Below are 57,671 nucleotides of genomic sequence, written 5' to 3' on the forward strand. Positions count from 1 at the left end.
TCATTGTCCCCAACCTTGAGCTCATCAATAACGACACTGTCATTCTCGTTGATGATAGGAATCGCTCCACGGCTAAGTAGAACTGACAAAGCCTGATGGGCATTTTTATAACGGCGCTTATCCACAAAGTCATCCTGGGTCAGCAAGATTTGTGCAGAAACGATTTGGCGCAAGAGAAGATTGGTCGTGTATTCTTCCAACAAAAGCCCTTGCCCTACCGCTGCTGAAGCCTGTTTATCAGCAATCTTAGTCGGACGCTTTTTAAATCCTAAGGCACCAAAACCTGCAGCAATGGCACCCGACGACACCAAAATCAATTCATGACCAGCTTCGTGCAACATAGCCAACTGCTGGGTAATAGCCTTTACCTTACTACGTGATAAACTTCCATCCTCATTTGTCAGAGAAGAAGTCCCCACCTTAAAGACAATCCGTTTGTATTTCATAGTCTCACTCCGATTCTTCATATTTATCCATTATAACATGAATGGCAGGAAATAGAAAAGAGTTGATAGGAAAAAGGTCGAGACAAGTCATCTCAACCTTTTATCAAATCTAATTCTTTCTCAATCTCTCCAAAGTTTCCTTAAAAATCTCTGGGATATCTGCTGTAAACTCCAAGGTCTTACCTGTTCTCGGATGAGTAAAACCTAGAGTCTTGGCATGAAGAAATTGTCCATGCCCTTTCAAAGTCTTGCGAGGACCATAGACCTCATCACCAGCGACTGGATGGCCAATATAAGCCATGTGAACACGGATTTGATGAGTGCGACCTGTCTCCAGCTGCAACTCTACCAAGCTATAATCACCAAAGCGTTCCAAGACGTGAAAACGGGTCACTGCAGGCTTACCTTTGGCAGTCACAGCCTGTTTCTTACGATCTTTTTCACTCCGGCCAATCGGTGCTTCAATCACACCGCGATCATTGGGCAGATTTCCATGAACAATCGCCCAATATTTGCGGAGAGACTTTTTATCCTTGAGTTCTTGGGCAAGTGCTAGATGCGCCTCATCGTTTTTAGCAATCATGAGAAGGCCTGACGTATCCTTATCAATACGGTGAACAATTCCTGGACGCAGAACCCCATTGATACCCGACAAGTCCTTAATATGATACATAAGGGCATTTACCAGAGTTCCACAAGTATGACCAGCACTCGGATGCACAACCATCCCCTGAGGTTTGTTAACGACGGCCACATCCTCATCTTGGTAGATGATTTCTAGCGGAAGATTCTCAGCCACATACTCTAAGACCTCTGGCTCTGGCACATGGTAAGTGACGACATCGCCCTCTTGGACAGTGTATTTAGCTTTCTTGACTTGGCCATTGACCAAGACCTGGCCTGATTTGATTTGTTCATTCGCGAGACTGCGTGATAATTCTGTCAAATCCGACAAAGCCTTATCTAAACGCAGGCCACCAGTTTCAATTTTAATTTCCATTTATTTCCTCTTTTAGCATTGCAATCAATAAAATAATCACTCCAACAGTCAGATAGCTATCTGCCACATTGAAAATTGCAAAATTGATAAAGTCCAAGTGAAACATATCCACAACAAAGCCCTGACTTATCCTGTCAATAAAGTTTCCAAGACCACCTGCGATAATCAAGGTCAAACCCAAGACCATCCAGAATGAGTCCTCCATGTGTTTATGTAGATACCAAATGGCACCTACCACGACAACCAGGGTAATGACAGCGAATAACAACTGCTGATCTTGTAAGATAGAAAAGGCTGCCCCTCGATTTTGCAGGTAGGTCAAACTAACGAAATTGGGAATCCAAGAGCGCACTTCACCCAGTGGAATTTGCTGGACGATATAGGATTTGACTAACTGATCCAGCCCAATCAAAAGCAGTACAACGACTGCCACTATTCCTCTTTTTTTCATGATTTCCTCTTCTGATCAAAATATTCTTGCACGACTTCTACGAAAAGAGTTCCAGCCTGACTAAGCTCCACTTCCTCACGTTTAACATAGACCATGCGATTATCTAGGTTATCCTTGAGACGAATAACTGTAATGCCATTAACACTATCACTATCTAAAAATCCGGAACCTGTTGCATAGGCGTCCGTCCGCTCCAAAATACCATTCAAAGTAGCACGGTCTGTCACATTAAACATCTGTGAACTAGCACTGGTATCGACAAAGTTCTCTGAATAATAAAGGTACTCGTCTTTTTCTTGAGTGAAACGAACCGTTGGTAGATCAGCTAAATCCTCCATGACCAATTCCTCTTTCTGGGCTAAAGGATGCCCTTCACGAAGATAAATGTGGGTATGAAAGGGAATTAATTCAATAACCTCCAGACCTAGCTTTTCAACCCGTTGCATAATCCCCTTTTTATTTTGATTGTTGAGGTAGATAATCCCAATTTCACTGTGACCTTGCGCTACTTCATCTAAGATTTGAACAGTAGTCGATTCAAAAATACGGAAGTTCTTATAATCAGGATAGCGCTCTGAAAAGGCCGTAATGGTTGGTGGCAAGAAATCATAGTGCTGACTAGCAATGGAAAATTCATCTTTTTCTTCCTCAGGATTGGCATACTGATTTTGAAAAATATCAAATCCTTTAACCAATTCTTGCGCTTTTTCGTAAAATTCCATCCCACGACGGGTCAAGAAAGTCCCTGAACTAGTCCGACGGAAAATCTTAAAACCCAATTCTTTTTCCAAATCACGAACAGAAATAGACAGACTCGGCTGACTAACATACATCTTTTCAGCAGCTTCACGGAAAGTACCGCTATTCGCAATAGCCACAACATAGCGTAATTGTTGAATGTTCATCTTCTACCCCCAACTTCTTTATCTTTTCATTATACCATATTTTAGAAGTTTTCCATCGAAGAAAAATAATGTTACTCATAAAATTCATCTACACTAAGAACGAAAAAATCATGGGTACCAAAACAAAAAAAACAGGCTCTCCGAAAACTCGGAAAGCCTTATTTAATGCTACTTCTAGCTTCCTCGCCTTTACATTTCAAGGCTCGGGATAAAAAGGTTCACTGGACCTTTTTATTTAGCGATTGGGTAAACAGAAACTTGTTTTTTATCGCGTCCTTTACGTTCAAAGCGTACTACGCCTTCAACTTTAGCAAACAAAGTATCGTCTCCACCACGTCCAACGTTTACACCTGGATAAATGTGTGTACCACGTTGACGGTAAAGGATTGATCCACCTGTTACAGTTTGTCCGTCAGCTGCTTTAGCTCCAAGACGTTTCGCTTGTGAATCACGTCCGTTTGATGTAGAACCTCCACCTTTTTTGTGGGCGAAAAGTTGCAAGTTGTTAAGAGTCATTTTTAACATAATGTTTTCCTCCGTGTTAGTTTTCTGTGATAACTCTGGTTTGGACGAACTCAGAAGAGTTCTCCGATAAGTTTGCCATACCTAAGAAAAATGATTCAAAGAATAACTGGGTCATTTCTCTCTGGTGTGAAGGAAGGTCTTTTGGAATTTCAACCATCAGATAGCCACCTTCATCTTCGTTTAATTCTAGGATTGGTTCATAGCCTGCAAATTTCTCAATTGAATTGATAAAGTTAATGGCAAGCGTAGAAACCGATGCACACACGACATCTAAGCCGTATTCGCCACTCTCGGCGTGTCCAGTAATTTCCGCACTCCTCAGCTCGCCATCTTCGGCTCTCTCAAAGACTGCCTGTATCATGTGTTCTCCTTAAAATTAAGCGTTGATTGCGTTGATGACAACTTTTGTATATGGTTGACGGTGACCTTGTTTACGGTGGCTACCTTTTTTAGGTTTGTACTTGTAAGTAACAACTTTCTTTTGTTTTCCTTGTTTTTCAACAGTTCCAACTACAGTAGCTCCAGCAACAAGTGGAGTTCCGACAACAGTGTTTTCACCACCAACAAGAACAACTTCGTTAAAAGTAACTTCTTGACCAGCTTCAACGTTCAATTTTTCAACGTAAACTGCTTGACCAACTTCAACTTTAACTTGTTTTCCGCCAGTTTTGATAATTGCGTATGTGCTCATTATGCACCTCCTATGATTTTTATGGGTTTCCCCGATTTTTTTGTGAAGACTCGCCTAGCATCGTGGGACAAACCACTTAAACTTGAATAATCAAGCAACGATGTTCGTGCGGTTGCACAGGATCGTGCATAGTCAACTCTTCAAGTATAGCATATCTCCTATTTTCTTACAAGTAATAACACCTAAAATGAAGCTTTTTCTTTTACTTTTTTCCGCCACTTGACAAAAAGCATGCTGAGGTAAAAAATGCTCATCATAATAGGAACACCAAGAATGGTCTTTTCCTGATAGAAAATCGTCAAATAGGCTGAAAAGACAACGCCAAGGACAAAACTAGTAAGCAAACTAACAAATATGAAACCTTCACGCAAAAAAGGAGTGTGCTTAGTTCTGAAATAATCTCCAAAAGCTAGCATGGTCCGTTTGATATTCCCAGTCATAAACGCGTTATTATAAGCTATACCTGACACTTCTCCAAAAGCAGTTGTCACCAACCCCATACAAAAGGCCAAGGGCGGTACTAGATAGATATTCTCTACAGTTTGTGGTACAAATCCAATAATGATTGATAGGATTGCTAAAGGAATCAAGGACAGAATCGGTTTTTTCACAATTCTCAATTTTTCCTTATAAATCGTTAATAAAAAGACCCCCATCATAAAAGCTAGCAAGGTCATTACTTTGGCACTGGCATCTGACACATTGTGTTGAATGAGTCCCACTGATAGAAAGACGACATTCCCAGTTTGTCCAGCCACAAGAGTGTTCCCTCGCACAATAAACGTATAGGCATCTACATATCCTGCACAAAAAGTCAAAAAAAGCGCTAGCCTCTTAGACTGACGTGATATTTTTCTTATAGGTAGTAACCTCATTTTCCCTCCCATTTCATTTTCTCATCTCATTATTGTACCACTTTCTTTGGGAAAGTCCTAGTAGCTTATTTGAAAAATTTTCCCCTCTGTTGGATAGTCCCATCTATCTATGTTATAATGAAAGAAGGATTTGAAATCGGAAAGGGAGTATCTATGCTTAAATTAGGTGTCATCGGAACTGGCGCTATCAGCCACCACTTCATAGAGGCAGCCCATGCTAGTGGAAAATACCAGCTGGTCACAGTCTATTCTAGAAAACTAGAAACTGCAGCAACCTTTGCTTCTCGCTATCAGAATATCCAACTCTTTGATCAAGTAGAGGGCTTCTTCAAGAGCTCCTTTGATGTGGTCTATATTGCTAGCCCAAACTCCTTGCATTTTGCTCAGGCAAAAGCTGCATTGACTGCAGGTAAACATGTCATTCTTGAAAAGCCAGCTGTCACTCAGCCACAAGAATGGCTAGATTTGAGACATACAGCTGAGAAAAATCACTGTTTTATATTCGAAGCAGCTCGCAATTACCATGAAAAAGCTTTCACTATCATCAAAAACTTTTTGGCAGACAAGCAAATCTTAGGAGCTGATTTCAACTATGCCAAATACTCTTCCAAGATGCCTGACTTGTTGGCTGGTCAGACACCAAATGTCTTCTCAGACCGTTTTGCTGGTGGAGCTCTTATGGATTTGGGGATTTATCCTCTCTACGCTGCCGTTCGTCTCTTTGGAAAGGCTCAGGACGCAACCTATCAGGGGCAACAGCTTGACAATAGCATTGACCTAAATGGCGATGGCATCCTCTTCTACCCTGACTTTCAAGTTCATATCAAGGATGGGAAAAACATCACTTCCAATCTTCCTTGCGAGATTTATACGACAGATGGAACCCTGACGCTCAACACAATTGAGCATGTTCGCTCAGCTATTTTTACCGACCACCAAGGAAATCAAGTCCAGCTCCCTATCCAACAAGCTCCCCATACGATGACTGAGGAAGTCGATGCATTTGCACACATGATCCAGCAACCAGATCTGAATCTCTACCAAACTTGGCTGGAAGATGCAAGTTCTGTTCATGAACTACTATTTACCATGCGCCAGACTGCTGGCATTAGATTTGAGGCAGAAAAATGAAAAACAAACTACCGACTGAATGGCAAGAACTGAGTGACCAACTCGGTTTCCAAGAATTCACCCCCATTCAAACTCAACTATTTGAGCCCCTTCTTGCTGGAGAAAACCTCCTAGGAGTGAGCCCAACAGGAACTGGTAAGACCCTAGCTTACCTTCTACCAAGTCTTCTCAGACTACAAAAGAAAAAAGCCCAACAACTCTTGATTCTAGCACCAAATACAGAGCTTGCTGGACAGATTTTTGATGTATGTAAAACGTGGTCAGAAGCTATCGGCTTGACAGCCCAACTCTTCTTATCAGGTTCGAGTCAGAAACGCCAGATTGAACGCCTAAAAAAAGGACCAGAAATTCTGATTGGAACCCCTGGCCGTATCTTTGAACTAATTAAATTGAAAAAAATCAAGATGATGAATGTGAAAACCATCATCCTGGATGAATTCGACCAATTACTAGATGATTCTCAGATTCACTTTGTTGAGAAAATCACTCACTACGCACCTCGTGACCATCAACTCATCTACATGAGTGCTACGACCAAGTTTGACCAAGAAAAGATTGTGCCGAATACACGCACTATTAATCTCTCTGATCAAAAACTGGACAATATCCAGCATTTCTACATGCAGGTAGACCAACGTCACCGTGTTGATATGCTACGAAAACTGGCTCATGTAGAGGATTTCCGAGGTCTTGTCTTCTTTAACAGCCTATCAGACCTTGGAAGTGCAGAAGAAAAACTACAGTATCGAGATATCTTGGCTGTTTCCCTCGCTAGTGATGTCAATGTCAAATTTAGAAAAGTCATCTTAGAAAAGTTTAAAGACAAGCAACTAACCCTGCTTCTTGCAACTGACCTTCTGGCTCGTGGAATTGATATCGATAGCCTCGAATGTGTTGTAAACTTTGATGTCCCGAGAGATATCGAAACCTACACACACCGTGCTGGCCGTACTGGCCGTATGGGCAAGGAAGGTTATGTTATCACTCTCGTCACTCATCCAGAAGAGCTTAAAAAACTCAAGAAATTCGCAAGTGTCCGTGAAATTATCCTAAAAAATCAAGAACTCTATATCAAATAAAGCCCAATTGCTCTATGCACATCTAGTGTATAGAGCTTTTTTATAAGCAATTCAATTTTATACTCTTCAAACCGCGTCAGCTTCGCCTTGCCGTATGTATGGTTACTGACTTCGTCAGTCTTATCTACAACCTCAAAAACATGTTTTGAGCTGACTTCGTCAGTTCTATCTGCAACCTCAAAACAGTGTTTTGAGCAGCCTGCAGCTAGCTTCCTAGTTTGCTCTTTGATTTTCATTGAGTATTAGTTCAATATTCGAAAAAAAGAACCTTGCAAAGCAAGATTCTTTTAGTGTCTGACTTAAATAATTGTTCTTCTGGGAACTAAATCGAATTAAGCTTCGATTTCTGTAACCATACCTGAACCAACAGTACGTCCACCCTCACGGATAGAGAATGTAGTACCTTGTTCTACGGCGATTGGGTGGATCAACTCAACGTCGATTGTCACGTTATCACCAGGCATTACCATTTCAGTACCTGCTGGAAGTTCGATTGAACCTGTAACGTCAGTAGTACGGAAGTAGAATTGTGGACGGTAGTTGTTGAAGAATGGAGTGTGACGTCCACCTTCTTCTTTAGTAAGGATGTAAACTTCACCTTTGAATTTAGTGTGTGGGTTGATTGAACCTGGTTTAGCGATAACTTGTCCACGTTCGATTTCATCACGTTGAACACCACGAAGAAGGACACCTACGTTATCTCCGGCAAGACCTTCGTCAAGTTGTTTACGGAACATTTCAACACCAGTAACAACTGCTTTTTGAGTTTCTTCTTTGATACCAACGATTTCGATTTCGTCGTTGACTTTAACGATACCACGGTCGATACGTCCTGAAGCAACTGTACCACGTCCAGTGATTGAGAATACGTCTTCGACTGGAAGAAGCAATGGTTTGTCAGTGTCACGTTCTGGTTCTGGGATGTACTCATCAACTGTGTTCATCAATTCCATAACGATGTCTTCGTATTTAGTGTCACCTTCAAGGGCTTTAAGAGCTGAACCTTGGATAACTGGAAGATCGTCACCTGGGAAGTCGTATTCTGACAATAGGTCACGGATTTCCATTTCAACCAATTCAAGCAATTCTTCGTCGTCAACCAAGTCAACTTTGTTCATGAAGACGATAAGGTGTTTAACACCAACCTGACGTGAAAGAAGGATGTGCTCACGAGTTTGTGGCATTGGTCCGTCAGTTGAAGCTACTACAAGGATAGCTCCGTCCATTTGAGCGGCACCAGTGATCATGTTTTTAACGTAGTCCGCGTGTCCTGGAGCGTCGATGTGAGCGTAGTGACGTTTTTCAGTTTCGTACTCAACGTGCGCAGTGTTGATTGTGATACCGCGTTCGCGTTCTTCTGGAGCAGCATCGATAGACGCATAGTCTTTAGGTTGGTTAACTGATGAAGGCAAGCGACGTGCCAAAACAGTTGTGATAGCTGCAGTTAGGGTAGTTTTACCGTGGTCAACGTGTCCGATAGTACCAATGTTAACGTGTGGTTTACTACGATCGTATTTTTCTTTTGCCATTTGAGTAAAAGCCTCCAATAAAATATATTTTATAGATAGACAGTAGGCAATACAGTCTAACTTTCCTTACTATTTTATCAAATTTCAGCTAAATTGCAAGTGTTTTACAAAGTTTTTGTGAATTATTCTTAATCTACTAATCTAAACGGTATTTCTACTCCCATCACTTCTTTAATGAAAAAGAAAAATCAGGAATTTCCTGATTTTTACTTAGCTAATTCTCTTTCTCGTTCTTTCATTATTTTATGATTTTCATACAAACGTGATAAAAACTTAGAAATTTCTTTTAAGATAGAATAGGTTGGTACTGCGACAATCATGCCAATGACACCATAGATATTACTTGATAACAAAAGTAATACTAAAATCGTAATTGGATGAACCTTCATCACTCCACCAACGATTCGAGGGTAAAGGATGTTCCCATCTACTTGTTGAATAATCAACATATAAACAACTGCAATCAGCATTCTATGGGGATCAGTAAAGACATTGGCGATAATCATCGGAATCAAACCAATACTTGGACCTACATAAGGAATGAGATTGGCTAATCCTGAAAAGATAGCGAAGACCAAAGCGTATTTCAAACCGATTACGCTATATCCGATAAAGGCCAAACAGCCAATAATAATCGCATCAATGGCAACTCCACTAATATATCGAGCGATTGTAGCATTCAAATTCTTTAATAGGCCTGCAATATGCAACTTATCTCGCTTTAAAACAGTACGTTCAAGCATCGGCAAGAACTTGTTACCATCTAACAAAAAATAAATTAAGAACACAGGGGTCATGATAATAATTAACACAGTACTAAAGAGCGCAGATAGGACACTTCCAACACTATTGGTAACACTGTTTAGAATATTTTGTAGAATATCTACATAGGAGAGATTTAACTGTTGAATCGTCGCTTGAATATCTAAATTTTGAAAGGCTGGATAAGTAGATAAATCCACAATCAAATCTTGCAAACGTGTCTGACTTGTTGCTATCAAACTGGTCAACTGATTAATCAAAATCGGTAAGAGATAGACTACCCCAATAACTAGCCCCCAGACCAAGGCGCACAAGGTTAGTAAAATACCAATGATACGGTTAATTTTGAAATACTTTTGTAAAAAATTTACAATAGGATTTGTCAAATAATATAAAAAACCACCTAAAAGAAAGGGAATCATTATAGTGTTTGCAACGCTTACAAAAGGTGTAATAATCGCTCCCATCTCTCTCCATAAATAAAAGATAATGGTTAATAGTAAAATCTCACTGGTCCAAAAAAATAATTTATTCTTACGAAACATGAGGTACCTCCATTTATCTATTTTACCACACTTTCAAAAAAACTTCTTTCTTATATCATGAAACTGGGAATATTTTTTTCTTTATGATAGAATAAACTTACTATGAAAAAAATAATTTTAACTCTCCTAAGCCTATCCGTGATTGGGTCAGCATCTACTGTTGCTGCTCAAGATTTTAATATTGCTGCTAAACATGCAATTGCTGTTGAGGCAAATACCGGTAAAATTCTCTATGAGAAAGATGCAACCCAACCAGTTGAAATCGCTTCAATCACAAAATTGATTACGGTCTATCTTGTCTATGAAGCCTTGGAAAACGGCAGTATTACACTATCAACTCCGGTAGATATTTCTGATTATCCTTACAAATTAACGACAAATTCTGAAGCAAGTAATGTTCCTATGGAAGCTCGTAATTATACCGTTGAACAGCTACTTGAAGCAACACTGGTATCTAGTGCCAACAGTGCAGCTATCGCCCTAGCTGAGAAAATTGCTGGCTCAGAAAAAGATTTCGTCGATATGATGCGGGCAAAGCTCTTGGAATGGGGCATTCAGGATGCCACTGTTGTCAATACGACGGGTCTTAACAATGAGACTTTAGGGGATAACATTTACCCAGGATCTAGAAAAGATGATGAAAACAAGCTCAGTGCTTATGATGTCGCTATCGTTGCTCGCAATCTCATCAAAAAATACCCACAAGTCTTGGAAATCACGAAAAAACCTTCTTCTACTTTTGCTGGAATGACAATCACTTCTACCAACTACATGTTAGAAGGTATGCCTGCTTATCGCGGTGGTTTTGATGGCCTTAAGACAGGAACAACAGACAAAGCTGGAGAATCTTTTGTTGGTACTACTGTCGAAAAAGGGATGAGGGTTATCACAGTTGTTTTGAATGCAGACCATCAAGACAATAATCCTTACGCTCGCTTCACAGCTACATCGTCACTAATGGATTATATCTCTTCTACATTCACGCTTCGTAAAATCGTTCAAAAAGGCGATGCCTACCAAGATAGTAAAGCTCCTGTACAAGATGGAAAAGAAGATGCGGTCACTGCCGTTGCCAAAGATGATATCACTCTTATTGAACGTGTTGGGGGACAATCGTCCCAAACTATTCAATTCACACCTGATTCTAAGGCAATACCAGCACCACTTGAAGCCGGAACTGTGGTTGGACATTTGACTTATGAAGACAAGGACTTGATTGGTCAAGGTTACATCACCACAGAACGTCCTAGTTTCGAAATGCTAGCAGAAAAGAAAGTTGAAAAAGCTTTCTTCTTAAAAGTTTGGTGGAATCAGTTTATCCGATTTATCAACGAGAAATTATAAAACATACTGAGCAAAAGATTGCTCCAAAATAGAAACAGACCAAAAAGTCTTTAAAGTCAAAAACGCATAGTATCAGGTATTAAAAAAACTTGATATTATGCGTTTTATTGTGGTAATATTTACTTCGTTTTCTCCTAAAATTGAATTTTATCCCATTCTTTTTTGAGATATTTTATTCATTACTTTAGGAAGACAATTACTAATTTCCGTTGGCAAGACCACATAATGTTCTTGAGCTAGTTCTTGAGCAATAGCTGAATGAAGATGGGTCGCTACTGTCACACGTTCGTAGAGACTGGTCTGTCGGAATTGGCCTGCAAATCCTGCAATCATTCCAGCAAGAGTATCTCCCATTCCCCCAGTCGCCTGATAGGGACCGCCAACCTGTAACTGGTAATAATCAGATTGGCCAGCTTGCCAAATACGAGTAGCTGGACCTTTCTCTACCAAAATTGTTCCTTGAGGGAAGGAAGTCAGGGCACTAGCCGTTGCATCTTCCTTTTGCTTTTCAATCGTAATTCCAGATAATTTTTCCCATTCTTTTTGGTGAGGAGTTAGGATAAGCTGGTTAAACGGAAATGACAAACTTGTTCTAGCAATAATGGTCAAAGCACCTCCGTCTACAATCAAAATCTGATTTTGGCTTAAACTAGCAAAGACTTGTTTTACTATATCTTCTCCAAAAGCATTGTCTCGTAAACCAGGACCCAGTAAGACAACTTCTTCCTTCTCCAGTTGCTCTTTTAACAATTGCTGGTCTTGCAGAGAAAAGGCCATAGCCTCAGGTAAATGGTTGTGCAGAGCTGGAATATTTTCCCTATCTGTTCCAACAGTCACCAATCCTGCACCGCTTTTTACAGCTGCCAAAGCAGCCATGATGATGGCACCACCATAAGGATAAGTCCCACCCAGCAACAGTAGACGACCGTAGTCTCCTTTATGACTGGTACGAGAACGTTCAATAATGACTTTTTCTAGTAGATCTTGATCAATCACTTTCATCTTTTTTCCTCTCGCTTTTATTATACAACAAAAAGGAGGCACAGACCTCCTTTTGTAATTTTATTTTTACAATTATTGTATCCCATTTCAGATATATCTATAGAAAATACACTCTCTTCAGCGATTTTTCTCTTATTTTCTATCCAATGTCCGAAGTGCTGCCTGATAAGTTTGCTCCATTAGCATGGTAATGGTCATAGGACCAACACCTCCAGGGACTGGCGTAATATGGCTAGCAAGTGGGGCAACTGCCTCATAATCCACATCCCCACAGAGCTTGCCATTTTCATCACGATTCATCCCAACGTCAATGACTACCGCACCTGGTTTAACAAAGTCATCAGTCACAAACTTGGCACGACCGATTGCAACAACCAGAATATCAGCTTTTGCAGCCACCTTAGCAAGATTATGGGTGCGTGAGTGAGTCAAGGTCACTGTTGCATTCTTGGCCAAAAGAAGCTGGGCCATGGGTTTTCCAACAATGTTTGAACGACCGATGACAACCGCATTTTTACCTTCTAATTCAATCCCATATTCATGAAACATTTCCATAATTCCTGCAGGTGTTGATGGAATCATGACTGGATGACCAGACCAAAGGCGTCCCATATTTAGAGGATGGAAACCATCCACATCCTTTTCTGGGTCAATGGCCAACAAAACCGCCTCTTCATCAATGTGTTTTGGTAATGGCAACTGGACCAAAATTCCATGCCAAGCTGGATCCTGATTATATTTAGCAATCAGGTCTAACAATTCCTCTTGAGTAATAGTCTCTGGAACTCGCACTACTTCGCTACGGAAACCAGCCGCAAGGGCAGAACGTTCCTTGTTGCGAACGTAGACTTGGCTAGCTGGATTGTCCCCAACCAAAATCACCACCAAACCAGGTACTAGCCCCGTTTCTTCCTTTAATCTTTCAGTCTTTTCAGCCAGCTGTCCTTGTAACTTAGCTGCTAGAGCCTTCCCATCAATAATCTGTGTCATATCACTTCTCTTTTCTTTCAAATATCTTCCATTATACCAAAAACTGCTAATCCCCTCTAACACTTCTTTCCTAGGCTATCTTATAGTTTCAAACTATAAGAAAAAGCCCAGTTCGAGCTTTTCATTAATCTATATTTTATATGTAAAATTGGCTACAAATAGCTAAACAAAGCTAACTTATAAAACCTTACTCAAGAAGTCTTTAGTCCGTTGTTCTTGGGTTTGTTCAAAAATCTGCTCAGGTGTTCCATCTTCAACAACCACGCCGTCTGCCATAAAGATGACACGATCTGCCACCTCACGGGCAAATCCCATCTCATGTGTTACGATAACCATAGTCATTCCTGATTTGGCTAGATCTTGCATAACAGCCAACACCTCACCTACCATTTCAGGGTCCAAGGCTGAAGTTGGCTCGTCAAAAAGCAAAACATCTGGTTCCATGGCCAAACCACGCGCAATGGCAATCCGTTGTTGCTGTCCACCTGACAAACTCTGTGGATAAGCAGTTGCCTTATCTGGTAAACCAACTTTTTCCAAAAGTTCCTGAGCTCTCTTCTCTGCAACTTCCTTACTTTCACCTTTGGTCTTGATAGGAGACAAGGTGATATTTTCCATCACAGTCATATTAGGAAAGAGATTAAATTGTTGGAAAACCATGCCCATCTTCTCACGCATGGCAAACAGATCATTCTTCTTGTCCGTAATATCGACTCCTTCAAAGATAACCTTCCCCTTGGTCGCTTCTTCTAACAAATTCATAGAACGAAGCAAGGTAGATTTCCCGCTTCCTGAAGGACCGATGATGACGACAACCTCTCCTCTTTTAATCTCGAGGTTGATGCCCTTCAATACTTCATTCTTTCCAAAGGATTTATGTAAATTTTCAATTTTTATCAAGGTTTCTGTCATTATTTTTTATCTCCTTGTCCCATACGTTTTTCAAAAGCTTTCAAGGCTACTGTCAAAATAGAAGTCATAATCAAGTAATAAAAGGCTGCAAATAAAAGTGGTGTTAAAGGTAGATAGGTTGTTGTAGAAACTGTTGTAGCCCCATTCCACAACTCCATGACACCGATAGCTGATAAGAGGGAACTATCCTTGATAATAGTAATAAATTCGTTCCCCAATGCTGGCAAGATATTTTTGATTGCTTGTGGCAAAATCACATATCTCATAGCATTTTTAGGACGAATTCCTAGCGAATAAGCCGCTTCTAGCTGACCTTTTGGAACCGCATTAATCCCAGCACGAACAGTCTCAGAAACATAAGCACCACTGTTCATAGAGATAATCAAAATCCCTGGAATCAAACGAGAAAGGTCAACACCCAAAATTCCAACCTGAATAGTCGGGGCATTGATGTGCATAAGGGCAAAGGCAATCATAATCTGAACCATCATCGGTGTCCCACGGAAAATCCAAACGTACAAGTTGGCCAGCCAGACAAGCGGTTTAAACTTTGAACGTTGCCCAAAAGCCAAGACAACACCCAAAATGGTTCCCAAAAAGACCACACAGATAGAAATGAGAACCGTCACAACAGCCCCATAGTTAAAATAAGGTAAATACTTAGGTAAAAAAGAAAAATTCATAATCACACTGCTTTCTAAAATAGAATACTGTATGATTATAACATGTATTGAATTAAAATTCAAACTTTTTATCCGATTTATTCAAAAAAACTTTCAGCTGGTAGAATTAGCGAGAAATCTTAGTTTTTTCTAGTCAAGTTGGCCTCCTTTATGGTAAAATAGTAACGATAAGAAATGAAGGAGAATCAAAATGGAATCACATTTGGTTAGAATCATCAACCGCCTTGAAGCAATGGCAAAAGACGGCGGAAATTTAAAACGTAATTTTGAACGCGAAGGAGTTGTTGTTGCAGAAGTTGCATACAGCCACGACGAAGAAAACGGCTCAATCTTTACCCTGCGTGATGTCGAAGCTCGCGAAACTTATACGTTTGACAGCATTGACTTGATTGCAATGGAGATTTACGAACTCCTTTACTAATACAAAACAAGCTGGGATTACACCCTGCATGTCTAACCAAAATCCTTTTTGTCTCACAAATAGGATTTTTTTATAGTCCAAATTCACAAAAATTTTCATTGTAACAACTTCTCAAAGCTGCAATCTTTTTACTTGCTTTACACCCCAATCCTGTTATAATGAGAGTATAGAAATTTGACTATTTTTGACCTTTGAACAGGTCAGGCTAAAGAAAGAAATGAGGTAGATGTATGCTTTGTCAAAACTGTAAAATTAACGACTCAACAATTCATCTTTATACCAATCTCAATGGAAAACAAAAACAAATTGACCTCTGTCAAAACTGCTATAAGATTATCAAAACAGATCCTAACAACAGTCTCTTTAAAGGTATAACGGATTTGAACAATCGTGACTTTGATCCCTTTGGTGATTTCTTCAACGACCTAAACAATTTTAGACCTTCTAGCAATACTCCTCCGACTCCCCCAACCCAATCAGGTGGGGGTTACGGTGGAAATGGCGGTTATGGTTCCCAAAATCGTGGATCTGCTCAAACTCCGCCACCAAGCCAAGAAAAAGGCCTGCTAGAAGAATTTGGTATCAACGTAACTGAAATTGCCCGTCGTGGAGATATTGACCCCGTTATTGGGCGTGACGATGAGATTATCCGTGTCATCGAAATTCTCAATCGCAGAACCAAGAATAATCCTGTTCTTATCGGTGAACCAGGTGTCGGAAAAACTGCCGTTGTCGAAGGTCTAGCTCAGAAAATCGTTGATGGCGACGTTCCACATAAACTCCAAGGTAAACAAGTCATCCGTCTGGATGTGGTTAGCCTAGTTCAAGGAACGGGTATCCGTGGACAATTTGAAGAACGCATGCAAAAACTCATGGAAGAAATTCGTAAACGTGAGGACATCATCCTCTTTATCGATGAAATCCATGAAATTGTTGGTGCTGGTTCTGCGGGCGATGGAAATATGGATGCAGGAAATATCCTCAAGCCCGCCCTTGCTCGTGGAGAACTGCAACTAGTCGGTGCTACTACCCTCAATGAATACCGTATCATTGAAAAGGATGCTGCTCTCGAGCGTCGTATGCAACCTGTTAAGGTCGATGAACCAACAGTGGAAGAAACAATCACTATCCTCAAAGGCATTCAAAAGAAATACGAAGACTACCACCACGTTCAGTATACCGATGCTGCAATTGAAGCAGCTGCAACTCTTTCCAATCGCTACATCCAAGATCGCTTCTTGCCTGACAAGGCCATTGACCTCCTAGATGAAGCTGGTTCTAAAATGAACTTGACCTTGAATTTTGTGGATCCTAAAGTAATTGATCAACGCTTGATTGAGGCTGAAAATCTTAAATCTCAAGCTACACGAGAGGAAGATTTTGAGAAGGCCGCCTACTTCCGTGACCAGATTGCCAAGTATAAGGAAATGCAAAAGAAAAAAGTCACAGACCAAGATACACCTATCATAAGCGAGAAAACTATTGAGCACATTATCGAGCAGAAAACCAATATCCCTGTTGGTGATTTAAAAGAGAAAGAACAATCTCAACTCATCCATCTAGCCGAAGATCTCAAGTCTCATGTTATTGGACAGGATGATGCTGTCGATAAGATTGCCAAGGCTATTCGCCGGAATCGTGTCGGTCTCGGTACGCCTAACCGTCCAATTGGAAGCTTCCTCTTTGTCGGGCCAACCGGTGTCGGTAAGACAGAACTTTCCAAACAACTAGCCATTGAACTTTTTGGTTCTGCTGACAGCATGATTCGCTTTGACATGAGTGAATACATGGAAAAACACAGCGTTGCTAAGTTGGTCGGTGCCCCTCCAGGTTATGTTGGTTACGATGAGGCTGGGCAATTAACTGAAAAAGTTCGCCGCAATCCATATTCTCTTATTCTCTTGGATGAAGTAGAGAAAGCCCATCCAGATGTTATGCACATGTTCCTCCAGGTCTTGGACGATGGTCGTTTGACAGATGGGCAAGGACGTACCGTTAGCTTCAAGGATGCCATCATTATCATGACCTCAAATGCAGGGACAGGTAAGGCTGAAGCCAGCGTTGGTTTTGGTGCTGCTAGAGAAGGACGTACCAATTCTGTTCTCGGTGAACTCGGTAACTTCTTTAGCCCAGAGTTTATGAACCGTTTTGATGGTATTATCGAATTTAAGGCTCTCAGCAAGGATAACCTCCTTCAGATTGTCGAGCTTATGCTAGCAGACGTTAACAAGCGCCTTTCTAGCAACAATATCCATCTCGATGTGACAGACAAGGTCAAGGAAAAATTGGTTGACCTCGGTTATGATCCAAAAATGGGAGCACGCCCACTCCGCCGTACCATTCAAGACTATATAGAGGACGCAATCACTGACTACTACCTTGAAAATCCAAGCGAAAAAGACCTCAAGGCAGTTATGACCAGCAAAGGCAAGATTCAAATCAAATCTGCCAAAAAAGCAGAAGTTAAAACTTCTGAAACAGAAAAATAAATTCTATAAAAAAGGAGTAGAAAATGAAATGTTTCTGCTTCTTTTTTACTAAAATAACTGTAATTTCTTGACAGCTTGCCCTTTGTCCATTATGATAATAATAACGATACTAGATAATGAGGAAAATGCAATGGCAAACCCAACTTTCGGAGAAAAAAAAGCGAATACAGACTATGTTGCACGCTATGGAGTGTATGCAGTTATCCCTGACGCTGAACAAAAACAAATAGTTTTAGTTCAAGCTCCTAATGGTGCTTGGTTCTTACCAGGTGGCGAAATTGAAGCAGGGGAAAATCATCAGGAAGCCCTAAAACGTGAATTGATTGAAGAGCTTGGATTCACAGCTGAAATTGGTGTCTATTACGGACAAGCTGACGAATATTTCTACTCTCGTCACCGTGATACCTACTACTACAATCCTGCCTACCTCTATGAAGCGACATCTTTCAAGGAAGTTCAAAAACCACTAGAAGACTTTAATCATATTGCCTGGTTCCCTATTGATGAGGCTATTGAAAATCTCAAACGTGGTAGCCATAAATGGGCTATTGAATCTTGGAAAAAACAGCATAAGATTGACTAAATCAAGCGACTTTATTCAAAAAGTGCTATAATAGTATTAGAAAATCGGAGGAAATATTATGAAGCTTATCAATACGACAAACTCACACTCGCAACTTGTAAAAGGCCAGCTAGAGAGTACAGATGCAACCCTTGTTGAGGTCTATTCTGCTGGAAATACAGATGTTATTTTTACCCAAGCTCCGCTTCACTATGAAATCCTCATCTCAAATAAACACCGTGCTATTCGAGAAACTGAAATCGAAGCCATCCAAGAATTTTTCTTGAAACGTAAAATTGATAAGGACTCTATTGATGAAGCCAATATCAAGACACTCTACTCAGAAAAATTAATTGGGATTTCAATTCCAATCAAATAAAATTTTGGAGAGATTAGAAAGCTATTGAACCTTATAGACCAAACATAGGTTCTGACTTGCTTTTTAAATCGTCTCCAATTTTTTATCTTGAGATCTTATCATACAAGATTTTATAGACAAATAATAAAAAAGATTTGATTCTGCTTCTCACACAATCAAATCTTTTTCTTTTATTAAAAACGAATCGTTTCACGTGTTTTCTCATATGAGGTAACAAAGCGGTTGGTTACACCAGGCTCTGCCACTTCCAATGCTTGAGAAATCTTGTCAAATGAAGCGTGATAATCAAATTCTTTTTCAAAAATATCTAAAGCTTCATTGAAGGCTTCTTGGATACGTTCATCAAATGAGCGATAGCGGTTAGAATATTGCAAGAGTTGCTCTGTCAAGGTTGCATACTGTACAATATTATAAGTTTCCGCCTCAAGCTCCTCCATATCCTTCGTTGCAATTTCAAGAATACGATTAACTGATTCTATATTGACTAAGTTTTGTTCTAATTCAGCCATTAGATCTTCCGTATTATTACTTGCTGTAAAGAATAACTTCAAGAAAGTTTGTGGAATACCAGGTAGGTTCCGTTTTTCCATATATCTCTTGATTGTATGGAGACGATTAACATATACATTTGCCTTTTGACGTGCATTGACATCATCTTTCTCAATTCGTGCAAGACGCTCACTAACTGAAATCTGTTCATCTTCAATCTCTTTAAGATTTTCCTGTAAAGATTCAAGATTTTCTTCAAGAATTGAATATGCTTGAGTTGGTTCATCTTGATTTGAAGTTGCCTCAATAATAGCAGTCTCAAAGTTTTCTAATTCACCCTGTAAACGACGAACATGACTTGCATCTGACTCAGAAAGTAAATAGTTTTTACTCAAACGCTCAATGTCTTCTATCAATAAAGCATTATTTTCCTTCATGTGTTGAAGATAAGTAGGAAGTGTTGCTACTAAACCTTCTACTACTTTCTGTGCCGCAATTTCTCTTGTAAAGATATCATAAAGTGCATTAATCTCTTCTTGGATTTGAGTATTTTCGTACTCTGCATTATCCAATTCTAGTTTCGCAATATTCTCATGATTTTTCTTGAGAGCTTCATAAAGCAGTTGGAAACGCGCTTCAATATCCGTTTCAGCAAAATGATAATTAGCATCTAAAAGCTTACGGTAGCCATCTTCTAAATCTTCCAGTTGATCAGGTAGGTCTTTAGATAATGTTGCTACAATTGCTGGTATACGATCAACAATATGCGTTAAAGCCAAGATATGATTTTCAGCATTATCCAAAATCACAGCAGCTTCTACTGGGTCACCTGACGAATTTAAAGTTACAAACTGAGAAAACTCTGATTGGATATTTTCCAATTGTTTTTCAATTTCAGATAAACCTTGGCCATATTCTTCAGAATGATCAGCAACTCGGTGTTGCAACTCTTCAAACAAGTCCAAGGTATGAAGAACACGTCCACTATTTTTAGACTCTTGTTTCTCCAAATCTGCCAAGGCATTGCGAATTGCTGCAATATCTTCTTCAATCAAGGTAATTTGACTCTCGATTTGATCAATTTGATGACTGGCCTTGAAAAAACGGAATGAGTTATTGTAGCCTTCTGCCTCGAAAAGATTATTTTCGATATCGGCAAAAGAATTAAGGGATAAATCAACCCATTTTTGATTCCATTCACGGAAAGTCACCTGACTTTGTCCAATCAAGTGCATATTTTTTACAGCTTCAACTTCATCATTAACTGGAAGATTGTACAGTTCTTCTTTTTTCTCTTCTAAAATTGCTAGTTTACTTTCATTGCGTTTTCGTACATAGATTGCGATAGCATAAGCAATGACCAATAAAACTGCAACTGCAATTATCAAATAAATTACTAGTCTAGCAGACATATTAAACTCCTTTTTTACTTGAAACAATCGTAATGATTATATCATATTTTTTAGACCAAGGGAACTACTTCTCCCGATTTTTTAGACATCAAGTGTACTATAGACAGCATTTTCTTCGATAAACTCACGACGAGGCTCTACTCGATCCCCCATCAACATATCAAAGATTTTATCTGCTTCTGCAGCATCATCCACAGAAACTCTGGCCATCAAGCGATGTTCAGGATCCATGGTTGTTTCCCATAACTGATGGTCGTCCATTTCACCTAGACCCTTATAACGCTGAATAGTCGGTTTGGTACGACCTTCACTGTGGCGGGCCAAGGCCTCTTGGAGTTTGATTTCTTGATCTGCACCTGGCTGGATGTATTCTTTAATCTCGCTTCCAACCTTGACACCATAGATTGGTGGTTGGGCGATATAAACATAACCAGCTTCTAGGATTGGTTTCATATAACGATAAATCAAGGTTAAAAGAAGGGTACGAATGTGGGCTCCATCGACATCGGCATCGGTCATCAAAACGAGTTTTTGGTAACGAGCTTTTGAAACATCGAATTCCGCTCCAAATCCTGTTCCCATCGCTGTGAAAAGACTACGAATTTCTTCGTTAGCAAGAATCTTATCCATGCTAGCTTTTTCAACGTTCAAAATCTTACCGCGAATTGGAAGAATTGCCTGAAACTCACGGTTACGACCAGATTTGGCTGATCCACCAGCTGAGTCTCCTTCGACGATGAAGAGTTCTGTTTCAGCAGGATTGTTAGAAGAACAGTCTGCTAGTTTCCCTGGAAGGTTGGAAATTTCCAAACCAGATTTTTTACGAGTAACTTCACGCGCACGCTTGGCAGCCACACGAGCCTTGGCAGCCAAAATCCCTTTTTCCACGATACGCTTGGCAATCTGTGGATTTTCCATGAGGAAATCGGAGAAGGCTTCACTAAAGAGGCGATTGGTAATCTTGACCACTTCGCTATTTCCCAACTTAGTCTTAGTTTGTCCTTCAAACTGTGGATTTGGGTGTTTAACTGAGATAACTGCAGTTAGTCCTTCACGGACATCTTCTCCTGTTAGGTTGTCTTCATTGTCTTTCAGTAACTTATTTTTACGAGCATAGTCGTTGATAACACGAGTCAAGGCTGTACGGAAACCTTGTTCATGCGTTCCACCTTCATGGGTATGAATATTATTGGCGAAACTCATGACGTTTTCATGGTAACCCGTTGTATACTGCATGGCTACTTCAACTGTGATATCATCCATCTCACCATCTGTGTAAATTGGTGTATCAAAGATTACATCCTTGTTCTCATTGATATATTCAACATAGCTAGCAATCCCACCTTCATAATGGTAATGCTTGGTTTGTTCCAAACCTTCACGCTTATCTGTGATTGAAATTTGAAGACCACGATTTAGAAAGGCCAACTCTTGAATTCGTTTATTTAATTTATCAAAATCAAAGGTTGTTGTTTCAGTAAAGATTTCTGGGTCTGGTGTAAAATGAACCGTTGTTCCAGTTTTATCCGTATCTCCAACCACCTCAAGATCAGCAACAACATGACCACGACGGTATTCTTGGTAATGAATCTTACCGTTTTTGTGGACATGAACATCTAGTTGAGTGGAAAGGGCGTTAACAACTGAGGACCCCACTCCGTGAAGACCACCTGAAACCTTGTATCCGCCACCGCCAAACTTTCCTCCAGCATGAAGGACAGTAAAGACAGTCTCAACGGCAGGTCGACCTGTTTTTTCCTGAATATCGACTGGGATACCACGCCCATCATCGACAACAGTAATCGAATCATCTGGTTCAATAAAAACTTGAATATGGCTGGCAAATCCTGCCAAGGCCTCATCGATTGAGTTATCAACGATTTCCCAGACTAGATGGTGAAGACCTTCTTTTGAGGTTGACCCGATATACATCCCTGGACGCATACGAACAGCCTCTAAGCCCTCTAAAACTTGAATTTGACTGGCATCATAATCTTGTGCCTGCAGATTTTTGATTTCTTCTGTCATCTTATTCCTTTTTCTTACATGTCTAATACTTGTCTTAAATTCACGATACTGGTAAACAAGTGGGTATCGAGTCCTGCAGCTTGCCCTGCTTCGATATCAATCGGCCGATCACCGATGACTAAGCCAGAGCTAATCTGATACTTTTCTCTTAAATAAATCATGGACTCAGGATCTGGTTTTCTCTTAAAGCCTGAGCTAGAAGTCACCACTTCTGTAAAATAAGCTGCTATAGAGGTTTTTTCTAAAATTTCTAAGACCTGATCATTTCTGTGAGAAACCAAGAAATGACGCCCACCTTGATTTGAAATGTCTTGCAATAAGTCAGAAACTCCTTCAAATAAAATCGGGTGTTCAAGCTCTCGGGCTTCATTTTCCTTGTACTTATCTAAAAAATGCTCTAAGTTGGGAGCGGATGTCTCAATCGCAAAATCAGTAGAAACCTTTAAAGCTTGATAGACACTGTCATGGTCTTGTGTGATACCATACAGTGCCAATGTTTCAACAAAGGCAGCTGTTGAAGTTTCGTAATTATCCAGTAAAGTTCCACCTAAATCCCAGATATAATCGTGATATTTCATACCCTTCATTATAGCATTTTTTTATGAAAAAAGCGATGATTTCCCTGAGTTTTATACATAAAAAAACGAGAGTTTGACTCCCGTTTTATTGATTTTTACCAAAGACATCTCGATAGAGCATTCCTGTTCGTAAAGTCTCTGAGTCTCCTCCTAGTTGGTCCACCAACTCGTAGGCAAAGGCAAGGGCTGTAGAGGGACCTCGACTGGTTGTCAAATGAGCATCTACCACTACTGTTTCCTTGACATATTGACCATCAAGGATTTGCTCTTGAACGCCATCATAGCAGGTGTACTGCTTGTTTTTCAGAACTCCTGCTTGATTGAGGGCAATTGGCGCCGCACAAATAGCTGCCAGTTTCTTCCCTTCTCGTTCGAAGTTTTGCAACTCTTGAATCAAGGCCTGATTGTCCCGCAAATGTGCAGAACCAGGCATGCCGCCAGGAAGAACAACCATATTATAGTCTGATAAATCACCATCAAAGACACGATCTGCTCTTACTTGGATTGCATGCGAACCAGTCACTTGCTCTTCAAAACCAACCATATCACAAGTAATATTTGCACGACGCAAGACATCTACAACTGTCAAAGCTTCAATTTCTTCAAAGCCCTGAGCTAACATAACTGCTACTTTAACCATGATTTTCTCCTTATTTGATTTGTTTTAATACAACCTTTTTCCGTTTGAATCGGACTTTTCCACTCTTTTCTTCAGCTAGATTGGTTTGATAACTCATCGATAAAAGCAAGCCAACACCGATCAAATTACTGATAATAGCCGATCCTCCTTGCGAAATAAAAGGCAAGGGAATACCCGTCAAAGGAAGTAAGCCAGTAACAGCACCGATATTCTCAAAGATGTGAAAGAGCAACATCATAATCAAACCTGTGGAAATATAGGTGTAGAACTGGTTATTTGATTTAAGAGTAATCTTCAACATACGGTAAATCAACATGAGATAAAGGGCGATAACAAGGACAGAACCAATAAAGCCAAAATCTTCTGCAATGACCGTGAAAATCATATCCGACTCTCGAACTGGAATAAGCAGATTAGAAGCATTAAACCCCTGACCAAATAAGCCACCGCTCCCAATGGCGATTTGCCCTTGAGCCTGCTGGTAAGTGGTTGTTTGGGCAAAGTCAAACGGATTGAGCCAAGCCAAAATACGATTGATTTGGTAGGTCGGCATCCCCAATTGATGGAGAAAAGCCCGGCCACCCTTACTAATAAAAATGGCTAAGAATCCAGCAACTCCTGATACAGCAGTCACAAATACTGGAATAATAATTTTCCAAGAAACTCCTGATAGTAAGACGATTCCTGAGAAAATGGCTACAAAAACCAAAGCCGTCCCCAAGTCACTTTGAAGTGCCAAAAGAACTAGGACTGGAATGGTAAAGACAATCATCCAAAAAATTAATAAAAAGTCCAGCGGAACTGTGCGTCTCCATTCCTTATGTTTCTTTGTAAATTGAACAATCACACGAGCCAACATGAGAATATAGGATATCTTCATAAATTCTGACGGTTGGAATAGGGTAATTCCATTTATTGATACCCAGTTTTTGGCACCCGTTGATGCAACTAGGCTTGGATTATAAAAGACGATAGGCAAGACCATGAGTCCCAAGCCTAAAATATACAGAAAGGGGGTCACTTTCCAAAGAAATTCTGTATTAAAGAGCATGACCACAAAACCAATCACAAGCCCCAAGGCAATCCAAGCGACCTGTTGCCCTAAAATGGGCAGAATATTGTTTGGATAATCATGACTAACGGCTATATAGATAGCCACCACGCCAATAACCAGTAGAAAAAATACTGGCAATAGCAAACTATAATCGACTCTAGAGTCGAGAGAACGTTTCATATACACTAACCTTATACTTTCATACAATACTATTTATCAAAGTTCATTTAAAAATCTATCAATAGCCTCATTAACTTCAGATTGAGCGATCGTTGTAACGCTCGCTTCTTTTGCTAGAGATGCTACTATTTGTTTGCCATATCTCTTTCCGACAATTCTCCTATCCAAAATGAGAGTTAAGGAACGTTGGTGTTCGCGTCTCATACTTCTTCCCAAAGCCTGTTTTAAACGAATAATAGCCATCGGCAATTGATAATCATAAAAGGCATTTTTTCCTTCTTGATTCAGTTCTTGATTAATCTTTTTCGTCAAGGGTTCTTGGGGATTTTGGAAAGGAAGCCTTGGTACAACTTGAATCACAAAAGGATGGCTTGAAAAATCAACTCCCTCCCAGAAACTTGCTGCACCAAGCAAGATTTGTTGTTCACCTTTTTCAAAGCGTTTCTTAAGCTGATGAACATCCCCATTTTTATACTGGGCCAAGTGGCTAACTGGAAGTAAATCCGATACTGCTAGAAGCATGTCTTTAGAAGTAAAGAGAACTAAAATCGGTTGTTGGAAAGCTTGAACATCCATCAGCAAATCAGCTACCTCTTTGGCATAGACTTCTAAGGAAGTTTCTGTCACCAGAGGGAAATCTTTGACCAAGACCACTTCTTGGTCCTGTTTTCTACGAGCTTCAATCTTGACAAATTTGGCTTCAGGATAGCCTAAAAGGTCGGCCAAAGAAACTCTCTGACTAATCTCAAGAGTAGCCGATACTCCCAAGACTTGGCAACTCTCAGGAACTAAAGAGGACAGAAGAATACGACCTGATTTCGTAGAAGAAATCTGAATTTTCTTTTGACTCGTTTCAGTTGTTTCGAGCCAGTAATCACCTTCAGCTGTAAAATAGCGAACCAGTTCTTCAAAGCCTTCTACTTTTAATTCTGAAAAATACTGGTGGAGATTGGCAAGAGAATCTAAGATATTTTTCTTAGATTTTCCAGACTGAAATTGTTCGATCAAGTAGAGGCACTCAAAGCGAATACTTTCTAGTATTCGTTGCTGGACTTTATTTTGCTCCTCCAGTAAAGCCTTATCAAGCAAATCAATAATAGACTGGATATCGTGAGTCTCTTGAAGCAGATTTTCTAGAGCTAACAAAATCTTTTGAACTTCATCAATAATCAATAATCGGTCACTGACAAATTCAGGATTATCTTCGAGTCTGGTTACAAGATAGGCATGATTGGTCACTAAAAGCTTGCAGGTTTGTGCCCTTTCTTGACTACGTTTCCAAAAATCTTCCGTCACAAATAAGCTGTGAGATGATAAATTCCCATCATGACGAAGATCTGTTAGAAAATGTTGGTAACGATAGAGTTGCCCAATTTCATCCAAATCTCCTGTCTCTGTCTCTGTCAGCCAGACCAAGAGTTGCATTTTAAAGCGTCTAAATAAGCGATTTTCATCATTTTCCTGCAAGGAACGATAAAAAGCATCCAGCTTCAAATAATTTTGAGGCCCCTTTAAACTATGAATATCTATATGGAACACTTCCTCAAGACGTTTACCTTCTTCTTCCATGATTTGATTTTGAAGAATCTTTGTCGGAACACTAAGGACAATTTGACGCTCTTTCATTTGAGATAAAGCGGGTAAGAGATAGCCATAAGTTTTCCCAATCCCAGTCGGCGCTTGAATTAGTGAGACAGGCTCATCTTTCAATAGCAAGCCAACCTCTTTAGCAAAATTTTCTTGCTCCTCCCTCACTTCAAGATTCAACAGAGAAATATTTTTAGAAAAGTCTTGAGATAGCTTTCGTGACTTCAGGGGAGCTGCAGGTTTCTTGAAATACAGTCCTTGAACTTCGACCAAGTCTGGAGAACTCAGGATAGATTGGTTTCGATAAATTTCTTCAATAACCAGATAGGACTCATATAAGAGAGCGTCAGCCATTTCCAGCAAGCGTTCCAAGAGACCTTTAGGGAGCTGGGCTATCTTTTCTCGAAGAAAAAGGAGTAATTCCGCTGTAGCTTGGGCATCTGAAAGGGCTGTGTGGGCGTGCTTTAGAGGAATTCCTAATTCTCGACACAATATCGGCAAACTATATTTTTCCATTTCTGGGAAAAAAACCTGGGCCAATTCCACCGTATCAACACGAGGATTTCTTAGCTCATAACCTTCAAAAAATAAATTTTCCGCCAAGAGATTAGCATCAAACTGAACATTATGGGCTACAAAAATCCCATCCTCCACCAAGTCAAAGATTTTTCTAGCAACTTGCGAAAAATCAGGTGCTTGCGCCAGACGTTGGTCAGTTAGCCCTGTCAATTCTTTAATATGAGCATCCAGAGGTTCGTGTGGATTGACATCCGTCGAATAGTGATCGACGATTTTTCCGTCCTCAATCACGACAATTCCCACTTGGATAATTTTAGCCTTACTACCTGTGCTAGTTGCCTCTAAATCAACCACAACATAGCGATTACCAATCGTTTTCATTATAAAAAATTATACCAAAAAAAGGGCCATTTGGCACCTGCAAACATGGGATAATTTTCAAACTCAAGAAGGTTACTTTTCTTAAAAATCTCAGTAAGTCGAGCATCCTAGCCTGCTGATTTTTGAAAATGGTGAGGAAACAAGAAAAATTGAGAGAAGAAATTTTAAATTTTCCTTCTCTCAATGAATCATTTACTTTATTTAACCATATCAGGATCGTAGTCATAGAATCCTGTATCAAGAAAACGGTTTTTAGGGTGTAACTTACGTACTTCCTCATCCAGCAAGAAAGCTTGGTCATGGCTAAAGTTGCCCTCTTGGATCAAGCTACGCGCTTGGATAAAGAGTTTTGCAATCTCAACAAAGTTCTGACCTGGAGTGTAGAGTCCTTCTAGTTTCCAGTGAGTGAAACCATGCTCTACCAATTCTGTCAATTTTGTCATCAAATCAAGGTCATTGTTGGCAAAAATGTGGGTTCCATGATTGTCTTCAAAAATGGAATAGTGACTCTCTGGGTCACTTGGCTCAGCCAAGAAGAGGTCACGCTTGCGAGTCTTTTCATCATCGATATGCGTGAAGTTATAGTAGTTTTGCAAGAGCGGACGTTTAGAATGGTGAATAACACTAGCACCGTAAACCAAAACTTCAGCAGGAATTTCCAAAATCTCTGGCATTTTGAAGAGTTCAGCTGATGGAATTTCACGCGCCAAAACAGCCTCAGATGCGCCAGCCTTTTGTCCCCAGAAGTTAATCTGACGACTACTTGTCACCATAGTTGAAGCATCATAGATGGTCTTAAATGAATAACCATCGCGATTGACCACATAAAAGACACCTGCATCCCCAATTGTAATGTAATCGGTCTTAATTTCTTCCAAGAAGTCCAGGAAAGGCTTGATACGGTCCATCATGTCTTGGTGCATGAGGGCATTGACTGCAACAATCAATTCCTTATCAGCATCATGAACCAGCTTAGCGATTTCACGCAATTGGTCATGACTAAAGGTTGTTGGCAGACGAAGGCCAAAATCTTTCTCACCGACATAGATACGGTCTACGCCAGCCTCGAGCAGTTGTTTAACTTGTTCAATACTTTCAGCAGTTGCTGTAATGATAATCTTTTCCATAAGAAAAATTATACCACATTTCTCCAAAATCAGCCAAAACTTATCAGAGTTTTACAAATAGGAATTATTTCGGTAACTTCTCAAAGTAACTTCCACTTGCCTGAGCAAAGTGGAAATTAGTCTAATACTCTTCAAACCACGTCAGCTTTATCTGCAACCTCAAAGCGGTGCTTTGAGCAACCTGAGGCTATCTTCCTAGTTTGCTCTTTGATTTTCATTGAGTATAGAACGGATTTTTATAAGAATAACTAGAAGAAAGGCAAACCCAAAAGCATGAGAGAGCTCGCCAGTAACAATTTACTTTGTACACTATCCATAAATAGCAAACATCTCAAGCTCCATTAATCTTCAAAACATCATAGATAAACTCTAGTCCAAAATTTAAGCAATTGATGCTGTAGGATTTATACATTGTTATAAATTTCTAGTCGTTTTGTTGTTATAGTAACAAAAACGACATAGAAAAACGAGTATCTCCATCTACGGAAATGCTCGTTTTTTTGCTAGTTAGAAGTGATTTTTTGCTCAGCCTCATTTCTTTTTATAAAATTTATCAATCAAGCGACCAACTATCTCATCTTTTTTCTATTTCTGCCAATATGCGTGATAGGTAGTAACGATAACCAAAAATAGCAAGAGCAAGTAGAAGGATAAGAGCTCCTACTCCCAAGCTGATTGCAAGGACAGGGGAGAGAGACTGAACCAAGAACAAGCTTATAATGACTAAAATCATTAATATAACACTATAAATTAAGAGTAAAACTATTGCTACTATACGATTTGAACGGTTCACCAAGTCCGTAATGCTACTCCAATTGGTTGACAGATTTTTCACATCCTTAAAGTAGTGGTGGCAAGAAAGGATGACACTGGCAAGGATCCATGCCACAAGAAGGTAAATCATCGAAAGGATGGGCAAGCCTAGATAGAGAGAAAGGCCAAGTAAAGTCAGAACTGGTAAAAAGGACTGGACAGCAAATATAATCCAAAATTTCACTTTCACATAACGAGCAAAGTCAAAGGGTAAACTCTTCAGAAAATCAACATTTTCCCTCTCCAAGGACAAGGCAATTGAAGGCAGACTGGTGATATTGTTATTGACAACTGCTATAAAGAGAGCTATAAAAAACAAGGGTAACCAGTATGGAGGATGAATGTCTGGAACTATCTGAGAATCTCGGATTTTGGAAATCATACCAAGCATCATGAGATAAGGAAGGAAAGCACTTGTAAAAAGCACTGTAACCACGCCAGTTCCCTGTCCCAAGAGGGAGAGGTTGTAGCGCAAAACCATGCGGAAAAAGCCCTTTTTAGTAGTTGAAATCCTCTCCTTGCTGAGACGTTCTTTCTTGACCTTCTCCTCACTGTTAAGCAGAATCACGTCATAAAAACGAGGAAAAACCTTCTTTTTGCTCAAGTAAAGCAAGAAGAGAGTTAGTCCTATCCAAGCGAGCAGACCCAGGATGGCTTCTGTCGAAAAAGGCTCCACTGCTATTTTGTAAAAGAGATGAAGAGGATAAAGGAGAAATGGAATGTCTCTAACTTTGTCAACAATACGTCCAGAAGTCGACTGTAGAAAGAAGACAAATATTAAAGGTATGAGAACTCCTATCCCAATCATCACATTCGAAAAAATAGACTGATACTTTCTGAAGACCGTAGTCTGAGCCAAGAAATGTACTGCCACTACCATCACTAAAGTGACAGAGACAAATAATAAGGCCAAGGACAGCAGCAGCAAAGGAAAACCCAGCCAAAGAGAAGGAGCTAGCCTAATGTAGAGGGCTAGAAAATAAGCTAGGATTGGTACAATTCCAGCTAGAGCTGGCAAGAGGACAGACAGTCCTTTAGCAATTATAATCTCTGATTCTTTAAAAGCATAGGGCCTATAAGATGCCAAGTCCTTACTCTCATAAAAGACATTGTAAAATGCAGTGAAAGAAGTTGAAAAGGCAAGCACTAGAAAAATAGCAACCATGAAACTAAAATGAACAGGACTTTCCTCAAAAGGAAAACGAAAGGCTATATTACTAAAAAAGATAAGTAATAAAAGACTGGAAAAAATGTAAGAACTTAGGACTCTAGCGGAAACATTTACTTTTTTTCCAGGATTCTTAGCTTGCTTCTTTCGTAGGTTAGCCAGATTAGCTTCTTGAGATGAATAGAGGATATTGATATCAACTAATTTTTTAATGACCTTGAGACGCATCTGAAACCTCCTCTTTTCTACCAGCAAGGCTAAGATAGATACTTTCTAAAGACTGGTCTGGATGGTCTTTTCTCAAGTCCTCTACGCTACCACAATAAATCAAATGTCCCTTTTTCAAAATGGCAATCCGATCACAGACTTGCTCGGCTACCTCTAGGACATGAGTTGAAAACAAGACCGTCTTCCCTTTTTGTGCATGTTCCTTCATCATTTTCTTCAAATCAAAGGCAGCCTGAGGATCTAAACCAGTCAAGGGTTCGTCCAAGACCCAAATATCAGGATCAGACAATAGTGCTCCGATGACAAAGACTTTCTGACGCATTCCGTGAGAAAGAGTTTCAATAACCTGATAGCGATTTTCAGCAAAATCAAAAACACTCAATAGCCTAGCTAGACTAGCTTCCAAGTCAGAGCTAGTCAGATCATAGGATGAGGCGATCAATTCCCAAAATTCATTAGCTGTTAAGCGTAAAAATAAGTCAGGCGAGTCTGCTACGTAGCCAATCTTTCGTTTGATAGCCAAGCGATTTTCCGATAACTCCTGACCGTCTACCAAAATACGACCACTACTTGGTGAAATGATACTGACTAGAGACTTTATGGTGGTCGATTTTCCAGCCCCATTATGGCCAATCAAGCCCATAATCTCTCCATTTTCAATCTGCAGATTGAGATTGCTCAAAGCCTCTTTATCACCATACAACTTACTAACATTTTGAAATTCAATCATAAGAAATCTCCTCTCTTTATCTATGTAATTCACTATAATTATAGCGCTTTCATTTTAAAAATCAACATTTTATATAAAATAGTCAAAAACTTATTATTCAGTTTTACGCAAACGTTTGAGCTAACCGATACTTTATGATAGAATAAAGAACAAGATTGACAAGTAAGAGGAAACATCATGCAAAATCAAACACTCATGCAGTACTTTGAATGGTATCTGCCCCACGACGGTCAGCACTGGACGCATCTGGCTGAAGATGCTCAACACCTAGCTGATCTCGGTATCAGCCATGTCTGGATGCCACCAGCTTTTAAGGCAACCAATGAAAAAGATGTAGGTTATGGGGTCTATGACTTATTTGACCTAGGAGAGTTTAACCAAAAAGGAACTGTCCGCACCAAGTATGGTTTTAAAGAAGACTATCTTCAAGCCATTCAAGCCCTAAAAGCACAGGGAATTCAACCTATGGCCGATGTGGTGCTCAATCACAAGGCTGCTGCTGATCACATGGAAGCTTTTCAGGTTATTGAAGTGGATCCGGTTGACCGTACGGTTGAACTTGGAGAACCCTTCACCATCAATGGCTGGACTAGTTTTACCTTCGATGGTCGCCAAGATACCTACAATGACTTCCACTGGCACTGGTACCACTTCACCGGTACAGACTATGATGCCAAACGCCGTAAGTCTGGGATTTATCTGATCCAAGGTGACAATAAGGGCTGGGCAAATGAGGAATTGGTCGATAACGAAAACGGAAACTACGACTACCTCATGTATGCAGACCTAGACTTTAAACATCCTGAAGTCATACAAAACATCTATGACTGGGCTGAATGGTTCATGGAGACAACTGGTGTAGCTGGTTTCCGCTTGGATGCCGTTAAGCACATTGACTCTTTCTTCATGAGCAATTTCATCCGAGATATGAAGGAAAGATACGGTGACGATTTCTATGTTTTTGGTGAATTCTGGAATCCTGATAAGGAAGCCAATCTAGACTACCTTGAAAAAACAGAAGAACGCTTTGACCTTGTCGATGTTCGTCTCCACCAGAATCTCTTTGAAGCCAGTCAAGCTGGCGCAAACTATGACCTTCGTGGTATTTTCACAGATAGCTTGGTTGAACTCAAACCTTACAAGGCTGTAACCTTTGTCGACAACCACGATACCCAACGAGGACAGGCCCTTGAGTCTACTGTTGAAGAATGGTTTAAGCCAGCAGCCTATGCCCTCATTCTCTTACGCCAAGATGGCCTTCCATGTGTCTTTTACGGAGACTACTATGGTATTTCAGGACAGTATGCTCAACAGGATTTCAAAGAAGTCCTTGACCGCCTCCTAGCCATCCGAAAAGATTTGGCCTATGGAGAACAAAATGACTATTTTGATGATCCTAACTGTATCGGTTGGGTACGTTCAGGTGCTGAAAATCAATCCCCAATCGCAGTCCTCATCTCAAATGACCAAGAAAACAGCAAGTCTATGTTTGTCGGCCAAGAATGGGCTAACCAAACCTTTGTAGATTTACTTGAAAACCACCAAGGTCAAGTTACAATTGATGAGGAAGGTTATGGACAATTTCCAGTCTCAGCTGCTTCGGTAAGTGTCTGGGCAGCCAATACAATCTAATAGTTCATAATAATCAAGTCAGGTCCAAACGGATTTGGCTTTTTTGTATTCACAAAAAAGACCTACCCAAATGGATAGATCTTTATACTCAATGAAAATCAAAGAGCAAACTAGGAAGCTAGCCGCAGGCTGTACTTGAGTACGGCAAGGCGAAGCTGACGTTGTTTGAATTTGATTTTCGAAGAGTATTACTTGATTACAATTTACCTGCTACCGCATCCAACAATTCTTGGATCTTAGCTTGATTGCTTCCTCCTGCCATGGCCATGTCTGGTTTACCACCACCACGTCCATCGACGATTGGTGCCAATTCTTTGACAATGTTTCCTGCATGAAGGTCTTTTGTTTTGCTTGCTACAAGGACATTGACTTTGTCACCGATAGCGGCAACTAGGACAAGAAGATCAGAGTAGTCTTTTTGTTTCCAGTTATCTGCAAAAGTACGAAGGGCACCAGCATCTGATACAGATACTTGGCTAGCAATGTAACGGTGACCATTGACTTCCTTAACGTCTTTGAAGATATCGCCTGCAGCTGCAGCCGCAGCTTTTTCTTTCAACTCAGCATTTTCCTTTTGAAGTTGACGAAGTTGTTCTTGAAGTCCTTCTACCTTGTGAGGCACTTCCTTGACTTGAGGTGCTTTCAAGGTTGCTGCGACAGCTTTAAGAGCGTCTTCTTGTTCACGGTAGGCTTCAAAGGCTTCCTTACCAGTCACTGCCAAGATACGGCGAGTTCCTGATCCGATCCCTTCTTCTTTGACAATCTTGAAGAGACCAATCTCAGAAGTGTTGCCAACGTGAGTACCACCACAAAGCTCGATAGAGTAGTCACCGATAGTAACAACACGGACTTCTTTTCCGTATTTCTCACCAAAGAGGGCCATAGCTCCCATTTCTTTAGCAGTGTCAATATCCGTTTCAACTGTCTTCACTTCAAGAGCTTCCCAGATTTTTTCGTTAACTTGCTGTTCAATCGCACGCAATTCTTCAGCAGTTACTGCTTGGAAGTGAGTGAAGTCAAAACGAAGGAATTCAACTTCGTTAAGTGATCCTGCTTGTGTTGCGTGGTTTCCAAGGATATTGTGAAGTGCAGCGTGAAGCAGGTGAGTCGCAGTGTGGTTTTTCATGACACGGTGACGACGATTTGTATCAATTGCCAAGGTATATTCTTGGTTCAAGGCAAGCGGTGCAAGGACTTCAACTGTATGAAGAGCTTGTCCGTTTGGTGCTTTTTGAACATTTGTCACAGTAGCTACAACCTTACCTGACTCATCCAAGATTTGTCCATGGTCAGCTACCTGTCCACCCATTTCAGCGTAGAATGGCGTTTCCGCAAAGATAAGTGAGGCAGTTCCTTCTGATACAGCTTCTACTTCTGCATTGTCAGCCACGATAGCCACCAATTTAGAAGACAATTGGCTAGCATTGTAGTTGAAGACACTTTCTACAGTGATGTTTTGGAGGGTTTCATTTTGCATACCCATTGAGCCACCTTTGACAGCTGAGGCACGCGCACGTTCTTGTTGTTCTTTCATGGCTGCTTCAAAACCTTCACGGTCTACAGTCATACCAGCTTCTTCAGCGATTTCTTCTGTCAATTCAACTGGGAATCCATAAGTGTCATAAAGTTTGAAGACATCTGAACCAGCAATGACAGATTGACCTTTTTCTTTCAAGTCTGCTACGATGCCTTGAGCAAAGTGTTGACCTGAGTGAAGAGTACGCGCAAATGATTCTTCTTCGCTCTTAACGATTTTTTCGATAAAGTCACGTTTTTCAAGCACTTCTGGGTAGTAGCTTTCCATGATTTTTCCAACAGTTGGAACCAGTTTGTAAAGGAAAGGCTCGTTGATGCCCAATTTTTGACCATGCATAGAAGCGCGACGGAGAAGACGGCGAAGGACGTAACCACGACCTTCATTTCCTGGAAGGGCACCATCACCGATGGCAAATGACAATGAACGGATGTGGTCAGCGATAACCTTGAAGCTCATGTTGTCGCCATCTTGGTCGTAGACCTTACCAGACAATTTCTCCACTTCACGAATGATTGGCATGAAGAGGTCTGTTTCAAAGTTTGTCTTAGCCCCTTGGATAACGGCCACCAAACGCTCCAAACCAGCGCCCGTATCAATGTTCTTGTGTGGCAATTCCTTGTACTCGCTACGAGGAACAGCAGGGTCTGCGTTAAATTGTGACAAAACGATGTTCCAGATTTCGATATAGCGGTCGTTCTCAATATCTTCTGCAAGAAGACGAATACCGATATTTTCTGGGTCAAAGGCTTCTCCACGATCAAAGAAGATTTCTGTATCAGGTCCAGAAGGTCCAGCACCGATTTCCCAGAAGTTGTCCTCGATTGGAATCAAGTGACTTGGGTCCACTCCTACTTCAATCCAGCGGTTATAAGAATCTTTATCATCTGGATAGTAGGTCATGTAGAGTTTTTCAGCAGGGAAATCAAACCATTCTGGGCTTGTCAAAAGCTCATAAGCCCAAGTGATGGCCTCGTCACGGAAGTAATCCCCGATAGAGAAATTCCCCAACATTTCAAACATGGTATGGTGACGTGCAGTCTTCCCTACGTTTTCGATATCGTTGGTACGGATAGCCTTTTGCGCATTGGTAATACGTGGATTTTCAGGGATGATGGTTCCGTCAAAGTATTTCTTAAGGGTTGCTACTCCAGAGTTGATCCACAAAAGAGTTGGGTCATTTACAGGAACCAAGCTCACTGATGGTTCTACAGAGTGACCTTTGGTCGCCCAGAAATCAAGCCACATTTGGCGTACTTGTGCACTAGATAGTTGTTTCATGTTGTCTCCTTATTTACTTGTTTAATGTGATTGGCTTTCCAGCATTTCCACATAGTCAATCGCAACACAGAGGGAAATGACTAGGTCTGCATAAGCATCCTCAAGAACTGTTACGGTATAGGTAGAGGTCAGATGGAAGAGTTCCTTCTTAATTTCTGCAATTAGCTGATCGCGATCATCTAGCAATTTGAAATCTAAATCTCAGATATTGCCCTCGATACGAAGACCCAGATTATCAAACTCATACTTATCTCGCCAGAAGGTCAACTTCTTCCGAATGACGAAACTCGACCCATCCCGAAGCTGAATCTCAAAACGAGGAAGCAAGGTCAAGATTTCTTTACTGATCTGACTGACCTGTTCTCCATTAGCGTCATAAATAGTAAAAGTTTTAGGAATCTTAAAAAATGATCCCTCCACCTGATAGGCGATTTCTCCCCTGTCATCCTTGATAGCGAAGCGTTCGCCTCCAAGACGAAACTTTTGTTTGACAAGAAATGTTTTCATCAACACCTCCAAAAATCAAAAGACAAGCTCATATCACGAAGGGCGAAAAACCGCGGTACCACCTTCATTCAATGAACTTGTCATTCTCTTATTCTTATGCAATTGTATGATTGAGTAGCATGACTTCCTAGCTTAGATGGCTCGCAGCACCGCCATTTCTCTGGACTAAGACCACTGAAAATCAATTCTCAACTCTCTTATTATATCGTTTTTTTAAGTCTGCGTCAACTGGAAATCGTCCTAATGAAATAGTACAAAATAGTAATTTGAACTAAGTAGAAATCTTTCAAAATATGATTGTTCGTTAAGAACGAAGCAAATCTAGTAATTTGTCATTGATTTTTTGATAATATCCAAAATAATCATCTTCAATATCAAATGTATCCTGAAGAACAAAACGTAAGGTATCTATTGTTTGGTTCAATTTTTTAGAATTTACTATTTTACCATCAATTTCTGATAGTCCATGTGCAACTTTGTTACGCTCACTATTTAGACCGGTAATAACCTTTAGTGACTTCAGTAAGTCAGGAGAAACTTGATAAAAAGTTAGAATATTTTCATAAGATAAAAGGTTTAAGGTTGATTGAGGTGAATAAATTCTTTCCTCTTCATTTTCTATCCCTTTTGCTTTTTTAAATTCTAAATCAATAAAATCTAAAATCTCTTCAAAATCTTTGTATTCCTCATTTAATTTGGGTAAGGCCCCATCGTATTTGATTAAATCTGGATAATCTTTTTTAATCTTTTCTTCGATGATAAATTCAACATAAGACTTTGATTTGATTAAGACATCTGCTACTTGTCCTCTCTCTTTCAAGACTTCTATCATTAAAAAGTAATTAAGGGCTTTCTTCTCAACATCTGTCAATGGATAGTCTTGAATATCTTTTAAAATAGCTTGCGTTTTAAATACTTTTACAAAGTCATTTAATGTAGCTCGTAAAAAAGATAATTTCTTTTTAGAAAGTAAGTTATTGTATTCTTTTTTTGTAACAAGTTCTTCTGCGGCAAGATAATCATAGGAAGCTATCAGATTTCTTAAATGACGTTTAATTAAAGATTGATTAAATTTTTCAGCCTCATCTTTAATAGTACGATCTTCGTAATCCTTTTGGTTATCCTCGTTCTCGTTAAAAAGCTTCTGTTCACCTTCACTTGAAAGTGGAACATACTTTCTATTTGCTGATTTGTTAGGAGTTGCAACTTGGATAGCCTGAGTATTATAATCTTTGATTCGATTGAGGGCAAATAAAGCCGAAATAATCTGAGGCGTTCCTGAAGATAGGTTTAAGATTAATTGATGATCAGTTCCAGAATATTTTTCAACAATCTGTCCCATAACCTCATACATTTTATCAAATAGATAAACCTCATCATTTTTTAGAATTGTTGACTCAATTGTCACATCAGGATGATAATCTTCTATAGAAAAAATAGCTTGCTCAATGAGATCTTTCTTGATCAGCATCTCCTCACTATAAACTAAAACAATCTTCTCCGGTCTATAAGTGCGTGCAATATGTAATAAAGCTGCATCTCTATTATTACTAATTGGATCTGTCGTTCCCACTGCTGAGATTAAAATAGTCAAACTTTCACCTCGTTACTTTAATAATTCCAATAATTCCTTATTTAATTCTTTATAGAAATTGAAATCTTTTTCATTAAATTGATACTGTTCTTTAACTAAAGCCTTGAGATTTTTTAAGACGGATCCTAACTGACGTAATTCTTCCGATTGCAATGGATCCAATCGATGAGCTAGTGTATTTCGTGAAGTGTTCATGTTGATCATCGGTTTAATTTGATTATATAAAGTCCACTCTTTTTTTTCTTTAAGAATTTTACTATAATCCCAAATTCCCAAGAAATATTTTTCTGATTCATCTACATATCTATCCAATAATCCTGGATAGCGGTTATCAATATAATCTTCCAAGATAAATTCAGTCAAGGTTTTAATTCTAATGAGTCCTTCACTGAAATTCCCACGTTCTTTTTGCAATTCAATTGTTAGATAAGCATTGAAAACCTTCTTCTTCTCATCACTCCATTTTCTATTTTTTAAAGTTTGGGGAATATCTTGTCTATCTAGCGCATCTACAATATCTTGCAATTTTTTACGCGCTTCTTTCAAACCAGAAAAATCTGGTAATTGATTTGCCAACTCTAGAGCGGCCTTATAGTCATATCTCTGAATGAAATCTCGAATTGTTTTTTTAATTAGAGCATAGGAGAATTTTTCTGCTTCATCTTCTAATGTTCGATCAATGAATTCTGGTATATTATCTTCATTTGTATCAATTAGTGCATCAATATCTTCTGAATCATCATGCCCAACTCCAGCGTTTGATTTTTGGGCAGGAGTTGAAACTTGTACTGCCTTGACATTGATCTCACTAAGTCTATTAATCACAAACAAAGCTGATTTTATTTGAGGAGTTGCACTTGAAAGATTGAGAATAAATTCGTCGTCTTTTGTATAATACTGTTGTATAATAGCATCAAATTGATCATACATGGTATCAAAAACATATACGTCATTATTTAAGATGATTGGCTCATGGTATACAATCTCTGGGACATATTCATTGTCTATAGAACGAATTACTTTCTCAATATCATCTTTCTTACTAATTAATTCCTCAGAAAAAACAATAATAATCTTATCTGGACGGTATTTTCTTGCAATATGTACTAAAGCTCCATCGTGAAAATTACGGATTGGATCCGTATTACCGACTGCTGATATTAAAATTTTCATCGACTAATCTCCTTAATCATGAAATTAGCTTTGCCCATTTCATAGAAAGACTCATCATTCATTATCAGTTTTCGAGTTGCCTGTGTTGTTTTAACACTTTTCCTTGGTGCTTTCGTCAGTTTCAAAACACCCTTACCAACCATCTTGGTCTTCATTCGACTATACCGTTTTTGTAAGATTCCATCCGCTTGTTGAAACAAGGTCTTTGTCCAGGCTCCACTTCCCGCTCCCAAATAGATAGGATATTGAATATTTGGCTGAATTTTATTTTCAGGAAAATCTGATAAGAAAAAGTTTTTATATTCTTTGTAAAAGGCTTGCGCTCTCTGTCCTAATTCTTCCATTAGGATTCCAGCTTCCTTAGTAGTTGTAGTAATAGTGAAATTGATTTTAGTTAAGGGCGCGGTTGCTTCCCTATATAAAGGAAGAGGCTTGACAAGAGGGGGGGTGGCTTTATGATCCCATTTTTGAACTAAAATAAGACTGTCATTTCTAAATGGTTTGCTATCACTAACACGAATAGTGTTAAACAAGTCATCATAATTCTGACCTTTTTTTGCTCCCCAAGGAATCAAAGATTTGTTTTCCTTTTCATCTTTCACAACATTTTCATTATTCCAGTCAGGATTGGTATTCATCAAAATAGTTCGAATAGCTCCCTTTAATGAACTTCCAGGAATATAGGGATTACCAAAAGGATCTCTAATAAACTTTGATACTTGATTTATTGCGCCTCCTCTTAAATAATTATTATTTGTTTCTAACTTAGTTTCTATAATTCTATAGCCACCAAAATTACGGTCAGAAATGCGGTTATCCTCTAAAAAGGAAATCAAGCGATTATTTCTAGCGTTTGGCTTTGTCTCTTGTAAAAAACGCTCAAATTTATGATCGTATCCTTTCTCCACCATTCGATTATAAAACTTACCCATATCAGGGAAATAAAAGTACCCATTTTCATAGATAAATTCTCGAGAAGTATATTTTTCACCATTCCCAATATGGATAGGAGCCATGGCTAGGAGGGTAAATTGAAAGGTTCTATATTCTGTTTTCATCTTTCTTCCTCCATCTTGAAAAATAGTGGTTTAGCATAGTTTAATACTTCATGTGGGAAATCAAGAGGTCTTACATCTACAATATGTCCTGTAAAGGTTTCAGAGAAAGTAGATCCAGAAGCAAACTTATATAAATCCTGCTTACGGTAATTTTCATTAGTTTCTGTACTAAAAGCAAAACCACTTGATTTACTTATTAAATAGGAACCAGTTTCCATAGCATATTCAAGTTCCTTTTCGACTGGTAGAGAAGTCGTCAATGTCATGACAGGTTCTTGATGGGTCTTGGTGAGACGATTTTTTAAGCTATCTGGTAAATCTAAAATAGTCAAATCAAATTGTCCATAACCACTAGAACGTTTCCCACCAATTCCTGTATACTGCAAGCTTGTCATGAGTTCATTCAAGAGGTCAGATTCGTTTGCAATCACGTAAAGAGAAGAATCATCTCTAAATCTAACGGTAGACACTTGAAAAAGATTCCCATCTACATGAGGTTGGTTTTTAGTGATAATGTTTGTTACTGCATGTTCTTCGTCTTCAAAAAGCGTTCCTTTTACATAAGAATCAAATTTATCCAAGGGTATAAACTGAAGTTTCTTCGCCATTTTCGCTTGACGTCTTACTTCTTTGACATCCGTTGTTAAGTCAGGCTGATCAAACTTTGGAAATCCTATCGGCTTAGGTAATAATGGACCTGACTGATAAGGAAAGGCATCAGTCAAAACAAAATGATCTTGACCCGCTATTGACACGAATTCCTCCATTTTCCCCATTTTTTTTGCCTCAATAGCCAAGGCAGAAAATAATCGGTCAGCTGCAAAAGTCATTTTAGAACTATCCAGAGTACCTGCTCCAAAGTGAGCAGACTGAAAGTTCATAATATACATCTTATAGGTCATACTAGACCTCCGTAGTTAAAAGTTCATTCAATCTACTAACATCATAGTTTCCGAAAACTGTATTTGCTTTAAGATCCTCAAAAACAACTTTACCATATCCACGAGAACCTGAACCACCTAAATAATCAAGTTCCAACAGTTTTAATCCATCAAGAATCACTTTGAAGTCTTCTTCTACTTGAGCTTGACTCTTGTCTGTCACCTCATAGATCAGCTCAAATCCAAAGATACTGTCTCGGATAGCACGTTCAATTTGCCTTGGATTTGCTTCAGCAGTGATACGATCAATAGTATTTTCAAACTTAACTTCAGTATAACCTTTGACAGCTCGTGAATCTAAATCCTTTTTGTTAGTTAGAAAGGCATCTCTAAAGATGAGTCTTCCTACTTTATAGTTTTTGTCTGAACTATTCCCAAAGAGACGACTAATAATTTCCCCATCTTCTCCTGGTTTTTCTGCTAATTTAGTATTATATACTCTTGCCAAAAGGGTACGCATTTTCCCTTTGATACTAGATCCTGGAATAATGGGTAAGTTTGTAATTGGATCTTTAATCACAGGTGAGTCCGTAGCACCAATCGCCGCAAAAGCATTGCTTGTCCCAATATGAAGTCCTGTCTCTAGACGGATTTGTGCTGTTACTTTAATTTTTGCAAATGCCATTAATCTTTTCCTCCATAAAATTTAAAATAAGCTACTAGCGCTTCCATATAGCGACAAAAACGTTGGAGACTTTCCCTACTATTAATTTCTTTTAAAATTGGTAAAATCTCACCTTTTTGAACTAAGTCCAGTACCGCCTCTTCACGGCCTGATTGATAGACGAATTGGACCCTCAAATAGGCAATCTTATCCTTTAATTCTTCGTACTCACGGACCTTACTTTCATCAAAGAGGGTACTCGTTAAACTCAATAAGTTTCGTAGTTTACTCATGGATAGAACATCTGAATTTTTATTTTTAAAATTACGCTTATCAGTTACTAAATTTTTAATGGTTTTTTCTGCCTTATCTACGTAATTATCATCTGTTAAAATTGCCATCTATGAATCCTTTCTAATCTCATAAATATATAGAAGTAAAGCTATCTCTGCTTCCTTACGTTCATTATCGCTACCTGTATACCAAGAAAAGAATAAATCTTTAAACTCTTTAAACTCTTCTTTTTTATCCTTAGAAGTTTGATCTTCTAAGCGCGTCAAATAATAGGCTAATCGAGCAATATTCATACGATCGTAGTTGCGAAGGAGCTCAATAAGTCTATATACAAAACTCTTTCCTCGCTCATCTTGAATATTAAAGTAGTAACGAATGCTCTTCAGTTTCCCATTATAGACATTGTCAATAAATTGGTCGAACTTCAATGTATAATTTCTTTCAGAATCAACATTGCCAAAAGATTGGTCCAACTTCAAGGTATTACCTGCTTTAAAAAGGGAAATACTATCCTTGTCGTTATCCTTTGCTGCTCCTTCTAGCTTACCAGTTTCTTCAGCCATGAGGCTAACTGGAGTTTTATCTGGAAAGAGGCCGATTCCTGCTGATAGGGTTAATTTGCCATTTGTCCACTTGATAAAGTTTTGTCGGAGACAAATAGTAAACTCAATAATATCCTGCCAAGAACCGATAGCAAATACATCATCTCCACCGGCATAAATGATCGATAGTTTTTTCTCCTTCGCAAACTGGTTGATATAGACCTTAAAGAAGAGACTCATACTTCTAGAGAAGGTTGCCGAGCGTGCCAGAGTATTATATTTGCCACCATCTTGATAGGAGAATCCAGCCATAAAGGCTGCTCCAAGATCATCCACATCTAGTCGAACAACTGCTAATCGCTTAATCCCTTGTCCAGTTTCACTATCCTGAGATAATTTGGCGTACTCGTAAATCTCATCATACTTGTAATCTCCGACAAAGACATGGGTTGCTTTTAGGATATCTGTACTATAGCTATTCTTTACATAAATACGGTCCCACTCTTCTTTATCAAGGTCGTCTTTGGAAATACCGCTAATATAGGCTCCCGGACCTATCGGCAGGCCTTTTTCTTTTGTAACAATATAGTAGTCTTCTTGTATCTCCTTGGAGAAGCGATACATTCCTGCACAGATATGGCAGACCTCTTGGTCATTAGACTTGGTAAGCTTTTCTATGGAATGGCAAATTGCACATTCTCTCTGGGAACTTTTTCCTCCTTGGTTGAGCTCAAGGAGAGTTTTGGCATCATAACGAGAAATTTTCTTTTGGGAAATCATCCGACTAGTTGTTTGATAGACTTTTCGATAGTCGGCCAGTGTCGTTGTCATATCATTGGCAGAAAACGGACTCCAACCAAATGCTACATACAAGCCTGTCTGGAAATGCTTGACCAAAAAGTGATTAAATTCTGCCTCAAAGCTAGCCAAGCTCTCTCTAGTTTTTTCGGTGTTTGGAAGGATAAAGTAAGCGTGCCCGCCACCGACATAGAGGAGATTAGCTCTTGTAAGCTCTAACTTCTCCAGTAAGCTGTCAGCAATATGTTCCCCCATGAAATCTAGATACAAGGAACGTGCTTTTAGTTGCTTGGCTGCACCAGCTGTTGCGATATTATAGATAAAATCCTGAATCCCTGACAAGTCGAAACTTGCTAATAAAAAGGCCTTCTCGCTATAAAAAGCTTCTAAATCCTGCCCCAGTACCTTCTCATAGTCACGGCAATTCTTGTCTGCGAAATAGTCTTCTATGGCTAGGGCAAATCCAGCTGTCAAACGACTGTAGGTTGCTAGAGAAATATCGGATAATTCCTTGGTTCTTGTCGAAACAGGCACATAGGAAAGAGTAGACTCAAGAAGATTCAAAAGAGCATCTATCTCAGATTGGCTAAAGTCCAATCTCTCAAACTCTTTTTCTAAGGTCTCTACTATCAAGTCATAATCTGACTGGTCAGACGGCTCACTCGATCCCTTAGCATAGTTTGGTTCCCCGTCAAGCTCTAAAGGTCGCGCATCAAGATAACGCTGACTAGAGTTATCTGAAAATACATTAAAGATATCCGATTGTTTGCTTTGGAAATCTTCTTTTTCTCCATGAGTTCTTGTTGCCCCTTTTAGGCCTGAAGCAATCTTTGCGGCAGCTGCCGTGATATAGACCAAACTATCAGGAGCCAAGCCCGTCGGCAAATCACTAGAAGTCGCCTTGGATATCTGCTGGGCTATTTTTTCATTATCCGAAAAGCGTCTAAACCATTCGGCCTCAATGGTACCTAGGTCTTTCTCATCATGCCTGGAACCTTGAATCACCTTGCCGATAGCGTGCAAAAGCGATCCATAAACTAAATCAATCTTTTCTTTCTTCAAGTTCTAAACCTCCCATCCCTAAGCTAGTTTTCATACCGAGACCTGAGTACTCACCAAATTTCAGAAGCATATTGGCATATGCTTTCAAGGTATTTGGACCTGTAATCTTAAAGGTCAATTTCCCCCTGAAACCAGGTATTTTTTTGCCATGGACTTTAAAATAGCTGGATTCCAATCGATAGCTGGTAATCCTACTATGCATGACCAAGTAGTCCAGGGTTTCCTCTTCGATGTCCTGACGATTCTCGACCAGACGGGCATACTTCATCATCAAACTCTGAAAGATGAGACGCATGGTCGGAAAGAGCACGTACTCTCCCTGGGAGCGAAATCCTGTCGGAGTTTGAAAATGGATAGTGTAGAGTGACCGATCTTGGTTTTCATTAAAAAACTCAAAGAGTTGCTCCGAACTGAGATCTTGCATGGACAGAGACTCTACCATGAGAGTCGGTAAATCATGAAGTTCTACTTTCTTGAGCTCCAATAGAACAGGCAAAATCTGCTTAACAGCCTCATCCGTCAGGAGATGAAGAGACCATAGGGTCTTGTCCTTTTGATGGATGATTTTTAGTGAGTAGGGGTTGGTCTCCTGCTCATGTAGCCAAGTCACATAGTCTGGTTCTAGGTTTTCCATGAGAAAACCTTGGAATTTTGTCGATAGGTCGCTCGGTGATTGGTCAATCCGCTTAAATGATATATCGATGCGTTTCATATGCCTCCTTTATTGATACACTTGCGCTTTTGCTTTCTCATGAGCGCTTTTTTATTTTACTTTTGGAATCCTTTGCCCTTATGAAACTGTCCCCTCTCGAGGTAGATAGGTATCTATACACGAAAAGAAATGGCTTGAAAAGAGAAATTGCTCTCTGTTTCCGGCCCCTCGCGAGGTTGATAGGTAGCTATACAAGAATTTGATAAGATTTCAATCAATGCTTTTTACAACCTGTTTCCGGCCCCTCTCGAGGTGGATAGGTTCTTATACAGCTTTTCAGCCTGCCGACTCTACCTCCTCAGTATAGTTTCCGACCCCTCGCGAGGTTGATAGGTATCTATACAAAGGTGAAACTTTTGAAAAAGCCATGTCTTATCCGTTTCCGGCCCCTCGCGAGGTAGATAGGTATCTATACTCGCTCGAGCATGGCTTGACGGCTACGAGGTCGAGGAAGAGAGTTTCCGTCCCCTCTCGAGGTAGATAGGTTCTTATACACGTCCATTAAAAGCGTGGATGGCGAAAATGGAAGACGCGTTTCCGTCCCCTCTCGAGGTAGATAGGTTCTTATAAGATACTGCTATATCTATGACGAATTAGAAGAGCCGTTTCCGTCCTCTCGCGAGGTAGATAGGTTCTTATACAGCTACAAACAACAAAATCTACAAATCTTCATTTGTTTCCGGCCCCTCTCGAGGTAGATAGGTATCTATACCTTATAATCCGCAGGACGAAAAATCCGTTCGAACAGTTTCCGGCCCCTCTCGAGGTAGATAGGTTCTTATACAAATAAAAAAAATAATAAAATAAGAAATTCTTTCTAGTTTCCGTCCCCTCTCGAGGTAGATAGGTTCTTATACACTAGAAAATAATTAAAATTGAAACCTATCAATTCGTTTCCGTCCCCTCTCGAGGTAGATTGGTAGCTATACGACTGGATCCCAATGAACAAAGAAATCTCAGACCGGTTTCCGTCCCCTCTCGAGGTGGATAGGTTCTTATACTTATAAAAAGCTAAAATCTAGTCAATGTCGAACTTGCGTTTCCGTCCCCTCTCGAGGTGGATAGGTTCTTATACACGAACTTTTAACTTTTATGTTTGAATCCATGAGTTAGTTTCCGGCACCTCTCGAGGTGGATAGGTTCTTATACCCTACTCGTTTGGAATGTAATAATGTTAGAGGGAAAGGTTTCCGTCCCCTATCGAGGTGGATAGGTTCTTATACAGCAAAAATTCAGAACCTTAAACGAAGGACAGACTTTTGGTTTCCGTCCCCTCTCGAGGTGGATAGGTTCTTATACTTATCGTGAATGTACACTTGTGAAGCAATATCTTGTTTCCGTCCCCTCTCGAGGTGGATAGGTTCTTATACGTCTGATTTAAAAGATGCATTAGTTGATGGTTTGAAAGTTTCCGTCCCCTTTCGAGGTAGATAGGTTCTTATAAACACTGAATTGTATACATCTAGATACTCTCAATAGTTTCCGGCACCTCTCGAGGTCAATAGGTTGGTTTACGAAAGTTTTAAGAAGGTAAAAAAATGAATAAAGGTTTCCGTCCCCTACTGAGGTGAATGGGTGGTTTTATAGGAGCAGTAAGAAAAGGTAAGAGTTGGGGATGAGGTGTTTCCGTCCCCTCTCGAGGTAGATAGGTGGCTATACGAGGATTTGAGATGATTCCAAAATTTAGAGCGTGGTTTCCGGCCCCTTGCGGGGTGAATAGGTTGTTCTACAAGAAATATGGCACTTACAGATACACATGTTCTTGGAGCATTTCCGGCCCCTCGCGAGGTAGATAGGTAGCTATACACACTGTTACGAACTACACACCGGAACCACCAAAACCGTTTCCGGCCCCTAACGAGGAAGATAGGGAGCTATACGGGAGCTTCGATGCAGACTTCTACATCGAAGTAGAGCGGTTTCCGGCCCCTCGCGGGGCGAATAGATTGTTCTACACGAAATATGGCATTTACAGATACACATGTACTTGGTGCGTTTCCGGCCCCTCGCGAGGTAGATAGGTTCTTATACAGAAAAAAGCAGATTTAGACTTAACAAAATTCCCGTTTCCGGCCCCTCGCGAGGTAGATAGGTTCTTATACGAGAGTTAGGGGAAAAGTATTAAAACGCTGTAGGGGGCTGTTTCCGTCCCCTCGCGAGGTAGATAGGGAGCTATACAATATTGTCGATCAAAATTTCGATGAAAAGAAATGGTTTCCGGCCCCTCGCGAGGTAGATAGGTAGATATACCCCGCCAAAATAAATTTTGAAAGGCTTTCACTAATAAGGAGTTTCCGGCCCCTCGCGAGGTAGATAGGTAGCTATACTTGGAGTAAAAGGAACATTTGACGCTGACTTCTAGTTTCCGTCCTCTCGCGAGGTAGATAGGTAGCTATACACAAAAATAACACTGGCCACATGATTCAAGTTTACGGTTTTCGGCCCCTCGCGAGGTAAAGTGGATGCTATGCACAAAGGTCTTGATGTTTCTATTTATGCAAAACCTGAATTGTTTCCGTCCCCTCTCGAGGTAGATAGGTTCTTATACGGGCAGTGCGATTTTTGCTTAACTCATAAGAAATTAGTTTCCGTCCCCTCTCGAGGTAGATAGGTTCTTATACCCCATATTTTGTGGTTGGATTTAAAAACAAACACAAGATATAACCTATTTGGAAACTAATTATAGTATACCATAAATTGTAAGAGTTTTCACATCAAAAAAACAAACAATCTGCATCTTCTAGCTCTCTATCATCGGTATTCAAACGAATAGTCTCTTCTCGATTCCCAACATAGACAATAATGTTATCAAATTCGCTAGGATCATAAAAATATTCCAATTCTCGAATCAAGACTTGATAACTAGCCTTTTCTAGGTCAACCTCAAAACAAGAGCGTTGGACTCTCATCCCAAATCCTTCTAACAATTTAGCTAATCTTAATCTTCTTTTATTACTAATAATATCGTAGATTATCAGACAAAAGAGGGATTTCTTTTTAGCAAATTCCTTTTCTTCTCCTGATAAATGATAATATAATCCCATCACTCTTCTCCTGTATAGACTGTTACATACAAATGACTGTCCTGCTGTTCAAAAGCCCGAATCAAGCGCTTAATCTGCTGGTCAGCCGTGTAAAAGAAAGAATAGCGCTTTTTATCCAGCTCGATATACTGATGTATCTCTAGCATCCTCTCTCTCATAGCTAGAAGAAATACTTTCCTTCCCTCATCTTTTAAAATAAAAGTACCATCAGCCTTTGTTTCAAAATGCTCATCTTTTAAACTCTCTTCCAAAATCAATTGCATGATCGTATTGTCTACAATGACTGGTCTCCACTCCTCCATCAAATCGCTCGCAAGACAAGCGTGATGACCATGGCTCTGATGTAGGATACCAAATCCATAACTTAAGCCATTTTTCCGTATCAAACCCAAAAAGCAGGAATAAAGAATGGTGTAACCAAAATTAAGCAAACAGTTGAAACAATCCTCAGCAGGACGCGTTCTACGACCATGAAAACGAAAAGAATCCGGTACTAGTAAGCTCAGATAGTAAAAATAAGATTTCGCAATACGACCTTCATACCCCATTATCTGTGAGATGGACTCGGCCTCCTTTATTTTTTGGAGAGTTAAATGAAAACGTCCAAAATCATCTACTGACAAGATTCCATCTTGATTATATCTTTTCAACAAGGAAAGTTGATGCTTAACTTTAGCAGATACGATTTCCTTTGAAAGAGCTAGACAAAAGTCTTGGTCTAGGCAAGCACTGACTTGTTTCTCTTGCTTATCAAAGTCTTCTTGACGATAAGAATCTAAACAAGCCAAAAATTTACCCTCGCTAGAAAAATAGTAGACATTAATATTCTCCCTTGCTAAAGCTCTCAATAATTGCGTACTTATTTGAGCCTGACCAAAAATTAAAAGATTGTCGACAAGGTAGATGGATACTTCTCTCTCGATTTCTCGCTGACTATTTTTTATGATGATTTTCTGATTGGATAGACCTAAAAAATAGTCCGATTTTTGTACAAATAAATCACTCATCTATCACTTTCCCTCCTCAAATCATAAAGGATACTAGTCTATCACTTTTCAAAAAATTGTCAACTATTTTTTGTACTTTTTTAAAAGAAAAAACGAACCAGCTTGACTGATTCGTTTTCCTACGTTTATCTTCTACTTCCGATACATTTTAAACTGTAGGAAGAGATCGCTATATTTGCCTGTCCATTTATGGTCAAATTTTTCATAAACTTCTAAGTGTTTCATGGTTTCAGCATCTGGATAGAAGGCTTTATCTTCTTTTTTCTCCTCTGGGAGTAATTCCTTAGATGGTAGGTTTGGTGTTGAATAGCCGACATACTCTGCATTTTTGAGAGCATTTTCGGGTTTCAACATAAAGTTGATAAAGGCATAGGCTGCATCTTGGTTTTTGACTGTTTTGGGAATGACCATATTGTCAAACCAAAGGTTGCTGGCCTCAGTCGGTACCACATAGCGTAGATTTTCATTTTTCTCTAGCATTTGGCTGGCTTCACCAGAGAAGGTCACACCGATAGCAGCATTGTTCTGAATCATGTAGCCCTTCATCTCATCCGCCACAATAGCCTTGATATTTGGAGTCAATTTGTAGAGCTTATCAACTGTCTCTTCCAACTGCTGGGTATCCTTGGAGTTGAGGCTGTAGCCCAGAGAGTTGAGACCTAAACCCAATACCTCACGCGCCCCATCAAAAAGCATGATAGAGTTCTTATACTCTGGCTTCCAGAGATCATCCCAATGCTCAGGTGCTTCCTCTACCATGGTTTCATTGTAGACAATTCCCAAGGTTCCCCAGAAGTAAGGAATAGAGTATTTATTTCCTGGGTCAAAGGACTGGTTGAGGAACTCTGGCCCGATATTTTCAAGACCTTCAAGTTTTGAATAGTCAAGCGGTACCAAGAGGTCTTCGTCCTTCATCTTGTTAATCATGTATTCACTAGGAATGGCGATATCGTAGGTCGTTCCCCCTTGCTTGATCTTGGTATACATGGCTTCGTTGGAGTCAAAGGTCTCGTACTGGACTTGGATTCCTGTTTCTTCTGTAAACTTAGTCAAGAGTTCAGGATCGATATAGTCTCCCCAGTTGTAGATAACCAGTTTTTGACTATCTCGGCTATTGATTTTACTATCGAGATGAGTCGCAATTCCCCACAAGACCAGGATAATGGCTACGATTCCTGCTAAAAATGAATAGAGTTTTTTCATGCTTGCTCCTCCTTCTCACGTGAGATAAAGTAATATCCAACAACTAGGATAATACTAAAGAGAAAGACAAGGGCAGACAGAGCATTGATTTCTAGCGAAATCCCCTTACGAGCACGAGAGTAAATCTCGACTGACAGGGTTGAAAAGCCATTTCCCGTTACAAAGAAGGTCACAGCAAAGTCATCTAGCGAATAGGTGAAGGCCATGAAATAACCTGCAATGATAGACGGAGTCAGGTAAGGAAGCATGATTTCCTTGAACATCTGAAATTGACTGGCACCAAGGTCATAGGCCGCATGAATCATGTCACCGTTCATTTCCTTGAGTCGAGGCAAAACCATCAAGACCACGATAGGAATCGAGAAGGCCACGTGACTAGATAGAACAGTCAAAAAGCCAAGTGAAAACTTGAGTTGGGTAAAGAGAATCAAGAAGCTGGCACCAATCATAACATCAGGCGCAACCATGAGGATATTATTGAGTGAAAGAAAGGCTTCTTGGTATTTCTTACGAGACTGGTAAATGTAAATAGCTCCAAAAGTCCCGATAATGGTCGCAATCAAGGCTGACAAGAAGGCCAAGAAAAAGGTCTGGGTCACAATCAACATGAGACGACCATCGCCAAACATAGTTTTAAAATGGCTGAGGCTAAAGCCTGTAAAGCTATTCATGTCGTTGCCTGCGTTAAAGGCATAGCCAATCAGGTAAAAGATCGGCAGGTAGAGGACAAGAAAGACCAGTCCCAGATAAAGGTTGGCAAATTTTTTCATCGTTCTCTCCTTTCCTTGGTCACCCACATGGTGATGAACATGGTCAGGATGAGAATCACACCGATGGTTGAACCCATACCGTAGTTATCATTGGTCAGGAAATTCTGTTCAATGGCTGTCCCCAAGGTGATAACGCGATTCCCACCAATCAAACGGGTCAGCATGAAGAGACTCAAGCTAGGAATAAAGACAGACTGAACTCCACTTCTCACACCGTTCATCGATAGAGGAAAGATAACATGTCGGAAGGTCTCCCACTTGGTCGCACCGAGGTCATAGCTGGCATTGATGAGATTGTTATCCATATCGTCCAAGACATTGAAAATCGGCAAAATCATAAAGGGAAGCTCGATGTAGCTTGCGACAAAGATAAAGGAGAAATCGGTAAAGAGCAACTGTTGCGAACCGATTCCGATAAATTCAAGGAATTGGTTAATAGAGCCATTTTGACCAAAAATCCCAATAAAGGCATAGGCTTTAAGGAGCAAATTGATCCAGGTTGGCAGGATAATCAGCATGAGCCAAAGTTGACGGTGCTTGAGACGGGTCAAAAAGAGGGCTGTTGGATAGCTGATAAGCAAGGTTACAAAGGTCACAATTCCTGCATAAAGCACGGAGTTAAAGCTCATTTTGAGGTAGGTCAAGTTTTGTGACGCAAAGTAAGATTTATAGTTTTCTATGCTAAACTGGCCTTCGATATTGAAAAAGGATTGACCGAAAATCAAGACCAAGGGTGCCAAGACAAAGAGGGCAATCCAAAGCATGTAGGGCACTACAAAGAGTTTAGAGCTTGTTTTCTTCATCTCTTTCCTCCTCGATTGCATTGATCAGACCTGCTTCTTGCTCTTCGATTTCCACGTATTCTTCGATACGAGCATCGAACTCTTCTTCGGTTTCATTGAGACGCATGATGTGGATGTCTTCTGGTTCAAAGTCCAGACCGATTTCCTCACCCACGATGGCCTTACGAGTTGAGTGGATCATCCATTCATTTCCAAGTTCGTCATAGGCGATAATTTCATAGTGGACTCCACGGAAGAGCTGGGTGTCGACCTTAACTTGGAGCTTGCCTTCTTCAGGAAGGGTAATACGCAAGTCCTCTGGACGAATCACGACCTCAACAGGTTCATTTGGCTTCATCCCCCCATCGACCGCTTCGAAGCGTTTGCCGTTAAACTCAACCAAGTAGTCCTCAATCATGGTTCCTGGCAAGATATTTGACTCACCGATAAAGGTCGCAACAAAGTGATTGATCGGCTCATCGTAGATATCCACAGGTGTTCCAGACTGGACAATCTCACCATCATTCATAACAAAAATCCAGTCACTCATGGCCAGCGCTTCTTCCTGATCGTGAGTGACAAAGACAAAGGTAATGCCCAATCGTTGTTGTAGTTCACGCAGTTCGTACTGCATATCTGTTCGTAATTTTAAGTCAAGCGCTGACAGAGGCTCGTCCAACAAAACCACACGAGGTTGGTTGATGATGGCACGGGCAATAGCCACACGCTGGCGTTGTCCTCCAGATAGTTTACGAATGGAACGTTTTTCGTAACCTTCCAACTGAACCATCTTGAGAACTTCCGCTACGCGTTTCTCGATTTCTTTCTTATCAATCTTGCGCAAGCGGAGCGGAAAAGCAACATTTTCAAACACATTCATATGTGGAAACAAGGCATAGGATTGGAAGACCGTATGGACATCACGCTTGTTGGTTGGGATGTCATTGATACGGACACCGTCCAGCAAAATATCTCCTGTCGTCGCATCTAGCAAACCTGCAATGATGTTTAGGATAGTTGATTTCCCTGAACCAGATGCGCCTAGAAGGGTATAGAATTTCCCTTCTTCCAACTCAAAGTTGATATCTTTGAGAACCTTGGTGTTGCTGTCTTCAAAAACTTTAGAGACGTTTTTGAATTCAATAATTGGTTTTTTCAATTGTCATTTATTCCTTCTTTTTCATAGATTAACAGATCAAGGCTCTGTCAGGCCGCTACTAGCTCGTGTAGGAGATTGAACTGCCTACATTTTTCTGCACTGACGATAGGCTTTCACCCCCTTTCCATGACATAGCAGCAGCTTTTTAGCCAAAGCTTCCTACTTGCTTTCACCTAAAATACGGACTTCTCTCTCAAGAGTAACGCCAGAGTGTTCCTTGACTTTTTCGATCACAGACTCAATCAAGTCTTCGTAGTCTTTAGCCGTTCCGTCAGCAACATTGATCATAAATCCTGCGTGTTTTTCTGACACTTCTACGCCACCGATACGATAGCCTTTCAAGCCAGCTTCTGAAATTAATTGACCTGCAAAATGACCAACAGGACGCTTAAAGACCGAACCACAAGATGGGTATTCTAGAGGTTGTTTGAGTTCACGTAGGTGCGTCAAGCGGTCCATTTCTTGCTTGATAACCTGATGGGCTCCTGGAGCTAGGGCAAATTTAGCTGACAAGACAACTGCACCAGACTCTTGAATAGCTGAATGGCGGTACCCAAAAGCCAAATCTTTTGCAGACAGGGTCTCGATTTCTCCATCCTTGGTCAAGACCTTACAAGACTGCAAGATGTGGGCAATCTCACCACCATAGGCACCTGCATTCATAAAGACAGCACCGCCAACGCTCCCTGGAATGCCACAAGCAAACTCAAAGCCAGTCAAACTATGACGAAGGGCAATGCGAGTTGTTTCAATCAAGTTAGCACCTGCTTCTGCTTCAATAGTATAGCCATCAACAGAAACATTATTGAGCTTGTCACACAAGATGACAAATCCACGAATTCCACCATCACGAACGATGATGTTGCTGGCATTCCCAAGAACCATCCAAGGGATATTTTCTTGATTGGCAAATTTGACAACGCGAGCCAACTCAAAACGATTTCGTGGAAAGACCAAATAATCGGCCTCTCCACCTACTTTTGTATAACTATAGCTATGCAAGGGTTCTTTAAAACGGATATCAATCCCTTCTAAAATTTCAAGCATTTTTTCTTTTACTGACATGACACTCTTCCTTTTACAAAATTCATTCCATTATACCATTTTTAAGACCATTTGACGACCCTAAAAAAATCTTGGGCTTATTTTAAACAAAAAAGAGGTTTCCCCTCTTTTTATGATTTTTTGCAAAAGATTGCCTTTGTTCCATAGGCAACCAGAACAAGTTCAAGTGCTAGGACAACTTCAACCAAGACTGGATTGGTCAACCAGCCAACTTGGGCAAGAGATGGTGCCAGATCAAAGAAGGCATGTAGGCCATAGGCTGCTAGGAGATAAATCCATTTCTTCTGGCGAACAGCTTGGTAAACCCAAACAGTCAAGAGTAATTGGAAACCTAGCGCCAAGATTCTCTCAAAACCAAGCAAATAAATCTGCCAGACTGATAGCGACTGAATAGTTTTCAACATATTTTCAGACAGCAATTGCATAACCTGTGGATTTTGCGTTTGAACTGCTGAGAGAACGATGTAGAGATTGATCAAACTAGTAAGACCTAAGAAAATCAACTCCAAGCCACCATGCCCCAATCCATAAGCCAAGGCATCTGCCTTTTCCAAACTTCTCTTTTTCTCCAACCATTTGAAGAAAACAAGACGAGCTGTTTCCTCAAAAAGAGCTGCCATGGCTAGTCCATAGACAATATAGACAAACGGATGGTCTTGCAAGAGGGCAATACTACCGTCTTTTTGAGGATGAAGAACTATGATATGAATCAATTTTTCTAGAATCTGTGAAGAGAGAAAGAAGGCAACAGCCCCCAAGCCCAAGACAGCTAGATTAATCTGGTATTTCTTTTTGGTATACCAAATACTCCCTAGCAAGAGAGCCAGCAACAGCACCATGGTAATGATAATATGAGTGGTCATTTTCGTCTCCTATTCTGCCTTTTCAATATCTTTTTTCATCTCGTCAACATTGAACTTAGCAAACAAGTATTGACGGTCTTGGACTGGGAAACGTTGGTCCAACTGGTCAACTGCTCCCACCTCGATAATGCCTTCCTTGATGACAAAGTCCATGACATGCCCACCGAAGGTCAGGTCATCTGAAATGAAGTGCAGATGGTAGCCTGCCACACTAACTCCATGGAAAATCTCTGGCGTCCAGAAACCAACGATGGTCCCCGCCACATTGTCACGACTATATTCCGGTTGATGGGTTGCAACCTCAGCAAACTTGGTATCTGGTGTTGACTTAGGAATCATACGCACATGCATATGCGAAAATTCCCCACGAATCTTAATAGAACGGAAAAGATTTTCTCCATCATAATAAGACTCAATCCGCTCTTCCAATTCCTTGTCTGTCATCTCAAAGCGCTGTCGGAAAATAACCTCTGCCTGATGCGGTACTACTGCTGCATAAGGAATAAGGGCATCTGGTGATACTTCCACAATTTCTGGCTGGTCTCCAGACCCTTTGGCCTGATAAGCCTTGCCATCTAAGACAATCAATTCTCCATCAATAGAATCCAAGGTTCCCAAACCAAGGTCGCCATGCTCTAGTAATTCTCCTACCGTCATGGTACCACCATAAAGGCCAGCCATCAAGGCTCCAAGGGTATTGTATTGAAATAATTTCACTGGTTCCTGCACGTTCTTATCCATTCTCTTTCTTATCTGTTATTCTATAAATGTTACTCCTAAGTATACCACATTTGCCCCTAGATGTGAAAGAGAGAAACACCCTAGACATTGCCAAGAAGGAAAAAAAAGGGTACAATGTAACAAAATCAAGGGAGGTCTGGAATGAAGAAACAAAGCAAGTACCAAGAGGTCATAGCTTATCTGAAAAATAGTATCGAGTCTGGACGCTTTCCAACGGGAAGTCGCCTGCCTTCTATCCGTCAACTGAGCCTTGACTTTCACTGTAGCAAGGATACCATTCAACGAGCCCTACTGGAATTACGACACGAACAATACCTCTATGCCAAGCCCCAGAGTGGCTACTATGTATTAGAACAAGGGCAACATCAAGATCTAGAAATCGAGGTTACGGACGAACATGCCAGCGCCTATGACGATTTCCGACTCTGTGTCAATGAAACCTTAATTGGCCGAGAAAACTACCTCTTCAACTACTATGACAACCAAGAAGGTTTAGAAGACTTAAGACAATCCATTCATAAGCTACTCTTTGACCAAGCCCTCTACTGCAAGGCTGACCAACTGGTACTGACTTCTGGCACCCAGCAAGCCTTATTTATTCTCTCTCAAATATCCTTTCCTAGCCAAGCCAAGGAAATCTTGGTGGAACAACCGACCTACCATCGGATGAATCGTCTCTTGATTGCTCAGGGTCTGGACTATCAAACCATTGAACGAGGTATTGATGGGATTGACTTGGAGGAGCTGGAAGGCCACTTCAAAACAAGAAAAATTAAGTTTTTCTACACCATTCCTCGTTTTCACTATCCTCTGGGGCATTCCTATTCTGAGCAGGACAAACGAGCTATTCTTGACTTAGCTGCCAAGTATGGTGTCTATATCGTAGAGGACGACTATTTGGGGGATTTGGACTCCAAGAAGGGCCAGACCTTCCACTATCTAGATACAGAGGAGCGCGTCATTTATATCAAGTCCTTCTCAACCAGCCTCTTTCCAGCCCTGCGGATTACGGCACTCATTCTGCCAAATGCTATCAAAGAAGCCTTTGTGGCCTACAAAAATATCCTAGACTACGACAGCAACCTCATCATGCAAAAGGCCTTATCACTCTATATTGACAGTCAATTATTTGAGAAAAATCGTCTGGCTCGCTTGTCCAATCAGGAAACTTACCAAAAACAAATCGAGGAAATCTTAACTAAAACACCTTGTCCCCTTCCTCACTTTCCGCTTCATGATGGTTTATTGCTAGACCTCAGACAGTATCCTAAAATCGCCAGCCTAAAACACAGTCAGCTGAAATTGGACTTCTTTGAGGAGGCTTACTTGGATGCCTGCCCTTATCAATTTGCCAAGGTATCCTTAGAAAATCTGGAAAAGGTTTTAAACTATTTAAAAGCAGAATTGGATTGACTTCCAACTCTGCTTTTTTCTTATACTCTTCGAAAATCAAATTCAAACCACGTCAGCGTCGCCTTACCGTACTCAAGTACAGCTTGCGGCTAGCTTCCTAGTTTGCTCTTTGATTTTCATTGAGTATTATTCTTCAACTTCTGTTAGGCTTGCTGCTTTTTCAAGATAGCTTTGGTAGGTACCGTCATCCTTGAGTTTTTGGATAACCTTGTCCACCACTTCTTTCAAATCAGCACT

General features: G+C 40.2%; 52 protein-coding genes, 2 pseudogenes and 1 other annotated feature (2 of these 55 cut by a window edge). Of the genes and pseudogenes, 10 read left to right on the forward strand and 44 right to left on the reverse strand.

The features are described 5' to 3' along the window. The 4 genes from proB to CYK18_RS04025 form a co-directional block, all read right to left on the reverse strand. Positions 1 to 446, reverse strand: partial view of a glutamate 5-kinase gene (gene proB / locus CYK18_RS04010; protein WP_219619943.1) — the beginning only. It extends 664 nt beyond the left edge of the window; only the first 446 of its 1,110 coding nucleotides appear in the window; its start codon is at positions 444 to 446; its stop codon lies beyond the left edge, outside the window. Positions 447 to 555: 109 nt separating this feature from the next. Then, positions 556 to 1,446 carry an RluA family pseudouridine synthase gene (locus tag CYK18_RS04015; RefSeq protein ID WP_101782184.1) on the reverse strand — a complete coding sequence of 297 codons (891 nt, stop codon included), beginning with the start codon at positions 1,444 to 1,446 and terminating at the stop codon, positions 556 to 558. After that, positions 1,436 to 1,897 carry a signal peptidase II gene (lspA, locus tag CYK18_RS04020; protein ID WP_101782183.1) on the reverse strand — a complete coding sequence of 154 codons (462 nt, stop codon included), beginning with the start codon at positions 1,895 to 1,897 and terminating at the stop codon, positions 1,436 to 1,438. The genes CYK18_RS04015 and lspA overlap by 11 nt, the downstream gene beginning before the upstream one ends. Next, complete coding sequence (locus tag CYK18_RS04025; protein ID WP_101782182.1) at positions 1,894 to 2,802, reverse strand: LysR family transcriptional regulator; 909 nt, start codon at positions 2,800 to 2,802, stop codon at positions 1,894 to 1,896. The genes lspA and CYK18_RS04025 overlap by 4 nt, the downstream gene beginning before the upstream one ends. Between CYK18_RS04025 and CYK18_RS11050 the strand changes: the two are divergent. Continuing rightward, positions 2,795 to 2,866: pseudogene (locus CYK18_RS11050) on the forward strand (AraC family transcriptional regulator); the annotation flags it as partial. The gene CYK18_RS04025 and the pseudogene CYK18_RS11050 sit on opposite strands and share 8 nt — an antisense overlap. Positions 2,867 to 3,033: 167 nt before the next feature. On the opposite strand, the gene rpmA reads toward CYK18_RS11050, so the two are convergent. The 4 genes from rpmA to CYK18_RS04045 all read right to left on the reverse strand — a co-directional run bounded on the left by rpmA (position 3,034) and on the right by CYK18_RS04045 (position 4,893). Next, on the reverse strand, positions 3,034 to 3,327 hold the full coding sequence (rpmA, locus tag CYK18_RS04030) for a 50S ribosomal protein L27 (RefSeq protein WP_000916509.1): 294 nt from the start codon (positions 3,325 to 3,327) through the stop codon (positions 3,034 to 3,036). Between the two features lie 16 nt (positions 3,328 to 3,343). Next, positions 3,344 to 3,688 (reverse strand): ribosomal-processing cysteine protease Prp, encoded by a 345-nt coding sequence (locus tag CYK18_RS04035; RefSeq protein ID WP_000613699.1) that lies wholly within the window; start codon positions 3,686 to 3,688, stop codon positions 3,344 to 3,346. A gap of 15 nt (positions 3,689 to 3,703) precedes the next feature. Continuing rightward, positions 3,704 to 4,018, reverse strand: a complete 315-nt coding sequence (gene rplU, locus CYK18_RS04040) for a 50S ribosomal protein L21 (RefSeq protein WP_000109141.1) — start codon at positions 4,016 to 4,018, stop codon at positions 3,704 to 3,706. Positions 4,019 to 4,054: 36 nt separating this feature from the next. Beyond that, positions 4,055 to 4,142: a sequence feature (ribosomal protein L21 leader region), on the reverse strand. Positions 4,143 to 4,200: 58 nt separating this feature from the next. Continuing rightward, positions 4,201 to 4,893 (reverse strand): YoaK family protein, encoded by a 693-nt coding sequence (locus CYK18_RS04045; RefSeq protein WP_257959916.1) that lies wholly within the window; start codon positions 4,891 to 4,893, stop codon positions 4,201 to 4,203. Positions 4,894 to 5,046: 153 nt separating this feature from the next. Between CYK18_RS04045 and CYK18_RS04050 the strand changes: the two genes are divergently transcribed. Then, on the forward strand, positions 5,047 to 6,024 hold the full coding sequence (locus tag CYK18_RS04050) for a Gfo/Idh/MocA family protein (protein WP_101785222.1): 978 nt from the start codon (positions 5,047 to 5,049) through the stop codon (positions 6,022 to 6,024). Further along, positions 6,021 to 7,103 carry a DEAD/DEAH box helicase gene (locus CYK18_RS04055; RefSeq protein WP_101785224.1) on the forward strand — a complete coding sequence of 361 codons (1,083 nt, stop codon included), beginning with the start codon at positions 6,021 to 6,023 and terminating at the stop codon, positions 7,101 to 7,103. Before CYK18_RS04050 ends, CYK18_RS04055 begins: the two co-directional genes overlap by 4 nt. Here CYK18_RS04055 and CYK18_RS11055 read toward each other — a convergent pair. From CYK18_RS11055 to CYK18_RS04070, 3 genes are all read right to left on the reverse strand, one after another. Continuing rightward, positions 7,091 to 7,339 (reverse strand): hypothetical protein, encoded by a 249-nt coding sequence (locus CYK18_RS11055; protein ID WP_257959917.1) that lies wholly within the window; start codon positions 7,337 to 7,339, stop codon positions 7,091 to 7,093. The two genes, CYK18_RS04055 and CYK18_RS11055, sit on opposite strands and share 13 nt — an antisense overlap. A gap of 96 nt (positions 7,340 to 7,435) precedes the next feature. Then, positions 7,436 to 8,632 carry an elongation factor Tu gene (gene tuf, locus CYK18_RS04065; RefSeq protein WP_001040726.1) on the reverse strand — a complete coding sequence of 399 codons (1,197 nt, stop codon included), beginning with the start codon at positions 8,630 to 8,632 and terminating at the stop codon, positions 7,436 to 7,438. Positions 8,633 to 8,838: 206 nt separating this feature from the next. Beyond that, the gene (locus CYK18_RS04070; RefSeq protein WP_101785226.1) at positions 8,839 to 9,939 is read right to left on the reverse strand and encodes an AI-2E family transporter; all 1,101 of its coding nucleotides are present in this window, start codon (positions 9,937 to 9,939) and stop codon (positions 8,839 to 8,841) included. A 102-nt stretch (positions 9,940 to 10,041) separates the two neighbouring features. Here CYK18_RS04070 and pbp3 point away from each other — a divergent pair, with 102 nt between their 5' ends. After that, on the forward strand, positions 10,042 to 11,283 hold the full coding sequence (gene pbp3, locus CYK18_RS04075; protein ID WP_101785228.1) for a D-alanyl-D-alanine carboxypeptidase PBP3: 1,242 nt from the start codon (positions 10,042 to 10,044) through the stop codon (positions 11,281 to 11,283). Between the two features lie 147 nt (positions 11,284 to 11,430). Here the strand turns inward: pbp3 and CYK18_RS04080 are convergent, their stop codons facing one another. The 4 genes from CYK18_RS04080 to CYK18_RS04095 all read right to left on the reverse strand — a co-directional run bounded on the left by CYK18_RS04080 (position 11,431) and on the right by CYK18_RS04095 (position 14,870). Further along, positions 11,431 to 12,285: an NAD(P)H-hydrate dehydratase gene (locus CYK18_RS04080; protein WP_101785230.1), complete on the reverse strand. Its 855-nt coding sequence runs from the start codon at positions 12,283 to 12,285 to the stop codon at positions 11,431 to 11,433. Between the two features lie 132 nt (positions 12,286 to 12,417). Beyond that, positions 12,418 to 13,275 carry a bifunctional methylenetetrahydrofolate dehydrogenase/methenyltetrahydrofolate cyclohydrolase gene (locus tag CYK18_RS04085; protein WP_180947942.1) on the reverse strand — a complete coding sequence of 286 codons (858 nt, stop codon included), beginning with the start codon at positions 13,273 to 13,275 and terminating at the stop codon, positions 12,418 to 12,420. A gap of 177 nt (positions 13,276 to 13,452) precedes the next feature. Beyond that, complete coding sequence (locus tag CYK18_RS04090; protein ID WP_000140957.1) at positions 13,453 to 14,187, reverse strand: amino acid ABC transporter ATP-binding protein; 735 nt, start codon at positions 14,185 to 14,187, stop codon at positions 13,453 to 13,455. After that, positions 14,187 to 14,870, reverse strand: coding sequence for an amino acid ABC transporter permease (locus tag CYK18_RS04095; RefSeq protein WP_001011642.1), 684 nt, complete (start codon positions 14,868 to 14,870; stop codon positions 14,187 to 14,189). The genes CYK18_RS04090 and CYK18_RS04095 overlap by 1 nt, the downstream gene beginning before the upstream one ends. A gap of 190 nt (positions 14,871 to 15,060) precedes the next feature. Between CYK18_RS04095 and CYK18_RS04100 the strand changes: the two genes are divergently transcribed. The 4 genes from CYK18_RS04100 (at position 15,061) to CYK18_RS04120 (ending at position 18,721) form a co-directional block, all read left to right on the forward strand. Next, on the forward strand, positions 15,061 to 15,291 hold the full coding sequence (locus CYK18_RS04100; protein ID WP_000443570.1) for a DUF1797 family protein: 231 nt from the start codon (positions 15,061 to 15,063) through the stop codon (positions 15,289 to 15,291). 230 nt (positions 15,292 to 15,521) lie between these two features. After that, on the forward strand, positions 15,522 to 17,780 hold the full coding sequence (locus CYK18_RS04110; RefSeq protein WP_101785235.1) for an ATP-dependent Clp protease ATP-binding subunit: 2,259 nt from the start codon (positions 15,522 to 15,524) through the stop codon (positions 17,778 to 17,780). 130 nt (positions 17,781 to 17,910) lie between these two features. Continuing rightward, positions 17,911 to 18,363 (forward strand): NUDIX hydrolase, encoded by a 453-nt coding sequence (locus CYK18_RS04115; protein ID WP_049521724.1) that lies wholly within the window; start codon positions 17,911 to 17,913, stop codon positions 18,361 to 18,363. A gap of 58 nt (positions 18,364 to 18,421) precedes the next feature. Further along, a complete protein-coding gene (locus CYK18_RS04120) occupies positions 18,422 to 18,721 on the forward strand; it encodes a DUF1827 family protein (RefSeq protein WP_020900260.1) in 300 nt (99 codons plus the stop codon). 173 nt (positions 18,722 to 18,894) lie between these two features. Here the strand turns inward: CYK18_RS04120 and ezrA are convergent, their stop codons facing one another. From ezrA to CYK18_RS04170, 9 genes are all read right to left on the reverse strand, one after another. Continuing rightward, positions 18,895 to 20,622 (reverse strand): septation ring formation regulator EzrA, encoded by a 1,728-nt coding sequence (gene ezrA / locus CYK18_RS04125; RefSeq protein WP_101785237.1) that lies wholly within the window; start codon positions 20,620 to 20,622, stop codon positions 18,895 to 18,897. Positions 20,623 to 20,703: 81 nt separating this feature from the next. Beyond that, positions 20,704 to 22,650, reverse strand: a complete 1,947-nt coding sequence (gyrB, locus tag CYK18_RS04130; protein ID WP_101785239.1) for a DNA topoisomerase (ATP-hydrolyzing) subunit B — start codon at positions 22,648 to 22,650, stop codon at positions 20,704 to 20,706. A 14-nt stretch (positions 22,651 to 22,664) separates the two neighbouring features. After that, entirely contained in the window at positions 22,665 to 23,228 is a 564-nt protein-coding gene (locus CYK18_RS04135) for an HAD family hydrolase (RefSeq protein ID WP_180948003.1), read from the reverse strand. An 85-nt stretch (positions 23,229 to 23,313) separates the two neighbouring features. Further along, a complete protein-coding gene (locus tag CYK18_RS04140; RefSeq protein WP_101785243.1) occupies positions 23,314 to 23,868 on the reverse strand; it encodes a DJ-1 family glyoxalase III in 555 nt (184 codons plus the stop codon). 10 nt (positions 23,869 to 23,878) lie between these two features. After that, positions 23,879 to 25,102, reverse strand: a complete 1,224-nt coding sequence (locus tag CYK18_RS04145; protein WP_101785245.1) for an FtsW/RodA/SpoVE family cell cycle protein — start codon at positions 25,100 to 25,102, stop codon at positions 23,879 to 23,881. A gap of 36 nt (positions 25,103 to 25,138) precedes the next feature. Further along, a complete protein-coding gene (locus CYK18_RS04150) occupies positions 25,139 to 27,589 on the reverse strand; it encodes a bifunctional DnaQ family exonuclease/ATP-dependent helicase (RefSeq protein WP_101785247.1) in 2,451 nt (816 codons plus the stop codon). A gap of 197 nt (positions 27,590 to 27,786) precedes the next feature. After that, on the reverse strand, positions 27,787 to 28,716 hold the full coding sequence (locus tag CYK18_RS04160) for a peptidase U32 family protein (RefSeq protein WP_101785251.1): 930 nt from the start codon (positions 28,714 to 28,716) through the stop codon (positions 27,787 to 27,789). Positions 28,717 to 29,290: 574 nt separating this feature from the next. Beyond that, positions 29,291 to 30,925, reverse strand: a complete 1,635-nt coding sequence (locus CYK18_RS04165; RefSeq protein WP_101785253.1) for a hypothetical protein — start codon at positions 30,923 to 30,925, stop codon at positions 29,291 to 29,293. Beyond that, positions 30,906 to 31,655: an ABC transporter ATP-binding protein gene (locus CYK18_RS04170; protein WP_101785256.1), complete on the reverse strand. Its 750-nt coding sequence runs from the start codon at positions 31,653 to 31,655 to the stop codon at positions 30,906 to 30,908. The genes CYK18_RS04165 and CYK18_RS04170 overlap by 20 nt, the downstream gene beginning before the upstream one ends. A 177-nt stretch (positions 31,656 to 31,832) precedes the next feature. Between CYK18_RS04170 and CYK18_RS04175 the strand changes: the two genes are divergently transcribed. Further along, positions 31,833 to 33,287 carry an alpha-amylase gene (locus CYK18_RS04175; protein WP_101785259.1) on the forward strand — a complete coding sequence of 485 codons (1,455 nt, stop codon included), beginning with the start codon at positions 31,833 to 31,835 and terminating at the stop codon, positions 33,285 to 33,287. 196 nt (positions 33,288 to 33,483) lie between these two features. Here CYK18_RS04175 and alaS read toward each other — a convergent pair whose 3' ends face one another. From alaS to budA, 19 genes and pseudogenes are all read right to left on the reverse strand, one after another. Continuing rightward, on the reverse strand, positions 33,484 to 36,102 hold the full coding sequence (gene alaS / locus CYK18_RS04185) for an alanine--tRNA ligase (protein ID WP_101785261.1): 2,619 nt from the start codon (positions 36,100 to 36,102) through the stop codon (positions 33,484 to 33,486). Between the two features lie 21 nt (positions 36,103 to 36,123). Beyond that, positions 36,124 to 36,609, reverse strand: a pseudogene (locus CYK18_RS04190) (LURP-one-related/scramblase family protein). A gap of 304 nt (positions 36,610 to 36,913) precedes the next feature. After that, on the reverse strand, positions 36,914 to 38,203 hold the full coding sequence (csm6, locus tag CYK18_RS04195) for a type III-A CRISPR-associated CARF protein Csm6 (RefSeq protein WP_101785263.1): 1,290 nt from the start codon (positions 38,201 to 38,203) through the stop codon (positions 36,914 to 36,916). Between the two features lie 12 nt (positions 38,204 to 38,215). Continuing rightward, positions 38,216 to 39,376, reverse strand: coding sequence for a type III-A CRISPR-associated CARF protein Csm6 (csm6, locus tag CYK18_RS04200; RefSeq protein WP_101785265.1), 1,161 nt, complete (start codon positions 39,374 to 39,376; stop codon positions 38,216 to 38,218). After that, entirely contained in the window at positions 39,373 to 40,434 is a 1,062-nt protein-coding gene (gene csm5 / locus CYK18_RS04205) for a type III-A CRISPR-associated RAMP protein Csm5 (RefSeq protein ID WP_101785267.1), read from the reverse strand. The genes csm6 (CYK18_RS04200) and csm5 overlap by 4 nt, the downstream gene beginning before the upstream one ends. Then, complete coding sequence (gene csm4, locus CYK18_RS04210) at positions 40,431 to 41,336, reverse strand: type III-A CRISPR-associated RAMP protein Csm4 (protein WP_084857705.1); 906 nt, start codon at positions 41,334 to 41,336, stop codon at positions 40,431 to 40,433. The genes csm5 and csm4 overlap by 4 nt, the downstream gene beginning before the upstream one ends. A 1-nt stretch (position 41,337) precedes the next feature. After that, positions 41,338 to 42,000, reverse strand: coding sequence for a type III-A CRISPR-associated RAMP protein Csm3 (gene csm3 / locus CYK18_RS04215; RefSeq protein WP_070842546.1), 663 nt, complete (start codon positions 41,998 to 42,000; stop codon positions 41,338 to 41,340). Further along, on the reverse strand, positions 42,000 to 42,380 hold the full coding sequence (gene csm2 / locus CYK18_RS04220) for a type III-A CRISPR-associated protein Csm2 (RefSeq protein ID WP_000996502.1): 381 nt from the start codon (positions 42,378 to 42,380) through the stop codon (positions 42,000 to 42,002). Before csm2 ends, csm3 begins: the two co-directional genes overlap by 1 nt. Beyond that, entirely contained in the window at positions 42,381 to 44,675 is a 2,295-nt protein-coding gene (gene cas10 / locus CYK18_RS04225) for a type III-A CRISPR-associated protein Cas10/Csm1 (RefSeq protein WP_101785269.1), read from the reverse strand. It lies immediately after the preceding gene. After that, positions 44,656 to 45,387: a CRISPR-associated endoribonuclease Cas6 gene (gene cas6, locus CYK18_RS04230; RefSeq protein WP_101785271.1), complete on the reverse strand. Its 732-nt coding sequence runs from the start codon at positions 45,385 to 45,387 to the stop codon at positions 44,656 to 44,658. The genes cas10 and cas6 overlap by 20 nt, the downstream gene beginning before the upstream one ends. Positions 45,388 to 48,101: 2,714 nt before the next feature. Further along, positions 48,102 to 48,431, reverse strand: coding sequence for a CRISPR-associated endonuclease Cas2 (cas2, locus tag CYK18_RS04235; protein ID WP_049488617.1), 330 nt, complete (start codon positions 48,429 to 48,431; stop codon positions 48,102 to 48,104). Beyond that, positions 48,431 to 49,438, reverse strand: coding sequence for a CRISPR-associated endonuclease Cas1 (gene cas1, locus CYK18_RS04240; protein WP_101785273.1), 1,008 nt, complete (start codon positions 49,436 to 49,438; stop codon positions 48,431 to 48,433). Before cas1 ends, cas2 begins: the two co-directional genes overlap by 1 nt. A 132-nt stretch (positions 49,439 to 49,570) precedes the next feature. Further along, on the reverse strand, positions 49,571 to 50,641 hold the full coding sequence (locus CYK18_RS04245; RefSeq protein ID WP_049539730.1) for an ABC transporter substrate-binding protein: 1,071 nt from the start codon (positions 50,639 to 50,641) through the stop codon (positions 49,571 to 49,573). Next, on the reverse strand, positions 50,638 to 51,411 hold the full coding sequence (locus CYK18_RS04250) for an ABC transporter permease (RefSeq protein WP_000712740.1): 774 nt from the start codon (positions 51,409 to 51,411) through the stop codon (positions 50,638 to 50,640). Before CYK18_RS04250 ends, CYK18_RS04245 begins: the two co-directional genes overlap by 4 nt. After that, positions 51,408 to 52,214, reverse strand: a complete 807-nt coding sequence (locus CYK18_RS04255; protein WP_004258194.1) for an ABC transporter permease — start codon at positions 52,212 to 52,214, stop codon at positions 51,408 to 51,410. The genes CYK18_RS04250 and CYK18_RS04255 overlap by 4 nt, the downstream gene beginning before the upstream one ends. Then, entirely contained in the window at positions 52,195 to 53,352 is a 1,158-nt protein-coding gene (locus CYK18_RS04260) for an ABC transporter ATP-binding protein (protein ID WP_000742895.1), read from the reverse strand. Before CYK18_RS04260 ends, CYK18_RS04255 begins: the two co-directional genes overlap by 20 nt. A gap of 159 nt (positions 53,353 to 53,511) precedes the next feature. Continuing rightward, on the reverse strand, positions 53,512 to 54,417 hold the full coding sequence (gene murB / locus CYK18_RS04265) for a UDP-N-acetylmuramate dehydrogenase (RefSeq protein ID WP_101785275.1): 906 nt from the start codon (positions 54,415 to 54,417) through the stop codon (positions 53,512 to 53,514). 110 nt (positions 54,418 to 54,527) lie between these two features. Then, positions 54,528 to 55,280 (reverse strand): YhfC family intramembrane metalloprotease, encoded by a 753-nt coding sequence (locus tag CYK18_RS04270; protein ID WP_049552462.1) that lies wholly within the window; start codon positions 55,278 to 55,280, stop codon positions 54,528 to 54,530. A 9-nt stretch (positions 55,281 to 55,289) separates the two neighbouring features. Next, entirely contained in the window at positions 55,290 to 56,021 is a 732-nt protein-coding gene (budA, locus tag CYK18_RS04275) for an acetolactate decarboxylase (RefSeq protein ID WP_000360298.1), read from the reverse strand. Positions 56,022 to 56,162: 141 nt separating this feature from the next. On the opposite strand from budA, the gene CYK18_RS04280 reads away from it, so the two are divergent. After that, entirely contained in the window at positions 56,163 to 57,434 is a 1,272-nt protein-coding gene (locus tag CYK18_RS04280; protein WP_101785277.1) for an aminotransferase-like domain-containing protein, read from the forward strand. A gap of 126 nt (positions 57,435 to 57,560) precedes the next feature. On the opposite strand, the gene CYK18_RS04290 is transcribed toward CYK18_RS04280, so the two are convergent. Next, on the reverse strand, positions 57,561 to 57,671 hold the 3' portion of the coding sequence (locus tag CYK18_RS04290; RefSeq protein ID WP_101785280.1) for an ABC transporter substrate-binding protein. 705 nt of this gene lie beyond the right edge of the window; only the last 111 of its 816 coding nucleotides appear in the window; its start codon lies beyond the right edge, outside the window; the stop codon is at positions 57,561 to 57,563.

Source organism: Streptococcus mitis (assembly GCF_002860865.1).
GTDB lineage: Bacteria > Bacillota > Bacilli > Lactobacillales > Streptococcaceae > Streptococcus > Streptococcus mitis_AT.

Coding starts and splice junctions, on each gene's coding strand:
- CYK18_RS04055 (WP_101785224.1), top strand. CDS start 6,021: ATGAAAAACAAACTACCGACTGAATGGCAAGAACTGAGTGACCAACTC.
- CYK18_RS11055 (WP_257959917.1), bottom strand. CDS start 7,339: ATGAAAATCAAAGAGCAAACTAGGAAGCTAGCTGCAGGCTGCTCAAAA.
- tuf (WP_001040726.1), bottom strand. CDS start 8,632: ATGGCAAAAGAAAAATACGATCGTAGTAAACCACACGTTAACATTGGT.
- CYK18_RS04165 (WP_101785253.1), bottom strand. CDS start 30,925: ATGCGTCTCAAGGTCATTAAAAAATTAGTTGATATCAATATCCTCTAT.
- CYK18_RS04175 (WP_101785259.1), top strand. CDS start 31,833: ATGCAAAATCAAACACTCATGCAGTACTTTGAATGGTATCTGCCCCAC.
- csm6 (WP_101785265.1), bottom strand. CDS start 39,376: ATGAAAATTTTAATATCAGCAGTCGGTAATACGGATCCAATCCGTAAT.
- CYK18_RS04050 (WP_101785222.1), top strand. CDS start 5,047: ATGCTTAAATTAGGTGTCATCGGAACTGGCGCTATCAGCCACCACTTC.
- CYK18_RS04015 (WP_101782184.1), bottom strand. CDS start 1,446: ATGGAAATTAAAATTGAAACTGGTGGCCTGCGTTTAGATAAGGCTTTG.
- CYK18_RS04035 (WP_000613699.1), bottom strand. CDS start 3,688: ATGATACAGGCAGTCTTTGAGAGAGCCGAAGATGGCGAGCTGAGGAGT.
- CYK18_RS04245 (WP_049539730.1), bottom strand. CDS start 50,641: ATGAAAAAACTCTATTCATTTTTAGCAGGAATCGTAGCCATTATCCTG.
- CYK18_RS04115 (WP_049521724.1), top strand. CDS start 17,911: ATGGCAAACCCAACTTTCGGAGAAAAAAAAGCGAATACAGACTATGTT.
- rpmA (WP_000916509.1), bottom strand. CDS start 3,327: ATGTTAAAAATGACTCTTAACAACTTGCAACTTTTCGCCCACAAAAAA.
- CYK18_RS04255 (WP_004258194.1), bottom strand. CDS start 52,214: ATGAAGAAAACAAGCTCTAAACTCTTTGTAGTGCCCTACATGCTTTGG.
- budA (WP_000360298.1), bottom strand. CDS start 56,021: ATGGATAAGAACGTGCAGGAACCAGTGAAATTATTTCAATACAATACC.
- CYK18_RS04135 (WP_180948003.1), bottom strand. CDS start 23,228: ATGAAATATCACGATTATATCTGGGATTTAGGTGGAACTTTACTGGAT.
- CYK18_RS04080 (WP_101785230.1), bottom strand. CDS start 12,285: ATGAAAGTGATTGATCAAGATCTACTAGAAAAAGTCATTATTGAACGT.
- CYK18_RS04250 (WP_000712740.1), bottom strand. CDS start 51,411: ATGAAAAAATTTGCCAACCTTTATCTGGGACTGGTCTTTCTTGTCCTC.
- csm3 (WP_070842546.1), bottom strand. CDS start 42,000: ATGGCATTTGCAAAAATTAAAGTAACAGCACAAATCCGTCTAGAGACA.
- ezrA (WP_101785237.1), bottom strand. CDS start 20,622: ATGTCTGCTAGACTAGTAATTTATTTGATAATTGCAGTTGCAGTTTTA.
- csm5 (WP_101785267.1), bottom strand. CDS start 40,434: ATGAAAACAGAATATAGAACCTTTCAATTTACCCTCCTAGCCATGGCT.
- CYK18_RS04140 (WP_101785243.1), bottom strand. CDS start 23,868: ATGGTTAAAGTAGCAGTTATGTTAGCTCAGGGCTTTGAAGAAATTGAA.
- lspA (WP_101782183.1), bottom strand. CDS start 1,897: ATGAAAAAAAGAGGAATAGTGGCAGTCGTTGTACTGCTTTTGATTGGG.
- CYK18_RS04145 (WP_101785245.1), bottom strand. CDS start 25,102: ATGAAACGTTCTCTCGACTCTAGAGTCGATTATAGTTTGCTATTGCCA.
- CYK18_RS04070 (WP_101785226.1), bottom strand. CDS start 9,939: ATGTTTCGTAAGAATAAATTATTTTTTTGGACCAGTGAGATTTTACTA.
- CYK18_RS04110 (WP_101785235.1), top strand. CDS start 15,522: ATGCTTTGTCAAAACTGTAAAATTAACGACTCAACAATTCATCTTTAT.
- CYK18_RS04045 (WP_257959916.1), bottom strand. CDS start 4,893: ATGAGGTTACTACCTATAAGAAAAATATCACGTCAGTCTAAGAGGCTA.
- cas2 (WP_049488617.1), bottom strand. CDS start 48,431: ATGGGATTATATTATCATTTATCAGGAGAAGAAAAGGAATTTGCTAAA.
- cas1 (WP_101785273.1), bottom strand. CDS start 49,438: ATGAGTGATTTATTTGTACAAAAATCGGACTATTTTTTAGGTCTATCC.
- csm2 (WP_000996502.1), bottom strand. CDS start 42,380: ATGGCAATTTTAACAGATGATAATTACGTAGATAAGGCAGAAAAAACC.
- CYK18_RS04120 (WP_020900260.1), top strand. CDS start 18,422: ATGAAGCTTATCAATACGACAAACTCACACTCGCAACTTGTAAAAGGC.
- CYK18_RS04090 (WP_000140957.1), bottom strand. CDS start 14,187: ATGACAGAAACCTTGATAAAAATTGAAAATTTACATAAATCCTTTGGA.
- pbp3 (WP_101785228.1), top strand. CDS start 10,042: ATGAAAAAAATAATTTTAACTCTCCTAAGCCTATCCGTGATTGGGTCA.
- gyrB (WP_101785239.1), bottom strand. CDS start 22,650: ATGACAGAAGAAATCAAAAATCTGCAGGCACAAGATTATGATGCCAGT.
- CYK18_RS04150 (WP_101785247.1), bottom strand. CDS start 27,589: ATGAAAACGATTGGTAATCGCTATGTTGTGGTTGATTTAGAGGCAACT.
- murB (WP_101785275.1), bottom strand. CDS start 54,417: ATGTCAGTAAAAGAAAAAATGCTTGAAATTTTAGAAGGGATTGATATC.
- CYK18_RS04280 (WP_101785277.1), top strand. CDS start 56,163: ATGAAGAAACAAAGCAAGTACCAAGAGGTCATAGCTTATCTGAAAAAT.
- alaS (WP_101785261.1), bottom strand. CDS start 36,102: ATGAAACAACTATCTAGTGCACAAGTACGCCAAATGTGGCTTGATTTC.
- CYK18_RS04025 (WP_101782182.1), bottom strand. CDS start 2,802: ATGAACATTCAACAATTACGCTATGTTGTGGCTATTGCGAATAGCGGT.
- CYK18_RS04270 (WP_049552462.1), bottom strand. CDS start 55,280: ATGACCACTCATATTATCATTACCATGGTGCTGTTGCTGGCTCTCTTG.
- CYK18_RS04160 (WP_101785251.1), bottom strand. CDS start 28,716: ATGGAAAAGATTATCATTACAGCAACTGCTGAAAGTATTGAACAAGTT.
- CYK18_RS04095 (WP_001011642.1), bottom strand. CDS start 14,870: ATGAATTTTTCTTTTTTACCTAAGTATTTACCTTATTTTAACTATGGG.
- csm4 (WP_084857705.1), bottom strand. CDS start 41,336: ATGACCTATAAGATGTATATTATGAACTTTCAGTCTGCTCACTTTGGA.
- CYK18_RS04085 (WP_180947942.1), bottom strand. CDS start 13,275: ATGACACAGATTATTGATGGGAAGGCTCTAGCAGCTAAGTTACAAGGA.
- cas6 (WP_101785271.1), bottom strand. CDS start 45,387: ATGAAACGCATCGATATATCATTTAAGCGGATTGACCAATCACCGAGC.
- rplU (WP_000109141.1), bottom strand. CDS start 4,018: ATGAGCACATACGCAATTATCAAAACTGGCGGAAAACAAGTTAAAGTT.
- CYK18_RS04100 (WP_000443570.1), top strand. CDS start 15,061: ATGGAATCACATTTGGTTAGAATCATCAACCGCCTTGAAGCAATGGCA.
- CYK18_RS04170 (WP_101785256.1), bottom strand. CDS start 31,655: ATGATTGAATTTCAAAATGTTAGTAAGTTGTATGGTGATAAAGAGGCT.